The sequence below is a fragment of the Rhodovulum sp. ES.010 genome (assembly GCF_900142935.1).
Classification (GTDB): Bacteria; Pseudomonadota; Alphaproteobacteria; order Rhodobacterales; family Rhodobacteraceae; genus Rhodovulum.
Map to the genome: position 1 here is coordinate 342,063 of NZ_FSRS01000001.1, position 55,096 is coordinate 397,158.

Below are 55,096 nucleotides of genomic sequence, written 5' to 3' on the forward strand. Positions count from 1 at the left end.
CGACGCGGCCCGGCTGTCGCGGGTCCGGCTGGGCGGCTGGCTGGATGCGCAGGCGGTGCTGACCGGGCGCGGCGCGGGACGCCCGCCCGCGGTGGCGATCACCGGCGGCCGCGCCGATCTGCGGCAGGGGGCGTTCGCGCGATCGGGCGGGGGCGGCGGCGGGGCCGGGTTCGACCGGGTCGAGATCGCCCTCGACCGGTTGCAGGTCAGCGACGGGATCGCCCTGACCGGCCTGCGCGGGGCGCTGTCGGGGCGGGGCGGGCTCAGCGGGCGGCTGACCGGCACGCTGGAGGGCGGCGGACCGATCGTCGCGACGCTGGTCCCCGCCCGCACCGGCACCGCGATCCGGGTGCGCGCCGAGGATGCGGGCGCCGCCCTGCGGGGGGCGGGTCTCTACCGGCGCGCGCGCGGCGGGCGGCTCGACCTGGTGCTCCGCCCGCTGGGCGCGCCGGGCCGCTATGCCGGGGAGCTTCGGGTCGACGGGCTGCGCGTGCGCGGCACCCCGGTGCTGGCGGAGCTTCTGACCGCGATCTCGGTCGTCGGGATTCCCGAACTCCTGGATGGCGAGGGGCTCATGTTCAGCGAGGTTCAGGCGCGGTTTGAGCTGATGCCCGGCGGCGTCGAGGTGCGCCGCGCCAGCGCCGTCGGCCCGTCGCTTGGCATCTCCCTGTCGGGCGTGTACGGGACGCGCACGAACCGGATCGACATGCAGGGGGTGATCTCGCCGATCTACCTGGTGAACTCGATCGGGTCGGTGCTGACGCGCCAGGGCGAGGGGCTGTTCGGCTTCAACTACCGCCTTGTCGGGGACGCGCGCGACCCCGAGGTGCGGGTCAACCCGCTGTCGATCTTCACGCCCGGCATGTTCCGCGAGATCTTTCGCGGGCCGCCGCCGCGGGTGCAACGAAGGCCGCAAGCCGAGGGGGCCGAATGAAGCTGTCGGAGTTCGATTTCGACCTGCCCGACGACCTGATCGCAACCCGGCCCGCCCGGCCGCGCAGCGCCGCGCGGCTGCTGGCGGCCAAGGGCGCGGCGCTGTGCGATTGCCATGTGTTCGACCTGCCCGACCTGCTGCGCCCCGGCGACCGGCTGGTGCTGAACGACACCCGCGTCATCCCCGCGCGGCTGTCCGGCCTGCGCCGGCGCGGAACCGGCGCGGGCGCCATTGAGGCCGGTGTCGAGGTCACGCTGATGGAGCCGGCGGCCAGCAGCGGCTGGCGCGCCATGGCCCGGCCCCTGCGCAAGCTCAGGCCGGGCGACCGGGTGGACTTCGCCGCGGGGCTTTCCGCCGAGGTGACGGCCCGCGGTCCCGAGGACGCGACGCTGGCCTTCAACCTGGCCGGCGAGGAGTTCGACGCGGCGCTGGCCGAAGCCGGGGCGATGCCGCTGCCGCCCTACATCGCCGCCAGGCGCGCGGCGGACGCGCAGGACCGCGAGGATTACCAGACCGTCTGGGCCGCGCGCCCCGGCGCCGTCGCCGCCCCCACCGCGTCGCTCCATTTCGACGCGGCGCTGCTCGCCGCGCTCGCGGCGAAGGGCGTCGGCATCACGCATGTCACCCTGCATGTCGGCGCGGGCACCTTCCTGCCGGTGAAGACCGACGACGTCTCGCAGCACCGGATGCATGCCGAATGGGGCGAGGTGACCGCGGCCGCGGCGGCCGAGATCAACGCCGCGCGCGCCGCCGGCGGGCGCATCATCCCCGTGGGCACCACCGCGCTGCGGCTGATCGAGAGCGCCGCCGACGAGACGGGCCGCCTGCACCCCTGGCGGGGCGAGACCGACATCTTCATCCGCCCCGGCTACCGCTTTCGCATCACCGACGCGCTGATGACCAATTTCCACCTGCCGCGCTCGACGCTCTTGATGCTCGTCTCCGCGCTCATGGGCCGGGAGACGATACGAAAGATTTACGCCCATGCGGTTACGTCCCGCTATCGATTCTTCTCTTACGGCGACGCCTCGCTCTTGATCCCGGGGCCGGAAGGCGACAGGGAGGCGTCGCGGGCGGGCAACTGAGCCGGTCCCCAATCCCCTAGAAGAGCCCACGAGGCAAGAGAAGGACGCGCGACGTGTTTCAGGTTTTGGCCAGTTCCTGGGCGCTGCTGCTGGGCATGCTGCTGCTGATGGTGGGCAACGGCATCCAGGGCACGCTGCTCGGTATCCGCGGTGGCATCGAGGGGTTCTCGACCTTCGAGATGTCGATCGTGATGTCGGCCTATTTCGCGGGCTTCCTGGGCGGCTCGCGGCTGGCGCCGGAGCTGATCCGCCGGGTGGGCCATATCCGCGTGTTCGCCGCGCTCGCCTCGCTGATCTCGGCCGTGCTCATCCTCTATCCCACGCTGGCCGACCCCGTCGCCTGGACCGTGGGGCGGGTGCTCATGGGGTTCTGCTTCTCGGGCGTCTACGTCACCGCCGAAAGCTGGCTGAACAACGCCGCCACGAACGAGACCCGCGGCCAGGCGCTGTCGCTCTACATGATCGTGCAGATGGCGGGCATCGTCAGCGCGCAGGGGCTGTTGCTGACCGCCGACCCCGCGGGGTTCGTGCTGTTCATCATCCCCTCGGTGCTGGTCTCCATCGCCTTCGCGCCGATCCTGCTGTCGGTCAGCCCGACGCCCGCCTTCGAGACGACCAAGCCGATGTCGCTGCGGCACCTGATCCGCATTTCGCCCACCGGCGCGGTCGGCATCTTCCTGCTGGGCGGCGTCTACTCGGCGCTGTTCGGCATGGCCTCGGTCTACGGCACCACTGCCGATCTGTCGGTGGCCCAGATCTCGGGCTTCATCGCCACGATCTACCTGGGCGGGCTGCTGCTGCAGTTCCCGATCGGCTGGCTGTCGGACCGGATCGACCGGCGTACCCTGATCCTGGCCGCGGCGGCCACGGGCGGGGCGGCCGCGGGGGCGGCGATGGCCGTGAACGGGGGATTCGGCGCGCTGCTGGTGGCGGCGTTCCTGATCGGCGGGATGTCGAACCCGCTCTACGCGCTGCTCATCGCCTATACCAACGACTATCTGGAACCCGACGACATGGCCGCGGCCTCGGGCGGGTTGATGTTCATCAACGGGGTGGGCGCGATCCTCGGCCCGCTGGTGACCGCCTGGGTCATGGGGCTGATCGGGCCGGAGGGGTTCTTCCTCTTCATCGCGATCCTGATGCTTTCGCTCGCCGTGTTCACCGGCTACCGGATGACCCAGCGCGCCGCCGTGCCGGTGGACGAGACGGCCTCCTACGCGCCGGTCCTGCCGACCGCCTCGCCGGTCGCGGTCGAGGTCGCCCAGGAGGTCGCGATCGAGGCCGCGCACGAGGAGGAGGCTGCCGCGCCGTGACACCCGCGCGCCCCGAAACGCTTGCGCCCCATGACGGTATCTGAAACCATCCGGGCAAGAGCGACCGGGTCAGGAACCGGGGCCACGCGCCCGCGCAGGAGGAAAAGGATGTCGCGCCAAGAGGAGATCATCGATTACTGGCTGAACGAGGTCGGCCCCGCGGGCTGGTACAAGTCCGACCCGGAGGTCGACGCCGAGATCCTGGGCCGCTTCAAGACCGACTGGGAGGCCGCCCATGCCGGCGACCTGCACGACTGGTCGACCAATCCCCGGGGCGCGCTGGCCTTCCTGATCCTGACCGACCAGTTCCCGCGCAACATGTTCCGCGGCGACTGGCGCGCCTTCGCCACCGACGCGCTGGCGCGCGCCGCGGCCAAGCACGCGATCGAGATGACCTTCGACATGCGCCACCCCGAGCCCGAGCGGCAGTTCTTCTACCTGCCCCTGATGCACTCGGAATGCCTGATGGACCAGGACCGCTGCGTGCGCCTGATGCTGACGCGCATGCCCGAGACCGGCGCCGACAACCTGCTGCATGCCAAGGCCCATCGCGAGCTGATCCGCCGGTTCGGCCGCTTCCCGTTCCGCAACGCGGCGCTGCATCGCGGCTCCTCCCCCGAGGAGATCGCGTTCATGGAGCAGGGCGGCTACGGCGCCTGCGTCGAGGAACTGCGCGCCGCGTCCTGACGGCGACCGCGCCGGGGACGGGCCCGCGCGCGCGCCGCAGGTCGCTCCGCGGCCTCAGACCGGCAGCACGCGGCTGTCCTCCCGGCCGACCCCCTCGATCTCGATCCGGTCGTCATCGATGGCGACGACGGCATGGGCGGTTGTGTCGGCGGTCTCGACCATGCCCTTGAACGTGACGTAGTGGGTGCCGCCCGCGCGCCCGTAATTGCCCGCGTGGTTGTGCCCGTTCAGGTACATCACCACGTTCTCGTACCCCGAGAACAGGTCGACCAGGCGGGCGTCGTCCCAGCAATTGTGCGGGTCGGCCGGGTAGAGCGGGTAATGCCCCATGGCGACGACCCGCTGCCCCTTGGCCCGCGCATCCGCGATCACGTCTTCGGCCCAGGCGAGTTGCGCGTCCGAGAGGCCGCCGTTCCAGGGCTTGGCGTTGACCGCGCCGGCCGCTTCCATCGCCGCCAGGCGCCGGGCGGCCGCGTCGTGGCGCGCGCTGCCCCGGGGATGGGCGAAAAGGCTGATCTCGGTGCCGTCGAGCACGAGGAACCGCACGTCCCGGGCGGCGAAATCGTAATGCCGCCGTGCAAGCCCCAGGCGCCGGGGCACCGCGTGGACGTGCTCGGGCGCCACCTCGAAATCGTGGTTGCCCAGGACAACGGCGTGGGGCGCCTCCAGCCGGTCGTAAAGCGGCAGGATGCGATCGTAGCTGTCCCAGTGCCGGTCGATGATGTCGCCGAGCGTCACCGAGAACGCAAGGTCGCGCCGGTTGAACGCCTCGATGGCCTGGGCGAGTTTCCCCAGCGACTGCGCGTAGTGGCGCGTTCCCTGCGGCGGCACCGGGGCGTATTGCGGGTCGGCCACGACCCCGAACCGCAGGCCCGCCGCCGGCGCCCCGGCGCGGGCAGACCGCGCCCCGGCCATCGGCGCCAGCAGGCCGGCGGCGGCGCTGCGCAGCATCACGTTGCGGCGTGTCGGCACATGGTCCTCCCGTCCCGGCGTCTGCCTATCACGCTACGCCCCGACTGTAACGCCCGCCCGACACCCGCCGCCCGGCGCGTCTGCAACCGGCCGGCGGCGATTGCGGGTTCGCGGCGGATCGACTAGCTGTGAGGCAAAGCGCAGCGCGGAGGGAAGCATGGCCGCTCGGAACTTCGACATGATCGTGATCGGCGCGGGGCCCGGCGGCTATGTCGCCGCGATCCGGGGCGCGCAACTGGGGCTGAAGGTCGCCGTGGTCGAGCGCGAGCATCTGGGCGGCATCTGCCTCAACTGGGGCTGCATTCCCACCAAGGCGATGCTGCGCTCGGCCGAGGTCTTCCACCTGATGTCCCATGCCACGGAGTTCGGGCTCAAGGCCGACGGCATCGGCTACGATCTCGACGCGGTGGTCAAACGCTCGCGCGGGGTGGCCAGGCAACTGGCCTCGGGCGTGGGGCACCTGCTGAAGAAGAACAAGGTGACCGTGGTCATGGGCGCGGCGACGATCCCGGCCAGGGGGCGCGTCTCGGTCAAGACCGAGACCGGCACCGAGGAGCTGACCGCCGACTCCATCGTCCTGGCCACCGGCGCGCGGGCGCGCGAACTGCCGGGGCTGGAGCCCGACGGCAAGCGCGTGTGGAACTACAAGCACGCGCTGGTGCCGCCGCACGAGCCGAAGAAGCTGCTGGTCATCGGCTCGGGCGCCATCGGGATCGAGTTCGCCAGCTTCTTCAACACGCTCGGCGCCGAGACCACGGTGGTGGAGGTGATGGACCGCATCCTGCCGGTCGAGGATGCCGAGATCTCCGCCTTCGCGAAAAAGCAGTTCGCGAAACAGGGCATGACGATCCGCGAGCAGGCCACGGTCACGAGGCTCGACCGCGGCGCGGACACGGTGACCGCCCATGTCGAACAGGGCGGCAAGACCGACAAGATCGAGGTCGACACGGTGATCTCGGCGGTCGGCATCGTCGGCAATGTCGAGGGTCTGGGGCTGGAAGAGCTCGGGGTGAAACTCGACCGCAGCCATGTCGTGACCGACGAATACGGCCGCACCGGGGTCGCGGGGCTTTATGCCATCGGCGACGTGGCCGGCGCCCCCTGGCTCGCGCACAAGGCCAGCCACGAGGGCGTGATGGTGGCCGAGATGGTCGCGGGCGGCCACCCGCACCCGATCAAGCCCGGCGCGATTCCCGGCTGCACCTACAGCCACCCGCAGATCGCCAGCATCGGGATGACCGAGGCGCAGGCGAAGGACAAAGGGCACGAGGTCAAGGTCGGCCGCTTCCCCTTCATCGGCAACGGCAAGGCGATCGCGCTGGGCGAGCCCGAGGGGATGGTCAAGACGGTGTTCGACGGCAAGACCGGCGAGCTTCTGGGCGCGCACATGATCGGCGCCGAGGTGACGGAACTGATCCAGGGCTACGCGGTCGGCAAGACGCTGGAGACGACCGAGGCCGAGCTGATGGAAACGGTGTTCCCGCACCCGACGCTGAGCGAGATGATGCACGAATCCGTGCTGGATGCCTGGGGCCGGGCGATCCACTACTAGGCCCCGGCAGCGCCGTCCGTCCGATAAAAGTCCGACGAAAGTCCGATGGAAATCCGATGCAATTCCGATTGCCGGATCGGGCTATTTCTCGACCGGCAGCCTGGCGTTCAGCCACTCGCGGAACGACCCCATGTTGTAGACGTCCTCGTAGCCGAGTTTCATCATGATGCGCGCGGCCTGCAGGGCGTTGTCGCCGGTTTCGCAATAGACCGCGAAGGTCTTGGCCGGGTCCAGCGCGGGGTCGAAATGCGGGCCGGCGCGGTTGGCCTTGTGCCGGATCATGTAGAGCGGCACATGCACGGCCCCCTGGCACTTGCCGAAGCGCGCGATCTCGTGATCCTCGCGCACGTCGAGCAGCACGATCTCGCCCTTCTTGGCGAACTCCCAGGCCTCCTTGGCGCGGATTTCCTCGACATAGGGATAAATCTTGCCGAACAGTTCGACCCAGCTGGACATGGCGCGTTCTCCGGTTTTGGGTGCCTCGGGGCGACTATAGGGGTCTGTGCCCGGGTGTTAAGCGGCAAAGGCACGGCAGGCTGACGCAGCCGGGGACGTTCTCCGAACGTTCCTTCTTTGCGGTTGGGAATCGCGCGCCGCTCGACTATGTCTAAGGCTGGACTTCCGGGGGCAGCCATGGCCGAGTTGAAACGCATCGAAGTGCGCGGCGCGCGCGAGCACAATCTTCAGGATATCGACGTCGACATTCCCCGTGACACGCTGACGGTGATCACCGGGCTGTCGGGGTCGGGAAAGTCCTCGCTCGCCTTCGACACGATCTATGCCGAGGGCCAGCGCCGCTATGTCGAGTCGCTTTCGGCCTATGCGCGGCAGTTCCTGGACATGATGGAAAAGCCGGACGTGGATCACATTTCCGGCCTGTCGCCCGCGATTTCCATCGAACAGAAGACGACGTCCAAGAACCCGCGCTCGACCGTCGGCACCGTCACCGAGATTTATGACTACTTGCGGCTGTTGTTCGCCCGCGCCGGCACACCCTACAGCCCCGCCACCGGCCAGCCTATCGAGGCGCAGCAGGTGCAGGACATGGTGGACCGCGTGATCGCGATGGAGGAGGGGACCCGCGCCTATCTGCTGGCCCCCATCGTGCGCGACCGCAAGGGCGAATACCGAAAGGAATTCATCGAGTTGCGCAAGCAGGGCTTCCAGCGGGTCAAGGTGGACGGGCAGTTTCACGAGCTCGACGAGCCGCCCACGCTCGACAAGAAGTTCCGCCACGACATCGACGTGGTGGTCGACCGGATCGTGGTGAAGGAGGGGATCGAGACCCGGCTGGCGGATTCGTTCCGCACCGCGCTCGACCTCGCCGACGGCATCGCGGTGCTGGAGACCGCGCCGAAGGAGGGCGACCCCGAACGCCACGTGTTCAGCGAGAATTTCGCCTGTCCGGTCTCGGGCTTCACCATCCCCGAGATCGAGCCGCGGCTGTTTTCCTTCAACGCGCCCTTCGGCGCCTGCCCCGATTGCGACGGGCTGGGGGTAGAGCTTTTCTTCGACGAACGCCTCGTGGTGCCGGACGCGGCGCTGACCGTCTGGAACGGGGCCATCGCGCCCTGGCGCAAGGGCAAGTCGCCCTATTTCCGCCAGACCATCGAGGCCATCGCCCGGCATTACGAGTTCGACAAGGACACGCCGTGGAAGGACCTGCCCGCGCATGTGCAGCAGGTCTTCCTGTATGGCTCGGGGGACGAGGAAATCCCCTTCCGCTATGACGAGGGCGGCCGCGTCTACCAGGTGACGCGCGCCTTCGAGGGCGTGATCCCCAACATGGAGCGGCGCTATCGCGAGACCGACAGCGCCTGGATCCGCGAGGAGTTCGAACGCTACCAGAACAACCGTCCCTGCCAGACCTGCGGCGGTCACCGGCTGCGCGAGGAGGCGCTGGCGGTGAAGATCGGCGGCCTGCATGTCGGCGAGGTCGTGCAGATGTCGATCCGCGAGGCGCTGGCCTGGATCGAGGGCGCGCCCGGCAGCCTGTCGAAGCAGAAGAACGAGATCGCCCGCGCGATCCTCAAGGAAATCCGCGACCGGCTGGGGTTCCTGAACAATGTCGGGCTGGAATACCTGACGCTGAGCCGCAACGCCGGGACGTTGTCGGGCGGCGAGAGTCAGCGCATCCGGCTGGCCAGCCAGATCGGCAGCGGGTTGACCGGCGTGCTTTACGTGCTGGACGAACCCTCCATCGGGCTGCACCAGCGCGACAACGGGCGGCTTTTGCAGACGCTCAAGAACCTGCGCGACCAGGGCAATACCGTGATCGTGGTCGAGCATGACGAGGAGGCGATCCGCGAGGCCGATTACGTGCTCGACCTCGGACCCGGGGCGGGCGTGCATGGCGGGCAGGTGGTCAGCCGCGGCACCCCGGCCGAGATCATGGCCGACGCCGCCTCCGTCACCGGGCAATACCTCGCGGGCACGCGCGAAGTCGCGGTGCCGGCCGAGCGGCGGCCCGGCAACGGCAAGGCGGTGACCGTGGTCAAGGCGAACGGCAACAACCTGCAGGACGTGACGGCCGAGTTCCCGCTGGGCAAGTTCGTGTGCGTCACTGGCGTCTCGGGCGGGGGCAAGTCCACGCTGACCATCGAGACGCTGTTCAAGACGGCCAGCATGCGCCTGAACGGCGCACGGCAGACGCCCGCCCCCTGCGAGACGATCAAGGGGCTGGAGCATCTCGACAAGGTCATCGACATCGACCAGCGGCCCATCGGCCGCACGCCGCGGTCGAACCCCGCGACCTATACCGGCGCCTTCACCCCGATCCGCGACTGGTTCGCGGGGCTGCCCGAGGCCAAGGCGCGCGGCTACAAGCCGGGGCGGTTCTCCTTCAACGTCAAGGGCGGCCGCTGCGAGGCCTGCCAGGGCGATGGCGTCATCAAGATCGAGATGCACTTCCTGCCCGATGTCTACGTCACCTGCGAGACCTGCCACGGCGCGCGCTACAACCGCGAGACGCTGGAGATAAAGTTCAAGGGCAAGAGCATCGCCGACGTGCTCGACATGACGGTCGAGGACGCGCAGGAGTTCTTCAAGGCGGTGCCCTCGATCCGCGAGAAGATGGACGCGCTTGTCCGCGTGGGACTCGGCTACATCAAGGTGGGCCAGCAGGCGACGACGCTCTCGGGCGGCGAGGCGCAGCGGGTGAAGCTGTCGAAGGAATTGTCGAAACGGGCCACCGGGCGGACGCTCTACATCCTCGACGAGCCGACCACGGGGCTGCATTTCGAGGATGTGAAGAAGCTGCTCGAAGTGCTGCACGAGCTGGTGGAGCAGGGGAACACGGTCGTGGTGATCGAGCACAATCTGGATGTCATCAAGACCGCCGACTGGCTGATCGACATCGGGCCCGAAGGTGGCGACGGCGGCGGCCAGATCGTCGCCGAGGGCACGCCCGAGGAGGTCGCGGAGGTCGAGCGCAGCCATACCGGGCGCTACCTCAAGGAGATGCTGGGCGCCAAGCGGGTGGCGGCGGAGTGACAGGCCGGCGCGCCGGTGACGGCGCGGCCCCGGCGTTCCCCTGGGGCTCCCTGCGTCGGGCCGGGGGTGTCTATCGGCAGGGTGCAATCGCCTTTCTGGGGTGGCGCAGCGCGTGTCCCGCGTCCTGCCGGGGATTGGCAATGGCGGGGGCCGCGATACGCTCGCACCGTCCATCCTCGACCACGATCCAGGTGGGGTGAGTTGGCGCGCGCCGTGAGCGCGTGGGCGTCCCCGGGCGCCTTGCAAAAAGGGCGCCCGATGAGACAGGGCGCCGCTTCTCTTGTCCGTGTCCGTCGCCGCCGGCACGCCGCACGCTTGGCGGAGGATAATCGCATCGGGGCCCGGCGACCCCGCACCGGCGCGTCTGCGGCCTCAGGTCTTGGGCTTGCCGGTGTTGATGCCGAGCAGGCTGTAGGGCGGGCAGGTCCCCATTGCCGAGGTGGCAAGCAGAACGACGGCGACGATCCCGGCGATCCAGGCCCAGGCCCCGCCGAGCGACGTGAAGGCGAGGATGAGCAGCACGACCCCGATCGCGGCGCGGATCGCGCGGTCGGTATTTCCCATATTCTTTTCGAACATTGCCTTTCTCCCTTGCTGACGGGCCGCGCGTTCGTGGCAGGCCCGATACTCTGGAGGTGGGCGGCCGGCCAAGCGTTTCAAGGCCGGCCGGCCGCCGAGCCGCGTGGGGAGACGACCCGCCGCAGGCCGTTCAGCCCTCTTTCTCGGCGGTGTTCAGGCCGATGAGGTTGTAGAGCGGGCAGGACGACATCAGGCCGGTGGCCAGCGGAACGATGCCGAGCAGCCACCACGGGCTGGGATCGGACAGGAACGCCCAGATCAGCAGCATGAGGGCGCCAAGGCCGATACGGGCGATGCGGTCGGTGCCGCCGACGTTCTTCTTCAGCATGGTCTTCTCCGATGAATGTGTGTCACTCGCCCGACTCGCGCGGGCATTGCGACACGACCATGCACTTCGCCGGGGCGACCGTCTGTGACTGTGTCACCCAGCCCCGCCATCGACCGCGGCAAGCCCGGCAAGGGCGGCTTCGTCGATCAGGGTCACCACGCCCCGGTCAAGCCGCACGGCGCCGGCCTTCGCCAGGGCGTCCAGCCGGCGCGAGACGACCTCGCGCGCGGTGCCGATCCGGGTGGCGATCTCGTGGTGGGTGGCATGGACGGCACCGTTTTCGGCGCTGGCGAGCAGTTCGGCGGCCAGGCGGCTTTCGACCCGCTGGAACGCGACCCGTTCCAGCAGGGCCATGACCGACTGAAGCCGCTGCGCGAAGGCGCCGAACACGAAGCGGCGGAAGATCGGGCTCCGGTCCATCAGCGTCGTGAAGGTTTCGCGCGGAACCAGAACCGCCTCGCACTCGCTCACGGTGATCGCCTCGCCGGTATAATCCTCCCCGCCCAGCAGGCCGAGCGTGGACTGCACGCAGGACTGGCCAGGCTCGATCCCGTAGAGCAGGATTTCCCGACCCGTCGGGCCGATCAGGAACACCTCGACCCGGCCCGACAGAAGAATCGTGAAGCCGCGCGCCGCTTCGCCGGGGCAGAACAGCACCTTGCCCTTGGGCAGGCGCATCACCGGCAGACCCTCCAGCCGGGCGGCGATGCCGGGCTCGAGCCCTTGGAGCCCGGGGGCGCGCGCGACCCAGTTCATCCGCGCCCGCGTTTTTCGAAGCGCGGCAGCATGGCCGAGAAATCGCGGCCCTTGCCGTCCTCCCGCTCGACGAACTCGGCGTAGAGTTCGGCGGCGCGCTGGCCCATGGGCGTGTCCGCGTCGGCCGTTTCGGCCGCCTGCATCGCGAGACGCAGGTCCTTGAGCATGAGGTCCGCTGCGAATCCGGGCTTGTAGTCGTTGTCGGCGGGGCTTTGGGGGCCGATGCCGGGGGCCGGGCAATAGGTGTTCAACGACCAGCTCGACCCGGACGATGTCGAGACGACGTCGAACATCCGGTCCCGGTCAAGCCCCAGCTTGTCGGCCAGCGCGAACGCCTCGCAGGTCACGACCATCGTCGCGCCGAGGATCATGTTGTTGCAGATCTTGGCGGCCTGTCCGTTGCCCGAGTCCCCGCAATGCACTGCCTTCTGGCCCATCACGTCGAAAAGCGGTTTGACCTTGGCGAAGGCCTCTTCGGGGCCGCCGGCCATGAAGGTCAGGGTGCCGGCCGTCGCGCCGCCCACGCCGCCCGAGACGGGCGCGTCGACAGCCATGACGCCGGCCGCCTCGGCCTCGGCCGCGACCGCGCGGGCGCTGTCGACATCAACGGTCGAACAGTCGAGCAGCACCGCGCCCTTCTCCATCACGGGCAGAATCTCGGCGGCCACGGACCGCAATATGTCGCCGTTGGGCAACATGGTGATGACCACCTCCCGGTCCCGGGTCGCCTCGGCGACGTTCGCGGCGGTCGCGACGCCTTCGGGGCCGGGGGCGGCGAGATCGAACCCGATCACGTCATGGCCGGCCTTCGCGAGGTTCGCCGCCATTGGCGCCCCCATGTTTCCCAGTCCGATGAACCCCACCTTCATGTCAGCTCCTCCTCAAGGTTCAATTCGTCGGCGCCGAGCGGCGCCAGCATGGCCTCCACGTCCTCGCGCGACACGGCGTCCATATCGGCATGCCGCCAGCGCGGGCTCTTGTCCTTGTCGATGATCGCCGCGCGTATGCCTTCGAGGAAGTCCGATCGTTCCGGCGCGCGGTGGGTGAAACGGTATTCCAGCGCGAGGGCCGCGCGGATCGTCGGGGCCGGTCCCAGCCGGCGCTGCATCTCGATCGCGCAGGCCATCGCCAGGGGGCTGTTCCGCCGCATCCGTTTCAGTGCGTCCGTGGCGAGGTCCGACCCGTCGGCGTCCAGCGCTTCGGCAATCTCCGTCAGGGCGGCGCCGGCGAAGAGCGCGTCGATCCGGGCCTGCCGGGCGGCGAGGGGGCTGTCCGGCGTGGGGGCTGGGGCTGCCGCGCGCGCGATCGCCGCCGGGTCCCCGGTCGCGACGAGGTCCTCGGCAAGCGCCTGCCAGGTGTCTTCTGGCACGAAATGATCGGCGAACCCGGCGTGAAGCGCATCGCCCGGCCCCATGCGCGCGCCGGTGACGCCGAGATACGTGCCCAGCCGCCCGGACGCGCGAGCCAGAAGCGCCGAGCCGCCGACATCGGGCACCAGCCCGATGCCGCATTCCGGCATCGCCACCTGCGCGCTTTCGCCCACGATCCGGTACGCGGCGTGGCAGCCGACGCCAACGCCGCCGCCCATGGTGAAGCCGTGCATCAGGCTGACCACCGGCTTGGGGAATTCCGCGATCTTGGCGTTCATCCGGTATTCGTCGCGCCAGAACTTCTGGCCATAGGCGTAGTCGCCCTTGGTGCCGGTCTCGTACATCACGGCGATGTCGCCGCCCGCGCAGAACGCCTTGTCGCCGGCGGCGTCGATCAGCACCAGCGCCACGCTGTCCTCCGACCGCCACGCATCCAGCGCGTTCTCTATCTCAAGGCACATGTCGTAGGTCAGCGCGTTCAGCGCCTTCGGACGGTTCAGCGTGATACGGCCCGCACGGCCCTCGGTACGGATGTCGATGTCGCTCATCCGCGCGCCTCCAGCATCTGGCGGGCCACGATCAGCCGCATGATCTCGTTGGTGCCTTCGAGGATCTGGTGCACGCGCAGGTCGCGCACGATCTTCTCGATTCCGTAATCGGCCAGGTAGCCATAGCCGCCATGCAGCTGCAGGCACTGGTCGGCGACGCGGCTGCCGGCCTCGGTCACGAATTTCTTCGCCATCGCGCAGAACCTGGTGGCATCCGGCGCGCCCTGGTCCAGTTTCCACGCCGCCTGGCGCAGGAAGGTGCGCGCGGCCTGAAGCTCGATCTCCATCTCGGCCAGCCGGAACTGCAGCGCCTGGAACTGGTCGATGGGTTTTCCGAAGGCCTTGCGCTCACCCATGTAGGCGAGCGTCGCGTCGAGCGCCGCCTGCGCGGCGCCCAGGCTGCAGGCCGCGATGTTCAGTCGTCCACCATCGAGCCCCATCATCGCGTAACGGAAGCCCTTGCCTTCCTCGCCTAGCAGGTTCCCCGCGGGCACCGCGCAGCCGTCGAACTGTACCTGGCGGGTGGGCTGGGCGCGCCAGCCCATCTTGTCTTCGAGCCCGCCGAAGGACAGCCCCGTGGCGCCGTCCTCAACGACAATCGCCGAGATACCCCGGGGGCCGTCCTCGCCCGTGCGGGCCATCACGATATACGCGTCCGAATAGCCGCCGCCCGAGATGAACGCCTTGGTGCCGGTCAGGCTGTAGCCCTCGTTGGTGCGCTGGGCCTTCGTCTTCAGCGCCGCGGCGTCCGAGCCCGAGCCCGGTTCGGTCAGGCAGTAGGAGAACACCGTCTCCATCGTCAGCGCCGGGGCGAGGAAGCGCGCCTTGATGTCGTCGGTTCCGAACGCGTCCAGCATCTTGGCGCACATGTTGTGGATCGACAGGAAGGCGGCGACGGACGGGCAGGCCATCGACAGCGCCTCGAACACCAGCGTCGCGTCGAGGCGGCTAAGGCCCGCGCCCCCGGAATCCTCACTGACGTAGAGCCCCGCGAAGCCCAACTCGGCCAACCGGGGCCAGAGCGCCTTCGGGATCGTGCCGTCCTTTTCCCAGGCCAGCGCGTGCGGCGCGATATGCTCGGCCCCGAATGCCTGCGCCATGTCGAAGATCGCCACCTGCTCTTCGCTCAGTGCGAAATCCATCGCTGTCCCCCCGGCTTATTGAACGCGCGTTCATCTGGCAGAGAAGGCTTCCGGATTGCAAGGGCCGGCGGCGTCACAGATCGGCGTTGTATTCCTCGATCAGCGAACGGATCACCGCGCAGACCGCGCCTTCGGAATCCTTGCCCTCGGCGCGCGCGGCGGCATGGACGCGGCGCTGGCGGTCGGCCGAGGTGCCGTCGGCGATCACGTCGCGCGCGGCGTGCACCTCGTTCAGGCAGCCCAGCACCGCGGCGTCCGGTTCCACGAAGGCGATGAGTTCTTCCAGAAGGTCCGAGAACGGCACCAGTTTCTTGCGCCCGAAATCGATCAGCCCTTCGCTGACGCCGTAGCGCTGCGCGCGCCAGCGGTTTTCGCCCACGAGAAAGCGTTCGTAGACCCGCCAGCGCTGGTTGAGCCCGGCCAGCCGCCAGAGCATCCGGGTGATGCACTGCGTCAGCGCGGCAATCGACAGGGTGTGTTCGAGCCTGGGCGAGACATCGCAGATGCGGCTCTCCAGCGTCGGGAACCGGGCGGAGGGGCGCAGGTCCCACCAGATCTTGGTCGCGTCCTCGATCACGCCCAGATTGACCAGCGCGCCGACGGAGCGTTCGTAATCCGACCAACTCTCGAAGCGGGGCGGCAGGCCGGTGCGGGGGAGGTTGTCGAAGACCGTCAGCCGGTAGGAGGCCAGCTCCGTATCCAGCCCCTGCCAATAGGGCGAGGAGGTCGACATCGCCAGCAGGTGCGGCAGGAAATAGCTGAGCTGCGCCATCAGGTCGATGCGCTGGTCCTTGTCGGGGATGCCGACATGGACATGCATCCCGCAGATCAGCATCCGCCGCGCGACCGCGGCCAGCGCCCGGTCGAGGTCGTTGTAGCGATCCTTGTCGGTGTGGTGCTGTTGCTTCCAGTCGGCGACCGGATGGCAGGAGACGGCGATGGGGGCGAGCCCATGATCGGCCGCGTGCCGGGCGACCGTAGCGCGCAGCCGCCGCAGGTCGTCGCGGGCCTGGCCGATATTGCCGCAGACCCGCGTGCCGACCTCGATCTGGCATTGCAGGAATTCCGGGGTGACCTGATCGCCGAGATCGGCGGCGCAGGCTTCCATCAGCGCCTTGGGCGCCTCGACCAGGGCGCAGCTGTCCTTGTCGACGAGGAGGTATTCCTCCTCGATTCCGATCGTGAAGTCCGGCACCTGCGCCATCGCCGCTCCCCTGGCCGCAATGGTTCGACTTGAAACCGGGCGCGCCGTTTTGGCAAGCCCGGGCATCGCGCACGACGGCCACGCGTTCGGCGCGGGTGTGCGGAGACTCTCCGTGAGGACGGCGGCGGGATGCGGTCGAAGGCGCCGCGCCGGCGACGCCGATGATTCGATGCGGCGCGGTTGCACGCCGTGCCGCGCCTCCGCCGCAAGGAGGTGTTTTTCGCCTCTCGGGGAGGCCGGTCAACAGCTAAGGCAGCCTGACGTCGCGGTGCGAGGCGACCGCGGCCGTGCGTCAACGAAATTCCTTTGCGATGACATTGTGGAGCGATAACAATTCTATCGGGCTGGGGGCGCGATTTCACGCACCTGTGAGAATTTGGGAGAGAATGACTTGATGCTGAACCTTTTTAGGACCGCGGCGATCACGGCGGGGGGCGTGGTTGTGATGGCGGGGGGCGCTGTCGTTGTCGGCGCTTCGTCGGCGCACGCGGCAACGATCAAGACTGTCGACTACGGTCCGAGCACGCCGCCGGCGAACGACTGTGCCGGCGTGTTCGGGGAGTCGTTCGACGCATGCGTCGCCCCGGACGGATCGCCCGTCATCGCCAAGTGGGATGTCGACGAGGACAAGTGGGAAATCAACAGCGCGTTCGGCGACGTGACGTCGAGCATGTTCACGGTGAGCTATGACAGCGGGACCGACAGCAGCGGGACCTGATCCTACGTCCCTTGCTCCACTTGCTTGCGGGTGACGAGCTGGGTGGCAAAGGACGGCGATGGCTTCCGCTGGTTCTACTCGGATCCGAAGGAGGCGGTGTTCTCCGGCGAATGGAGTACCCTCAGCAAGGGCCCGTCGCATATCACCTTCTACGACTCGGCCCCGGCGCCGATTCCGCTGCCCGCCGCGGGCTGGATGCTGCTGGCGGGCGTGGGTGGCCTGGCGGCGGTCCGTCGGCGCAAGACGGCCTGAACGCGGGCCTCTCAAGGTCCGGCAAGGCTCGAGGGGCGGCCATGTCGGCCGCCCCTTCTCGTTTCAGTCCATCTGCTTGAAGTGGAACTCGCCGCCTTCCTTGAGGCCGGAGGGCCAACGCGAGGTGACGGTCTTGGTCCGGGTGTAGAAGCGGAAGGCATCGGGGCCGTGCTGGTTCAGGTCGCCGAACCCCGATTTCTTCCACCCGCCGAAGGTGTGATAGGCCAGCGGCACCGGGATCGGCACGTTGATCCCCACCATCCCGATATTGATCCGGTTCGCGAAGTCGCGCGCGGTGTCGCCGTCGCGGGTGAAGATCGCGGTGCCGTTGCCGTATTCGTGGTCCATCGCATAGCCCAGCGCCTCGTCGTAGCTTTTGGCGCGGACGGTGGACAGCACGGGGCCGAAGATCTCCTGTCGATAGATCTCCATCTCCGGCGTGACCTTGTCGAAGAGCGACGGGCCCACGAAATAGCCGTTCTCATAACCCTGCAGGCTGAAGTTGCGGCCATCCACCACCAGCTCTGCCCCCTGTTCGACGCCGGAGTCGATGAGGCCCAGCACGCGCTCCTTGGCGGCGGCGGTCACCAGCGGGCCGTAATCCACGTCGGCGCCGGACGTGTAGGGGCCGACCTTCAGCTTCTCGACGCGGGGCACCAGTTTCTCGATCAGCCGGTCGGCGGTTTCCTCACCCACGGGCACGGCCACGGAAATCGCCATGCAGCGTTCGCCCGCCGCGCCGTAGCCCGCACCCACCAGCGCGTCGGCAGCCTGGTCCATGTCGGCATCGGGCATGATGATCATGTGGTTCTTGGCGCCGCCGAAACACTGCACGCGCTTGCCGTTCGCGCAGCCCCGCGAATAGATGTATTCCGCGATGGGCGTGGAGCCGACGAAGCCGATCGCCTGGATGGTGGGGTTGTCCAGGATCGCGTCCACGGCGTCCTTGTCGCCGTTGACCACCTGCAACAGGCCGTCGGGCAGGCCGGCCTCCTTCAGCAACTCGGCCAGCATCAGCGGCACCGAGGGGTCGCGTTCCGACGGCTTCAGGATGAAGGCGTTGCCGCAGGCCAGCGCCGGGCCCATCTTCCACAGCGGGATCATGGCGGGGAAGTTGAACGGCGTGATGCCCGCGACCACGCCCAGCGGCTGGCGCATGGAATACATGTCGATGCCGGGGCCGGCGCTGTCGGTGAATTCGCCCTTCAGCAGATGCGGCGCCCCGATGCAGAACTCGATGACTTCGAGGCCGCGCTGCACGTCGCCCTTGGCATCGGGCAGCGTCTTGCCGTGTTCCGAGGACAGCGCCTCGGCCAGCTTGTCCATGTCGCGGTTGATGAGCCGGACGAATTCCATCATCACGCGGGCGCGCTTCTGGGGGTTCGTCGCGCCCCAGGCCGGCTGCGCCGCGGCCGCGGCGGCGACGGCGGCGTCGAGTTCGTCCTTGCTGGCCAGCGGCACGCGCGCCTGCACCTCGCCAAGCGCGGGGTTGTAGACATCGGCGAAGCGGCCCGAGCGCCCCTGCACCTGCTGGCCGTTCACGAAATGGGTCAGTTCTTTCATCGCATCCTCCCACGATCTGCTTCGCGTGAAGGTTAGTCTTGCAAGTTTCAACGGAACAGGGGCAGTTTTCCAAATGGGTTTTGCGAAAATGCAAGAGTAGAGGCGATGAACTGGGATGACATGCGGCTGTTCCTGGCGGTGGCGCGCGCCGAAAGCCTGACCGGGGCGGGCAAGACGCTGCGGCTGGACCCCGCGACGCTGGGCCGACGGATCGCGCGGCTTGAAGAGGCGCTGGGCACTGCGCTTTTCGCGCGGTCGCCGCGCGGCTATGGCCTGACCGAGGCTGGCGAGCGGCTGATGTCGCGCGCGGTCCAGGCCGAGCAGGCGCTGACCGAGGGCGCCGAGGAGATCCGCGGCCAGCCGGGGCAGTTGACCGGCTCGGTCCGGATCGGGGCGCCGGACGGGGTGGCGAATTTCCTGCTGCCGCAGGTCGCCGCTTCGATCTGCGACGCCAACCCGGGGCTCGAGGTGCAGATCGTCGCGCTGCCCCGGGTCTTCAACCTCAGCCGCCGCGAGGCCGACATGGCGATCGCGGTCAGCCCGCCCGAGACCGGGCGTCTCACGGTGCAGCGGATCACCGATTACCGGCTGCACCTTGTCGCCCATCGCGACTACCTGGCGCGCCATCCGCCGGTCCGCGGGTTCGACGACCTCAGGGGGCACCGGATCGTTGGCTACATCCCCGACATGATCTTCGACAGCGAACTCGACTACCTGTCCGAGATCGGGGTCGAGCGGGTGACGCTCGCCTCGAACTCGGTCTCGGTGCAGCTGAACTGGCTGCGGGCCGGGGCGGGGTTGGGGATCGTCCACGATTTCGCGATCCCCGCTGCGCCGGGGCTGGTCAAGGTGCTCTCCGAAACGGTCTCGTTGAAGCGCAGCTTCTACATGATACGCCACGGCGACGACCGGAAACTCGCGCGGCTCACACGCTTTGCGGGCCTCCTGTCCGAGGGGCTCCGGGCGGAGGTTGCTCGGCTGGAGCTACAGGCGGCTTGACATAATGCCGCACCGGAGGCGACGCTTGCCCACGGGGGATGCTCACGGGGGAGACACCACATGCAAGTCCACCAGATCCTGAAAGCCAAGCTCGTGCCCGGCGTGGCCACGGTGACGCCCGACACCACGATTTCGCAGGCCGCGGCCGAACTCGCCGCGCGGCGCATCGGCTCTCTGGTGGTCAGTCCCGACAATGCCGCGGTCGCCGGAATCCTGTCGGAACGCGATATCGTGCGCGAACTCGGCCGGCGCGGGGCCGGCATCCTGAGCGAACCCGTCTCCGCGATCATGACGCGCGAGATCAAGACCTGTTCGCTGGAGGACACGGCCGACGGGGTGCTGGCGATGATGACCGAGGGGCGCTTCCGCCACATGCCGGTGATGGACAATGGCAAGATGGTGGCGTTGATCTCGATCGGTGACGTGGTCAAGGCGCGCCTGTCCGAGCTGTCTATGGAGAAGGACGCGCTGCAGGGCATGATCATGGGGTTCTGAGCCCCGGGGGCACGCGCCGTCGCAGCCGGCCATGCTGCGCTTGCAAAACAGGTCGCGATATTGTTGCGTGCGCCGGGAAACTGGCAGAAAGGGGTCCCCATGCGCATCGGCCTTTATCCCGGCACCTTCGACCCGCTGACGCTCGGCCATATCGATATCATCACCCGGGCCTGCGCGCTGGTCGACCGCTTGGTGATCGGGGTCGCGATCAATCGTGACAAGGGGCCTCTGTTCTCGCTCGAAGAGCGCGTCGACATGATCGAGGCCGAATGCGGGCCGCTGGGGCAGCGCACCGGGACCGAGGTCGTCGCCCACCCGTTCGAGAACCTGCTGATCGACTGTGCCCGCGACGTGGGCGCCACGATGATCGTGCGCGGACTGAGGGCCGTTGCGGATTTCGAGTACGAGTTCCAGATGGTCGGCATGAACCGGGCGCTGGATTCCAGCATCGAAACGGTGTTCCTGATGGCCGATGCGCGCCGCCAGGCGATCGCCTCGAAGCTGGTCAAGGAGATTGCGCGGCTGGGCGGTGACGTCTCCAGCTTCGTCACGCCCGCGGTGCGCGAGCGGCTGGTCGCGAAGTTTGACTGACGGTCCAGTGCGGCCCGCGGCGCGCTGGCCCCGGACAGGCCTATCGCCAGACCGCGAGGGCGTTGGTCAGGTCCACGAACTTGCGGGCGAGGAAAAGGGTCGCGGAAAAGCCGTTCAGGGCATAGTCCGCGCACAGCGCGGTGACGATCAGCGCGAACAGGCCCAGTGCGGCACGATTGCTCATCCCCGGTCTCCGGGGCGGGGCGCGTGGGCGAGAAGACGGTCCATTCCAAGGCTCCGGCGAGCGGGGTTTCGCTTGGCTTAACAGCTGCGGACAGCGGATCAAGCGCAGGCGATAAGCCCTTGACCCGAAAGGGGGGCGCAATCCACGATTCCGTGGGCTAAAGTGGATCAACGAGGCGTCGGCCCGATTCGGTCGGGCGGGCGCGGGGGCTGTGGCGACAAGGCCGGGAACAGGCAGGCATGAGCGAAATCACCGAGTTTGAGCGCCGGATCACCGCGGCGTTGGAGCGGATCGGGCAGGGTCTGGAAGCGTTGGAGCGGATCGATCCCGACCGCCCGGACCCATCCGAGCTGGAGGGGCTGCGCGAAGCGCTGGAAACCGAGCGCAGTGCCAATGCCCAGCTCAACGAACGCGTCAAGGCAATCCGCGAGCGTCAGGAGACGCAGGTCGCCCGGCTCGATCAGCGGGCGCAGGATATGACGGCCCGGGCCGAGAAGCTGGAGGCCGAGGTCGACCGGCTGCGCGCGGTCAATGCCCGCCTGCGCGAGACGAGCGCCGCGTTGCGGGCCGCGAATGCCGACGGGCTTGGAGATGCGGGCGCGATCGACGCAGCCATGGCGGCCGAGATCGAGGCGCTGGCTGCCATGCGTGAGAGCGAGCGCTCGGAGCTCGAGGACATCATCGCCGAACTCAAGCCGCTGGCCGACGGGGGAGAGGCCCATGCCTAACGTGGATATCGTGATCGGCGGCCGCAGCTTCGAGGTGGCCTGCCAGACGGGCGAAGAGCCGTTCCTCGAGGCCGCGGCGCGCGCCCTGGATGCCGAGGCGTCGGCGCTGATGGGGCAGAACGGGCGGTTGCCCGAGGCCCGCATGCTGCTGATGGCTGGGCTCATGCTCGCCGACAAGACCGTCGGGATCGAGGAGCGGCTGAAGGGGCTGGAGGCCAAGCTCTCGGCGGCCGAGGCGAAGATCGCGGAGTTGGAAAACGCGGTCCCGCCAGAACCGGAGCGCGTAGAAGTCCCGGTCGTGCCGCCGGCGGTTACCGAGACCCTTGCCGAGCTTGCGGCGCGGGCAGAAGCGCTTGCGGACCGGGTGACGGAGAAGGTGATGGAAGACGGCGCGCGCTGAGCGCCGGGCCGGGCAGGGCGGGACGCTCCCCCCAGGGCCGCAGGGCCAGCAGGCCGAGCAGACGGTCAAGCCCGGAGACAAGCACGCCAAGCGCCGCCTGGGGCAACGGTCGGCGGCCCGGCTCGGGCAAGGCGAAGTACAACAGCCGCCCGCTGTCCACCTCTTCGACGATGCCGCCCATCGCGAAGGCCAGCGGAACAAGCACGCTGCGCGCGACCCGGTTTGCCGGGACCAACCGGCGTGCGCCGGGGCCGTCATGGATGTCGAGCCGCGCGGTGCATCGCGCAAGCCTTTCGTCGAGGCCCTCGGCCGCCCCGTACGGCAGACGCCTGATCAGGTCGCCAGCATCGGCCGAGACCTCGGGGCGGCGGTTCATCTCGATCACCGCGGAGACCGGCGTTCCGAGAACGATCTGTTCGAAGCTTTGACCGTGACGCTGCCGCATGCGCGTCGTGGTCTCGCAGGCAAGCGGCCCGGAAAGGTAGCGCGCCACGCGGTCGAGACCGACACCGTGGCCTTCCGGGCCGTACCAGAGCCGCGCCCTCAGCATCGCCCCCTCAGGCGTTGGCGGCGCGGATCTTGTCGGCGGCCTCCTTCGAGTAGTCCACCCCCTTGTCCTCGAGCAACTGATCGAGCTCGCCCGAAAGCGTCATCTCGGTGACGATGTCGCAGCCGCCCACGAACTCGCCCTTGACGTAGAGCTGCGGGATCGTCGGCCAGTCGGAAAAGTCCTTGATGCCTTGGCGGATGCCTTCGTCCTCGAGCACGTTGATATCGGCGAACTCGACCCCCATGAAGTTGAGCACGCCGGCCACGCGGCTGGAAAAGCCGCATTGCGGCATGTCCTTGGTGCCCTTCATGAACAGGACGACGTCGTTGCCTTCGATGGTCTGCTTGATCTGGTCCTGGGCGGTCATCTCTCAGCCTTTCCTGTCTTGTGCGGGGTCCGTCGCGTCGGGCGGCGTGTACCCCCTGTCAGTCTCTTCCTCGGCGCCGGCCTGTTCCTCTGGGTCTTCGTAGCCAGGCGCCTCCTCGTCGAACTCGAATTTCTCGCGCCAATCCTCGACCGGCCCCTCACGCCGGTGGCGCCTGTACTCGTGAAACGCGGCGTAGGCGAAAAATCCGGCGAAGGGCACGATCAGGCAAATGACAAGAGCCGTCGTCCACGTCAATCCGGCGCCTTCGTCGTCAGCGCCAGGGCGTGCAGGGCCCCCTGGCTGCCGGCCATCTTGTCCTTCAGGGCGGCATAGACCGCGCGTTGCTGCTGGACGCGGTTCATGCCGCGGAAGCTCGCGTCGATCACCTCGGCCGCATAGTGGTTCCCGTCGCCGGCGATGTCGGTGATGGTGATCCGCGCCTCGGGGAATTTCGCGCGGATCAGGGTTTCGATCTCTTCGGGCGAGATGGCCATGGGCGGGCGTCCTTTCTGCTCGTCCACCGAAGATGTAGATTGCGTGGCGCGTGCCTGCAAGCGGTCAGGACGGCCACTCTTCGCGCAGCAGGCCGAACAGCATCAGGTCGGCGATATCGCCCGCCGGGCGGCGCCAATGGCGCCGCAAGGTACCCTCGCAGGTGAATCCGGCGCGCCGGTAGAGCGTCTGGGCGCGAACATTGTCGCCGGCCACGTCGAGCCAGATTCGCCTCACGCCGAGGGCGTCGAAGGCATAGCCGATCAGCGCGTCGAGAAAGGGCCGCCCGCGCCCCCGGTCGGTCTGTGCGAGGGCAAGCCGGCGCAGCTCGGTGCGGCCGGCCGGGTTGTCGAGTTCGCAGAACAGCGCGAAGCCCTCGGGCGTGCCGTCCGGTTGCCAGACGACGAGCGTGCGGTCCGGGCTGGCCAGATGCGCCGCGAGGGCATCGTCGTCTTCGTCTACCACGAAACGTGCGTAGTCCGGGCGACCGGCGACCGCGTGGATGAAGGAAAAGTCGGCAGCGGTCGCGATGCGGATACTCTGCGTCATCGGGCTCACCCCACCGCGTCGGCGAAGGCGCCACGGTAGAGCGACGACAGTTCCGCCAGGGACGCGGCCGCGCCGTCGAAATCGACCATGTCGCCGCCGAACCGCCCGACGCAGAGCAGCGGGACGCCCGCCTTTCCGGCCTCGACCATCAGCGCCTCGGCCGAATCGAAGCTCGCGGCGATGAGGTAGCGCGCCTGGTCCTCACCGAAGAGAAGGGGCGTGTCGGCGAAATCGAGGGTCACGCCGATGCCCGCGGCCTCGGCCATCTCGAAGGCGGCCAGCGCGAGACCGCCGTCGGACAGGTCGGTCGCCGCCGCGATCAGCGCGCGGTTCGCGCGGAGAAACGCCCCATGGGCGCGTTCGGCGTCGAGGTCGACATGGGGCGCGTCGCCGTCCTCGCGGTTGAACACCTTGCGCAGCAGGGCCGATTGGCCGAGATGTCCGTCCGTTTCGCCCAGAACCATCGCGATATGACCGGCCTCCGGCTGGCCGCCGATCAGGTCGTCGAGATGGTCGAGCAGGCCGACCGCCCCGATGGTCGGCGTGGGCAGGATCGGCTGGCCGTCGGTTTCGTTGTAGAGCGAGACGTTGCCCGACACGATGGGCATGTCGAGCGCCCGGCACGCCGCGCCGATGCCTTCGATCGCCCCGACGAGCTGGCCCATGATCTCGGGCTTTTCGGGGTTCCCGAAATTTAGGTTGTCGGTGGCGGCGAGCGGGCGCGCGCCCACCGCGCTGAGGTTGCGGTAGGCCTCGGCCACCGCCTGCTTGCCACCTTCGACGGGGTTGGCCCGGACGTAGCAGGGATTCACGTCGGCGGTGAAGGCCAGCGCCTTGTCGGTGCCGTGCACGCGGATCACGCCCGCGCCTAGGCCGGGTCTGCGGACGGTGTCGGCCATGACCTGGGTATCGTATTGCTCGTAGACCCAGTGTTTAGACCCGTGATCGGGGTGGCCGATCAGCGCCTTGAGCCCATCGATGGGGTCGATGCCGGGCACGTCCTCGATCGGTGCGGCTGCGGGCGTCGCGACCCAGGGGCGGTCGTATGCCGGCGCGTTGCCCGAGAGCGCCTTGAGCGGCAGGTCGGCCCAGGTGCGCCCCTTGTGCTCTATGACGAAGCGGTCCTCGTCGATGGTCTCGCCCACGATGGCGAAGTCGAGATCCCACTTGTCGAAGATCGCCTTGGCTTCGTCCTCCTTCTCGGGCCGCAACACCATCAGCATGCGTTCCTGCGATTCCGAGAGCATCATCTCGTAGGCGGTCATGTTTGCCTCGCGGCAGGGCACGCGGTCGAGGTCGAGCCGGATGCCCAGCCCCCCCTTGTCGCCCATCTCGACCGCCGAGCAGGTCAGCCCCGCGGCCCCCATGTCCTGGATCGAAATCACCGCACCCGAGGCCATGAGTTCCAGGCAGGCCTCCATCAGGCGCTTCTCGGTGAAGGGGTCGCCGACCTGCACCGTGGGGCGTTTCTCCTCGATGCCCTCGTCGAATTCGGCCGAGGCCATCGTGGCGCCGCCCACGCCGTCGCGGCCGGTCTTGGCGCCGAGATAGACGACCGGCATGCCGACGCCGGAGGCCGCCGAGTAGAAAATGCTGTCCGCATCGGCCAGACCGGCGGCGAAGGCGTTGACCAGGCAGTTGCCGTTACAGGCGGGGTGGAAACGGACCTCGCCGCCCACGGTCGGCACGCCGAAGCAGTTGCCGTACCCGCCGATCCCCTCGACCACGCCATGCACCAGTTGCCGCGTCTTGGGATGGCTCACCTCGCCGAAACTCAGCGCGTTCATCGCCGCGACGGGCCGCGCCCCCATCGTGAAGACGTCGCGCAGGATACCGCCCACGCCCGTCGCCGCGCCCTGGTAGGGCTCGATGTAACTTGGGTGGTTGTGGCTCTCCATCTTGAACACCACGGCCTGCCCGTCGCCGATATCGACGACGCCCGCGTTCTCTCCGGGGCCGCAGATGACCTGGGGCCCTTCGGTCGGCAGGGTGCGCAGCCATCTCTTGGACGACTTGTAGGAACAATGCTCGTTCCACATTGCCGAAAAGATGCCGAGTTCGGTGAAGGTCGGACCGCGGTTCAACAGCCTCAGGATCTCGGCATATTCCTCCGGTTTCAGCCCGTGTGCCTCGATCAGCTCGTCGGTGATCGCCGGTTCCTGCATCGATCTTCCCCATTCCGCCAGATGCGCGCTGTTTAGGCCATGGCGCCGGGCAGGGGAAGGGGCGCTCAGCCGTCGATGCGCGCGCCCATCTCGGCCAGGGCGCGCTGATAGACGCTGGCCGCGTTCCACTCGCCAAGCACCTCGTAGTTTCGGGTGCCGGGCTGGTAGGGCTGTCCGGGCCGCCAGCCCTTCTGGCGCAGGTAGTTCGCCGTCGAGGCCAGCGCGTCCACCACGTTGCCCAGGTCGACCCGCCCGTCGCCGTTGCCGTCACGGCCATATTTCAGGGCGTTGCCCGGCAGGAACTGGGTATGGCCAAGCTCGCCATGCATCGCGCCGATGCTGCCCGGCGACATCATGCCCCGGTCGATCATCTTCAGCGCCCCGATCAGGTGCGGGGTGAAGAAATCCGGCCGCCGGCAGTCATAGGCAAGCGTGGCCGTGGCGTTCAGGACGTTGGCGTCGCCCATGAAGCCGCCGAAGCCGGTTTCCATGCCGTGAATCGCGATCAGGACGCCTGCGGGCACGCCATAGGCCCGTTCGAGCGCGGCGTAGAAGGCGGGGTTCTGCGCCTTGCGCTGGCGTCCCTGCTGCACGATCACGTCGCAGCCGCGCTTCTGGCAAAACTGGGCGTAACTCAGCTTGAAGCTGCGCTGGTTGCGGTCGGCATTGATGGTGCGCTGCGCGTATTGTGTGGCGGCCAGCGCCGCGAGGCCGCGCTGGCCCACGCCGGCGCGGCGGGCTTCGTCCGCGAAGGTCTGCTTCCAGGCCGCAAATCCGGCGGAAGAGGTCCCGCAGGGCGCGGCGAGAGCCGCCGGCGGGAGGCAGGCCGCGGCGAGAAACGCGAGAAACGGAAGAAAAAACGCACGCGAACGCATCGGCTCCCCCAACGAATGCGCCTGAATCATAGCGCGCGCGGCGCCGTAGCCCAATGGCGCGCTAGGCATTTCCGTGGACCGACGGCGCGGAGGCCACAGGGTCGCCGGGGCCAGGGGCTATTCCGCCGCCGCCCGAAGGCCCGCGCCGCCCGAGCGGATTGTCGCCAGCAGTTCTGCGCGCCGGGCTTCGGCCTCGTCCTCCGCGGTCCGCTTCACCGGGCCGAAGCCCCGGACCTTCAGCGGCAGCTCGGCCAAGGCCACGGCAGCGTCGCGCGTTTCGGGGCGCACCGTGTCCAGCACCTCGCGCGTGTCCGCCTCATACCGTCGGATCGCCGCGCGCTCGCGCCGCCGCTCGGCCTGCCAGCCGAACGGGTCGACCGGCGTGCCCCGCAGGCGCCGCATCGCCGCGAGCGCCTTGAATGCATGGCCCATCCACGGCCCGAAGCGGCGCTTTCTGGGCCGCCCGTCCGGACCCTTGCCGCCAAGGAAGGGCGGCGCCAGCAGGTAGGTGACCTCGAAATCCCCCGAGAACTCGGCCCGCGCCTTTTCGGCGGTTGCCAGGTGAAGCCTTGCGACTTCGTATTCGTCCTTATAGGCCAGCAGCTTGTGGTAACCTTTCGCGATGGCTTCGCGAAGCCGCGGGTCCTCGGCACGGTCCACCAGCTTGCGGTAGCGGCGGGCCAGCCGGGCAGACTGGTAATCGCGCAGCTGCGCCTCGCGGAAGGCGATCTTCTCGGCCAGCGTCTTCGGCTTCTCCACGGTTTCGCAAGCGATGACCCGTGCCGCGGCCTCGGGGCTCTCGGCCGCCCAGCGCCCGATCTCGAAGGCGCGTTTGTTGCCCGCGACCGCCGCGCCGTTCAACTCTATCGCGCGGGTGATCGCATCGAGCGACAGCGGCAGGAGCCCGCGCTGCCAGGCCGCGCCGGCGACGATCATGTTGGCGAAGATCGTGTCGCCCATGAGACGGCGCGACAGTTCCGTCGTATCGAGGAACTGAACGCGGTCCTTCAGACGGCGTTCGAGGCTCAACCTCAGCCGGTCCGACGGCACCCGGAACTCCGGGTCGCGGGTGAAGGCGCCGGTGACGATGTCGTGGGAATTGACCACGGCCCCCGTGCGCCCGCTGGTCATCAGCCCGATGGTATTGGCCCCGGCCGTGACCACGAGATCGCCGCCGATCACCGCGTCGGCCTCGCCGGTGGCCACCCGAATCGCGCCGATATCCGCCGGTGTCCCGGCGATCCGGCAATGGATGTGCACTGCGCCGCCCTTCTGGGCAAGGCCGGCCATCTCCATCATCCCCGCCCCCTTGCCGTCGACATGGGCGGCCATCGCGAGGACTGCGCCGATGGTCACCGCCCCGGTGCCGCCGACACCGGTGATGACCACGTTGAACGTGCCGTCGATGGGCGGCAATTCCGGCACGGGCAGATCGCCGATCTCGATCTCCACCGACGCTTCCTTGCGCACCGCCGCGCCCTTCAGCGTGACGAAGGACGGGCAGAACCCCTTGAGGCAGGAGAAATCCTTGTTGCAGGCGGACTGGTCGATGGCCCGCTTGCGGTCAAGCTCCGTTTCCACCGGCACGATGGCCACGCAGTTCGACTGCACCCCGCAATCGCCGCAGCCCTCGCAGACATCGGTATTGATGAAGACGCGCGTGTCGGGGTCGGGGAAGGCGCCCTTTTTGCGGCGGCGGCGTTTCTCGGCGGCGCAGGTCTGGACGTAGACGATGGCGGTCACGCCCTCCAGTTTCTGCAACTCGTCCTGCACCTGCATCAGCTCCGCGCGCGGGCGGCAGGCGACGCCTTTCGGGAAACTGCGCGGGTCGAGATCTTCCTTCTCGTCATAGACCACGTCCACGCGCCGGACCCCGGCGGCCAGCAGTTCGGCGACGATTTGCTCGGGGCCGAGCCCGCCATCGTTGCCCTGGCCGCCGGTCATCGCCACGGCGTCATTGTAGAGGATCTTGTAGGTGATGTTGGTGCCGGCCGCGATGGCAGCATGGATCGCGAGCCGGCCCGAATGGTTGTAGGTGCCGTCGCCGAGGTTCTGGAAAACGTGCGGCCGGGTCGAGAACGGCGCTTCGCCGATCCAGTTCGCGCCCTCGGCCCCCATATGGGTGTAGCCGCTGGTTTCGCGGTCCATCCACAGCGCCATGATGTGGCAGCCGATCCCTGCATAGGCGCGGCTGCCTTCGGGCAACTTGGTTGAGGTGTTATGCGGGCAGCCTGCGCAGAAATAGGGCAGGCGCGCGGCCAGGTCCTCGGCATTGTCGGCCCGGCGCGCCTCGCGGATGCGCGATAGCGCGGCCTCCAGCGCCTCCGAGCCGCGCTCCTCTTCGATGAGGATCTCGCCCAGCCTCTCGGCGATCATGATGGGGTCGAGCGCGTAGCGAGTGGGGAAGAGTTCCTCATCCCGGTCGTTCTTCCAGCCGTAAATGCGACGGCCGCGCCGGTCGTGGAAGATCGCCTCCTTGGCCTGCACCTCGATCAGCTTGCGCTTCTCCTCCACGCAGACGATCAGGTCGAGACCCTCCGCGAAGTCCGCGAATCCCTTCATGTCGAGCGGGAAGGTCTGGCCCACCTTGTAGCAGGTGAGGCCCAGGCGCTCGGCCTCGGCCGCGTCGATGCCGAGCAGCCCCAGCGCGCTGACGAGGTCGAGCCAGTTCTTGCCGGCCGCCACCAGCCCGATCTTGGCGCCGGGTTTCCCCCAGAGCCGCTTGTCGATCCTGTTCGCGTGGGCAAAGGCTTCGGCGGCGAACCTCTTGTAATCGATCATGCGCGCCTCCTGCGGCACCCAGTGATCGTTCAGCCGGATGTTCAGCCCACCCTCGGGCATCTGGAACTCGGGTGTGACGAAGGACATGCGGTCGGGCCGGCCATCGACCACGGAGGTGACCTCGACGGTGTCCTTCATCAGCTTGAGCCCGGCCCAGACGCCCGCATAACGCGAGAGTTGATAGCCGTAGAGCCCGTAATCGAGAATTTCCTGTACGCCCGCGGGCGATAGCACCGGCATGTAGGCATCGACCATCGCCCAGTCCGACTGGTGGCAGGTGGTGGAAGATTCGCCGGTATGGTCGTCGCCCATTGCCATCAGCACGCCGCCGTTGGGCGAGGTGCCCGCCATGTTGGCGTGGCGCATCACGTCGCCCGAGCGATCGACCCCCGGCCCCTTGCCGTACCAGAGGCCGAACACGCCGTCATACTTGCCTTCGCCGCGTAGTTCGGCCTGTTGGGTGCCCCAGAGCGCCGTCGCCGCGAGGTCCTCATTGAGCCCCGGCTGGAAGACGACGTTCGCGGCCTCGAGATCGGCCTTCGCGCGGGCCAGCTGCATGTCGACCGCGCCGAGCGGCGAGCCGCGATAGCCGGTGACGTAGCCGGCGGTGTTCAGCCCCGCGGAACGGTCGCGCGCCTTTTGCATCAGCATCAGGCGCACCAGCGCCTGGGTGCCATTGAGCAGCACCGGAGATTTGGAAAGATCGTAGCGATCGTGCAGGCTTATGTCCTGTCGGGTCATGGTCGCCCCTCCCGTGGCGTGGCGTTACTGCTATGTTAGGTCAAAAGTCATGACCTACAAAATCAATTCCTTGCCACATCTCCATTTGCAATCGGAGAAATGAGACCTGTAGGAAACTTGCGCGTAGGTGATAGCAGCTTTGCAGGACTTGCAGGATGGATTGGGACAAGCTCAGGATCTTTCATGCCGTGGCGGATGCCGGGAGCCTGACCCATGCCGGCGAAACCTTGCACCTGTCGCAATCCGCCGTTTCGCGCCAGATTCGCGCCCTTGAAGAGGCGTTGGGCTCGACGCTTTTCCACCGCCACGCGCGCGGGCTGATTCTCACCGAGCAGGGCGAACTTCTGTTCGATGCCTCCAGCGCCATGAGCAAGCGGCTGGAGGCGGCGGTGGCGCGCATCCGCGACAGCGTGGAAGAGGTCTTCGGCGAGTTGCGGGTGACCACGACCACCGGCTTCGGCTCGCTATGGCTGGCCAAGCGCCTGCCCATGCTCTACGAGCGCTACCCCGAGCTCAAGATCGACCTGATGCTCGAGGAGAACGTGCTCGACCTGCCGATGCGCGAGGCCGATGTCGCGATCCGCATGAAGGAACCCAGCCAAGCGGATCTGATCCGGCTGCGCCTGATGAGCGTCAGGATGCGGCTTTACGCAACGCAGCCCTACCTGGACGCGCATGGCACGCCCGCCACGATGGACGATCTCGGCACGCATCGCCTGATCTGCCAGAACACAAGTTCGACCCAGGTCAGCGCAGGCGCGCGCCTAGTCCGCGAACTGATGACCCACGATATCCGGTCGACGCTGACCGTGAACAACTATTTCGGCGTGCTGCAGGCGGTGCTGAACGGGCTGGGGATCGGGGTGCTGCCGGACTACGTGACCGAGGATCATCCCCAGCTTGTGCGCGTCCTCGACACCGTCGAGTCGAATGAGGTGCCTGTCTTCCTAGCCTACCCGGAAGAACTGCGTGCCTCGCGCCGGATCGCGGCGTTCCGTGAGTTCATCACAGAGCAGATCACGCAGAAGCGGCAGCGCGAGAAGGACACGTCAAGATTGTGAGATATCTGTCACACGCATGACGGACATGCCGATTCGCTACTATTTTTGTGTTGAACCTGAGGCTGAGCGTCCATAATTGCTTGGGCGAAGGCGGAACTAGCTTTCGTCTTTACCTCCCTGTTGGACTTGGGCCGAGCTTTTGCTCGGCCTTTTTTTTCAGCACGCCGGTTGCTGGCATTTTGGGCGCTTTGGTGGGGCGGTTGCCCGGGTTCTATGCGGCGCGCGGGCGCTTGCTGCGGTCTTGGCCACGGATTAGCGAGCGCGAATTGCTTCCGTGGCGCCGTGGTGCTGCGTGCGCAACCCTCTTTGACGGCGCGGCGTTTTGGTGTACGCCCGCCGGATACCGGGGGAACGGGCGAGACGACGGACGGGAACGGGCATGCGGGGCCATGTCGCGCGTGACATCAGCTACGCGAGTTCCGCGCAGACGCGGGGCGGACGCGCATTCATCCGGATGCTCGAGAACGCCACGGGGCGGATCGGGCTGATCCGCCGGGCCAGGGGCTACGAGCTGGAGGTCGAACGGGGGCGCGACTTCTGGGAGGTGATGGTCGACCGCTATGGTCTCAGCCTCGACATCGTGGCGGGCAGCATAGGCAACATCCCCGCCAGTGGTCCGCTGATCCTGATCGCGAACCACCCCTACGGCATCCTCGACGGGCTTGTGATGGGGCATATCCTCAGCCGCGTTCGGGGCGATTTCCGCATCCTCGCGAATTCCGTCTTCCGCAAGGCCGAGGCGTTGAACCGGATCATCCTGCCGATCGACTTCGGCGAGTCGCGGGGTGCCATCCAAGAGAACATCCGCACTCGCAAGGCGGCACTCACCTACCTTGCCGAGGGCGGTGCCATCGGCGTGTTTCCGGGGGGCACGGTCTCGACTTCGGCGCGTCCGTTTTCCTGCCCGATGGACCCGGGGTGGCGCAGCTTCACCGCGCGAATGGTGGCAAAGTCGGGCGCAACCGTCGTGCCGATCTTCTTCGACGGGCACAATTCGCGGCTGTTCCAGCTTGCCAGCCACCTGCATGAGACATTGCGCCTTGCGCTTCTGATCAAGGAATTCCGCACGCGTGTCGACGAGCCGGTCCGCGTGGTGATCGGCGAGCCAATCGACAGGGCGCGGCTGAATGCCCTTGGGGGGGATACCAAGGCGATGATGGATTTCCTGCGCAACTCCACATATGAATTATCGCCGAGTCCTCTCAAGTCGTTGGATTACGGCTACGAGTTCGACCAGAAGCGCAGGGCGTGAGGGAATGGCGGTTGGAATTTTCGACTCGGGGCTGGGCGGGCTGACCGTGCTGGAGGCCGTCACCCGACGGCTGCCGCAGGTGCCTTTCGTCTATTTCGGCGACAATGCCCACGCGCCCTACGGCGTGCGCGATGCCGAGAACGTGTACGGCCTGACAACGGCGGGTGTGAGCCGGCTGTTCGGTGCCGGGTGCGATCTGGTCATCCTGGCCTGCAATACCGCGTCGGCGGCGGCGCTGCGGCGCATGCAGGAGAACTGGGTTCCCTCGGACAAGCGGGTGCTGGGCGTCTTCGTGCCGCTGATCGAGGCGCTGACCGAGCGGCAGTGGGGCGACAACAGCCCCCCGCGCGAGGTCGCGGTGAAGCATGTCGCGTTGTTCGCCACGCCGGCAACCGTGGCGAGTCGCGCGTTTCAGCGCGAACTGGCGTTCCGGGCCATCGGGGTGGATGTCGAGGCCCAACCCTGTGGCGGCCTCGTCGATGCCATTGAGGAGGGCGACGAGATCCTGGCCGAAGCGCTGGTGCGCAGCCATGTCGAGGCGCTGAAGCGGCGGATGCCCCACCCGGAAGCCGCGATCCTCGGCTGCACGCACTACCCGCTGATGGAAGCCGCCTTCCAGGAGGCGCTGGGGCCGGATGTGGCCGTCTACTCCCAGGCCAACCTCGTCGCCGAGAGCCTTGCCGATTACCTCGGCCGCCACCCCGACATGCTGGGGCCCGGCGATGAGGGGATGTTCCTGACCACCGGCAACCCGGCTGCGGTGTCGAACAAGGCGACGCAGTTCCTGCGTCGACGCATCAAGTTCCGCGCTGCCTGAGCCATGCGCATGCCGGGATGCGGACCTGATCCCGGTGCGGGTTTATAAGAGTTCCAAGAATGTCTACACGCAAGGCAAGCTTACGCTTGTAGACAAGCTTACGCTTGTAGACAAGCTTACGCATGTAGAACTGGTCTTGTGTGAGGACATGACATGAATTCTTTGGTGTCTCTGGTATCGGTGGCGCTTCTTTCGTTCGGCTCCGCCGCAGCAGCTGCGACCTTGCACGAGACGAGCGAGTATTCGTCGGTGGCGACCGATCCGACCTTGGTCGATAGCGGCTTCGATGCGGTTTCGGGTACGTTGACCGGCCGGGACTGGGACTACCTCGCCCTCGGATTGCCGGGTACGGAATCGTCGATCGCCCTGAGCTTTGCTCTTGCGGATACCAGCATTCGTAACGGGGCGGGTTTCCAACTCTATTACAGCTACGCGCCGTTCATCCGTGGCAACAACAGCTTCAGCCCGCCCTATAACCGGTGGGCGACACGAACGGTGACGCCGTCGAGCGTCAGTCTCGAAAACTGGGTCGAGGGCGGGAACACCTCGGCCGATTTCATCATAGATACCGACCCGGCGCTTGGGTCCACGCTCTTTCTGGCGATCAAAGGCACCTACAGCACGGCACCCAGCGGCATTGGCTACACGGTCGACTTGCCGCAATCCTCGTTGCCCTCCGTGCCGCTGCCCGCCGGCGGACTGCTGCTGGCTTCGGCGCTGGCCGCGGTTACATTTCTGCGCCGTCGCGGGGACGAATAGCTGCGGCAACGCAGCGGGCCCTTGCGTCCGGCGCGCCGAGGCCCGAAAAGGTGCCTTGGACCCGCGGGTCCGCATTTTTCGTTGCAGCGGGGGCTGCCATGCCGCACAGCGTCGCCATCCTCGGCGCCTCGGGCTATACCGGGGCCGAACTTGTCAGGCTGATCTCGACCCATCCTAGCCTGCGCATCGCCGCCCTGTCGGGCGAGCGCAAGGCCGGGCTGCCCATGGCCGCCGTCTTTCCGCATTTGCGCCACCTTGACCTTCCCGACCTCGTGAAGATCGAGGAGCTCGACTTCTCGGGCGTCGATCTGGCGTTCTGCGCACTGCCCCATGCCACCAGCCAGGCGGTCATCCGCGAGTTGCCGCGCGATTTGAAGATCGTGGACCTGTCCGCCGATTTTCGCCTGCGTAACCCGGCGGAGTACGAGAAATGGTATGGCAAGGCCCATGCCGCGCCGGAGGTGCAGGCGGAGGCCGTCTATGGTCTGACCGAGTTCTACCGCGACGAAATTCGGGGCGCGCGGCTCGTGGCCGGCACGGGGTGCAACGCCGCGACGGGGCAATACGCGATCCGGCCTCTGATCGAGGCCGGCGTGATCGACCTCGACGACATCGTCATCGACCTCAAGGCGGGGGTTTCCGGCGCGGGCAGGGCGCTCAGGGAAAACCTGCTCCATGCGGAGTTGTCCGAGGGCTTCCATGCCTATGCCGCGGGCAGCATCCACCGGCACCTGGGCGAGTTCGACCAGGAATTCTCGAAGGTCGCGGGCCGCCGCGTCGAGGTACAGTTCACGCCCCACCTGATTCCGGCCAATCGCGGCATCCTGGCGACCTGCTGGCTGAAAGGTGATCCGCAGGCCATTCATTCCGCCTTGGCAAACGCGTATGAAGATGAGACCTTCATTCAGGTTTTGCCTTTGGGCGAGCATCCCTCCACGCGGCATGTGCGCGGCTCGAACTTCGTGCATATCGGGGTGGTGGGGGACAGGCGGCCGGGCCGGGCGATGGTGATCGCCGCGCTCGACAACCTGACCAAGGGTTCGTCGGGGCAGGCGATGCAGAACGCCAACCTGATGCTGGGGATCGCGGAGGAGACGGGGCTGATGCTGGCGCCGTGCTTCCCCTGACGGAGTGAGACGATGCGCGGACTTAAGAAGAAACGGCGGATACAGGTGATCCTGGTGGCCTTCGTGGCGCTGGTGCTGTCTACCGGGTTGATCGGCTATGCCATGCGGGACGGGATCAACTTCTTCCGCTCGCCCAGCCAGATCGCCGAGACCCCGCCCGAATCGACCGAGGTGTTCCGGATCGGTGGTCTGGTGGAGGAAGGCAGCCTGAAACGCGGGCAGGGGGAGACCATCCGGTTCAATGTCACCGATGGCGGCCATACCGTGCCCGTGACCTACAGGGGCGTGCTGCCGGATTTGTTCTCGGAGAACCAGGGGATGATCGGCACCGGGCGTCTTGTGAACGGCGTGTTCGAGGCGACCGAGATTCTCGCCAAGCACGACGAGAGCTACATGCCCAAGGAGGTCGTCGACGCGCTGAAGGACCAGGGCGTCTACCGTCACGGTGAGGATATTCCCGCAAGCGGCAGCTGACCCGCGACGCCCCGCTAGTTCCCCGACAGGCCCCGGACCCCGATCCGGGGCCTTTTTGCATTTGGGCCGCCACGCTTCGCGGGGTCATCGCGCGACGGGGGTGCAACGCCGCGATCGTGTCGGCCGGCCTGCCGTTTGCCGGGGTTAGGCTTGCGGCACCGTGCGCTGCCCAAGCGCGCCGTTAACCAAGCCGGAACCAGAATGCGCGCCGTGGCCCAAGGGAACAGAGGACACCCATGCGCACGGTCAAGGAACTTGCCGAAGAGATCGTCGCCCGCGAGGGCGGCTATGTGAACGACCCCGACGATCCCGGCGGGCCGACGAAATACGGGGTTACGCTGGCGACGCTGCGGCGCCTGCAGCTGGACGTGACCCAGGATGGCGACGTGAATGTGGCCGATGTCAAGGCGCTGACCCGCGCCGACGCCCTCGAGGTCTTTGTTCTGCACTACTTCCACAAGCCGCATATCGACCTGCTGCCCGAGCAACTGCAGCCCTCGGTCTTCGACATGTATGTCAACGCCGGCAGCAATGCGGTGCGCATCCTGCAGAAGCTCTTCAACGACATGGGCCAGCGGGTTGGCGTCGACGGGACCATCGGCCCCAAGACCGCGCTTGCGGCCGAAATCGCCTCCGCCTGGGCGCCCGACCATATCGCCGACGCCTACGGCATCGCGCGGCGGAACTATTACTATGCGCTCGCCGACCGGCGCCCGGCCAGCCGCAAATACGCCCGCCGCCGCGATGGTGGCAAAGGCGGCTGGATACGCCGCGCCGAGGAATTCATCGCGCCCCGCTACCACCTGAGCGAGGCCGAGCACCGCGCGAGGACCGCGAAATGGCACTGATTCCCCAACTCTTCGCCATGCTCTTCGGAAGCGGGCGCAACGTGGTCACCGAGGCGGCCGAGGTGTTTCGCGTCAACGCCGAAGCCTCCGATCGGCGTGCGGCCGAACTGCAGCAGGCCGCGCTCCAGCAGTTCGCCCAGGAATTCTCCCACCCTCAGCGCAGCGCCTTCGACCGATTCGTGGACGGCATGAACCGGTTGCCGCGCCCGCTCCTGGCACTGGGCACGGTCAGCTTGATGATTGCGGCCATGATCGATCCGGTCTGGTTCTCCGCGCGAATGCAGGGCGTCGCGCTCGTTCCAGAGCCGCTCTGGTGGCTGCTTGGCGCGATCATCAGTTTCTATTTCGGGGCACGCTACCAGGTGAAAGGGCAGGAGTTCCGGCGCTCGATCGCCGAGACGATGGCGCGGACGCCGGCCGTGATGGGCAACCTGCGTGCGCTGAACGAGCTGGATGAGGGGCCCGAGGCCCCTGCGCCGGCGCGCCCTCCGGCGTCGGCCGCCGCTGCGTCGACATCCCGAACCACGTCGGCACTGTTGGCCACCACGCCCGATGGGGCAGGGCAGGCGCAGCCTGCGCGGCCTACCGCGGACGCGGGTCCGACGCCCGCGCCGCCCGAGCCCGGGGCCGCGCCGCGCAATCCCGGCACGGGGCCCAATGCCGCGCTGGATGCCTGGAGGGCCGGACGATGATTTCCGCTCTGGTTGCAGACCTGGCGGCGCTGACGGCGCTCGCCTCTGTCGCGGCTCTCTGGCACCGCGACCGCGAAGAGGGCTTTCCCGCGGAGCCGGTCTGGGCGCTGTTTGCCGTGGCGGCGGTGCTGGCCATCTTCTGAACCGCCGACCGTCCTCACGATAACGTCAGCGCTGCGATCGGGGACGACAAAACCCATTGGCGGAGCGGCGGGAGAAGTCTAATACTTCGTGCATGTTCATCGAGCTTGGCCACTTCGCCCTGACCCTCGCCTTCGCGATCTCGCTCGTGCAGGCGGTCGTTCCCCTGATTGGCGCCCACAAGGGCTGGAGCGGGTGGATGGCGATGGCCGAACCCGCCTCGATCGCGCAGTTCCTGCTGACCGCGTTCAGCTTCGCCGCACTGACCTACGCCTTCGTGACGTCGGATTTCTCGGTCAGCCTCGTGGTCAACAACTCCCACACTCTGAAGCCGATGCTTTACAAGATCTCGGGCGTGTGGGGGAACCACGAGGGCTCCATGCTCTTGTGGGTGCTGATCCTGACGCTGTTCGGGGCGATGGCCGCGTGGTTCGGGGGGGGGCTGCCGCCGTCTTTGCGCGCGCGTGTTCTGGCGGTGCAATCCTCGATCTCGGCGGCGTTCTTTGCCTTCATCCTGTTCACCTCGAATCCGTTCACCCGGATGGCCGAGGCGCCGTTCGACGGGCGCGACCTGAACCCGCTGCTGCAGGACCCAGGCCTCGCCTTTCATCCGCCGTTTCTCTATCTCGGCTATGTTGGGCTCTCGATCTGCTTCTCCTTCGCGGTGGCCGCGCTGATCGAGGGCCGCGTTGATGCCGCCTGGGGCCGCTGGGTGCGGCCGTGGACGCTGGCTGCCTGGGTGTTTCTGACCATCGGCATCGGGCTCGGGTCCTGGTGGGCCTATTACGAGCTTGGATGGGGCGGCTTCTGGTTCTGGGACCCGGTCGAGAACGCGTCCTTCATGCCCTGGCTGATCGCCGCGGCGCTGCTGCATTCGGCGATCGTCGTGGAAAAGCGCGAGGCGCTTAAGAGCTGGACGGTGCTGCTGGCCATCGTCGCTTTCGGCTTCTCGCTGGTGGGCGCGTTCATCACCCGGTCGGGCATCATCACCAGTGTCCACGCCTTCGCCAACGACCCCGAGCGCGGCATGTTCCTCTTGCTGATCCTCGCCGTCTTCATGGGCGCAGCGTTGACGCTGTTCGCGGCGCGGGCGAGCGTGATGGAGGCCAAGGGCGTCTTCGGCCTCGTCAGCCGCGAATCCGCGCTGGTGTTCAACAACGTTCTGCTTGCGGTGTCGGCCTTCGTGGTGTTCATCGGCACGATCTGGCCGCTGGTGGCCGAGATGGCCTTCGACCGCAAGCTGTCGGTGGGCGCGCCGTTCTTCAACATGGCCTTCACGCCCTTCATGGTGGCTCTTGGCGCGCTGCTACCCATCGGGTCGATGCTCCCCTGGAAACGCGCCCGCGTCGGCCGGGTGTTGGTCCGTCTGCTGCCGGCGCTCGCGCTGGCGCTTGCCCTGGGTATCCTCGCCTGGGCGATGCAGACCGGACAAAGCGCTCTCGGCCCGGTCGGCGTGGCGTTGGGCACATGGTTGATCGCGGGCGCCGCCATCGACCTGTGGACCCGCGCGGGCCGCGGGGTCCCAGGCGAGAAGTTCGGCCGCCTGGCACGTCTGCCTCGGGCCGATTGGGGCAAGTCGGTGGCCCATTCCGGCCTTGGCATCACCATGATCGGCGTGGCCGGCGTGATGGCGTGGCAACTGGAGGATATCCGCGTCGCCCAGGTGGGCGAGCGGTTCGAGGTGGGCGGATACGGCATCTCGCTCGACAAAGTCGAGCGGGTGGAAGGCCCCAATTACATGTCGACAATGGCGACGATGGGAGTATGGCGCGGCGAGGATCGTATCGGTACGCTCACGCCCGAGAAACGGATCTATCCGGTGGCAGGCATGCCGACGACCGAGGCGGCGCTCGACAACGGGGTTTTCCGCGACATCTACCTGGTCATCGGCGATCCGCAGGAAACCGGCGGTTGGGCGGTGCGAAGCTATGTCAAGCCCTTCGCGAACTGGATCTGGTCCGGCGCGATCATAATGGGGCTGGGCGGCCTGCTGAGCCTCAGCGATCGGCGGGTGCGCGTTGCCGCGGGCGCCCGCAAGGAGCGCGCGGCGCGGCCCGTGCCCGCGGAGTGACTGCCATGATGAAACGCCTGACCTTGGCCCTCTTTCTGGCCCTGCCCGCGCCAGCCGTTGCGCTGGAGCCGTCCGAGCTGCTGGACGACCCGGAACTGGAGGCCCGGGCGCGGGTCATTTCGGCCGAGGTTCGTTGCCTCGTCTGCCGGAATGAGAGCATCGACGATTCCAACGCCTCGCTCGCCAAGGACCTGCGGCGGGTGGTGCGCGAACGGGTGGTCGCAGGCGACACGAATGACGAGGTGAAAGCCTATCTCGTCGACCGTTACGGCGAGTACGTGTTGCTCAAGCCGATGATGACGGGCACCAACGTCGTTCTCTACGCGGCCGGGCCGGCGATGCTGCTTCTCGGTTTGGGCGTGGGGCTGGTCTACATCCGCAGCCGGCGCGGCCGCGATGCGGCATCGTCCGCCGCGCTCAGCGCCGAGGAAGAGACCCGGCTCAAGGAGATCATGGGCGACTGACGCGCGCCGCGGCGCCGAACCTCGCGTTCCCCTTTCGCCTGCCAGCCCTGCCTGTAATGTGGGGCCGCAGGCGGAACGGGAGGCCCCCATGGTCTACAAGGCAATCGACTATCGGGTTGAGGCGGACGTGGCTGTCGTCACGCTGAATCGCCCGGACGTTATGAACGCGCTCGATACCCAGATGCGCGCGGAAGTTCTCGACGCGGTGCGCCACGCGCCAGACGAGGCCCGTGCGCTGGTGCTGACCGGCGCGGGGCGGGCGTTCTGCTCGGGCCAGGACCTCGGCGACCGGGCCGATGTCGCGAATATCGATATCGAGCGGACGCTGCGCGACGAGTATGAGCCGATGCTGATGGCGATCTTCGAGTGCCCGATCCCCACCGTTGCGGCGGTGAACGGGCCGGCGGCCGGGGCGGGGGCGAACCTTGCGCTTGCGGCCGACGTGGTCATTGCCTCGGAAGCCGCGATGTTCCTTCAGGCTTTCACGCGGATCGGGCTGATCCCCGATGCCGGCGGCACCTACTGGCTGCCGCGCCAGGTGGGATTCGCCCGTGCGATGGGCGCCGCGCTTTTCGCTGAGCCGGTGCCCGCGCGGCAGGCGGCAGAGTGGGGCATGATCTGGGAGGCGGTGCCCGAGGACGGGTTCGAGGCGCATTGGCGCGCGCGGGCGGCGCAACTCGCAAAGGGGCCGACCATAGCCTATGCCCGGCTCAAGCAAGCGATCCGGCACTCCTATGCCAACGATCTGGAGGCGCAGCTTTCGCTCGAGGCGTCCTTGCAGGGCGATTGCGGCGCGACGCGGGATTTCCGGGAAGGCGTCGTCGCTTTCCTCGAGAAGCGCTCGCCCCGGTTCGAGGGGCGATGAAGGCGGCCCGCATCGGAAAGGAAGATTGACAGCCTGTCGTGCGTGCCGAACTATTCGGTGTGCGACAGGGCAATGGCGCGTAACGCCGTTGGGTGACAATCACAGGAGGGGATCACTGATGAGTATCAACAGAATTTCGGTCGCAATGCTGTTGGGGGCGACGCTTCTTGCTGGGTGTGGTGACACCTATGGCGAACGCGCGCTGAGCGGCGCTGCGATCGGCGCGGGCGCGGCTGCCGCGACCGACAATGACATCGCGACGGGCGCGGCGATCGGCGCTGGCGCTGGCGTTCTGACCAGATAAGGTCGACGCAGGCCGCGAACGGCGAAAAGCCGCCCCCTGAAGCGGCTCTCGCGTCGATCAGCGGTCCTCGACGTCGACGTAATCCCGCCGCGTCGGGCCGGCATAAAGCTGGCGCGGGCGTCCGATCTTCATGCCCGGATCGGCGATCATTTCCTTCCACTGGGAAATCCAGCCCACGGTGCGGCTGAGCGCGAAGATCGGGGTGAACATTGCGGTGGGGAAGCCCATCGCGTCGAGGATGATGCCAGAGTAGAAATCGACGTTGGGATAGAGTTTCTTGTCGACGAAATACTCGTCCTCCAGCGCGATCTTCTCCAGTTCCATCGCGACTTTGAGCGTCTCGTTGTTCTCGACGCCGAGCAGGTCCAGCACCTCGTGCGCGGACTGCTTCATCACCTTCGCCCGCGGGTCGAAATTCTTGTAGACCCGGTGGCCGAAGCCCATTAGTCGGAACGGATCGTCCTTGTCCTTGGCGCGCTTGATGTAGTCCGGGATGCGGTCGACCGTGCCGATCTGCTGCAGCATCTCCAGGCAGGCCTGGTTCGCGCCGCCATGGGCCGGCCCCCAGAGGCAGGCGATGCCGGCCGCGATGCAGGCAAACGGGTTCGCGCCCGAGGACGAGGCCAGACGCACCGTCGAGGTGGAGGCGTTTTGTTCGTGGTCCGCATGCAGCGTCAGGATCCGGTCCATCGCACGGGTCAGGATCGGGTCGACCTCATACTCTTCGGCCGGAACCGCGAAACACATGCGCAGGAAGTTCGACGCGTAGTCGAGGTCGTTGCGCGGATACACGAAGGGCTGGCCGATCGTGTACTTGTAGGCCATGGCCGCGATCGTCGGCATCTTCGCGATCAGCCGGATAGAGGCGACCTCGCGCTGCCAGGGATCGTTGATATCGGTCGAGTCGTGGTAGAAGGCCGACATCGCGCCCACCACGCCCACCATGACCGCCATCGGGTGGGCGTCGCGGCGGAACCCGGTGAAGAAACGGTGCATCTGCTCGTGCACCATGGTGTGGCGCGTCACCCGGTTCTCGAAATCCTCCAGCTGCGCGGCGGTCGGCAACTCGCCATAGAGCAGGAGATAGCAGACCTCGAGGAAATGCGATTTCTCGGCGAGTTGGTCGATCGGGTAGCCCCGATGCAGAAGCTCGCCCTTGTCGCCATCGATGAAGGTGATCGAGCTTTCGCAGGAGGAGGTCGAGGTGAAGCCCGGATCGTGGGTGAACACGCCCATCTGGGCGTATAGCTTGCGGATATCGACCACGTCCGGCCCCGCAGTGGGGCTGAGGACCGGCAATTCCACCGATGCGTCGCCCAGCTTCAGCGTTGCGGTTTTCGTGCTGTCAGGCATGGATGTCCCTCTTCGTGCGAGAGACCGGGCCGCGTTCCCCTGCGGCACGGTCGTTGGCGTGCGGGGGCGTGCGGCGGTTCCGTGCCTCAGCCCTGGGCGTCAGCGATCCGAGCGAGCGTTTCGTCCCGGCCGATGACAAGCATCATGTCAAATACGCTGGGCGAGACGGAGCGCCCGGCGAGTGCGGCGCGGAGAGGGCCGGCGAGCTTGCCGAGCTTGAGCCCATGGGCCTCTGCCACCCGGCCAACCGCCGCCTCCAGCGCGTCGCGTTCCCAGCTAGCACTTTGCAGATGCGGCGTCAATTCAGCCAGTATACCACGGGATACATCATCGAGTGATTTCGCCGCCTTCTCGTCTGGCACTATGGGGCGATCCGCGAGGACGAAATTCGCTTTTTCAATGATTTGCGGAAATGTCTTTATGCTTGACTTGATCAGCGGCAAGGCGTCGGCAAGGCCTGCTTCCTGACGCTCGGTCAAGGGCGGCCGGCCGGTTGCAGCCAGATAATCCCGAAGCTCTTGCAGCAGCGCAGCATCCTCCATCGCCGCCATGTGCTGGCCGCAGAGGTTTTCCAGCTTCTTGAAGTCGAAGCGGGCCGGGGACTTGCCGATTCCCGCCAGGCCGAACCACGCCTTCGCCTGGTCGTCGGTGAAGAACTCGTCGTCGCCATGGCTCCAGCCGAGCCGAGCGAGGTAGTTGCGCATGCCCGCCGCAGGATACCCCATGTCGCGGTATTCCTCGACGCCGAGCGCGCCGTGGCGCTTGGACAGTTTCTTGCCGTCCGGGCCGTGAATCAGCGGGATATGCGCCCAGACCGGGACGTCCCAGCCCATCGCGCGGTAGATCTGCATCTGCCGCGCGGCGTTGTTGAGATGGTCGTCGCCGCGGATCACGTGGGTCACGCCCATGTCGTGATCGTCCACCACGACGGCCAGCATGTAGGTGGGCGTGCCGTCCGAGCGCAGCAGCACCATGTCGTCGAGCTGGTCGTTCTGGACGGTCACCTCGCCCTGCACCTCGTCAGCGATTACCGTGGCACCATCGCGCGGCGCCTTGAGCCGCAGGACATGGGGCGCGTCCGGATGGGTCGCTGGGTCGGCGTCCCGCCACGGGCTTTGGTAGAGCGTTGACCGGCCCTCGGCCCTCGCCTGTTCGCGAAAGGCGGCAATCTCGTCCTGGGTGGCGAAGCACTTGTAGGCATGGCCCGCCTCCAGCATCCGGTGCGCGACTTCGGCATGCCGGTCGGCGCGCGCGGCCTGGCTGACCGGTTCGCCGTCCCAGTCGAGCCCGAGCCAGGCCAGACCGTCGAGGATGGCCTGCGTCGCTTCCGGCGTGGATCGTGCCCGGTCGGTATCCTCGATCCGCAGCAGGAACCGGCCCCCGCGACCGCGCGCGAACAGCCAGTTGAACAGCGCCGTGCGCGCGCCGCCGATATGCAGGAATCCCGTGGGCGAGGGGGCGAAACGGGTCACGACAGGGGCTTCGGACACGGGCGTTAACCTTTTCTTCACCATGGTGGAGATAGCGTTCCCGCCTGTCTAGGAGATCGCTCAGGAGAGGACAAGCGGTGGGGGTGCTCCGCGCGCTCGAGGCCCGGCGGGGGCATCTTTTCCCGTGGACGCCGGTGCTTCTGGGCCTGGGGATCGGGGCGTATTTCGCCCTCCCGGCAGAGCCTCCTGCCATCGCCTTCGGTGCGATCGCCGCGATCGCGGTGCTGTCTGTCGTAGGGGCCTGGCGGCTGCCCGAACTTTGGGGCCCGGTGTTCACCGCGCTCGCCCTCGTCTCCCTTGGCGTGCTGCTTGGCGGCGCCCGAAGTCACATGGTCGCCGCGCCCAAGCTTGATTTCCGCTACTACGGCGTGGTGGAGGGGAGGGTGCTGATCCTGGATCGCTCCCTCTCCGACGCGCCCCGGATCACGCTCGACCAGGTGTGGCTGGAACGCGTCTCCCAGGGGAAGACGCCAGAGCGCATCCGGGTTTCGCTGCACGGGCAGGGTGGCGTAGTCGATCCGATGCCTGGCACCCGGATCGCGATGATGGCGCATCTTTCGCCGCCCTCTGCCCCGGCCGAGCCCGGTGGCTTCGACTTCCGACGGCATGCCTGGTTTGACCGCCTGGGCGCAGTGGGCTACGCCCGCACGCCGGCCGTCGCAGTCAGCCCGCCCGAAGGCCGGTACACGCTGGTCGTGCATCGCGCTCGTATGCACCTGTCAGAGGCGCTTCGCGCCCGCATTCCCGGCGACCAGGGCGCCTTCGCCGCCGCGATCCTGACCGGCGATCGCTCGGCGATTTCGCGCGAGACCGTGCAGGAACTGCGCGATGCGAACCTTGCGCACCTGCTGGCGATCTCGGGCTTGCACATGGGCCTGCTCACCGGCGTGGTCTTCGCCGCCTTGCGCTTTGGGCTGGCGCTGATCCCGCCCGTTGCCCTGCGCTGGCCTATCAAGAAAGCTGCCGCGGTGGGGGCGCTTCTGGCGGGGGCGGTATACCTTGCGCTGTCAGGGGGCAACGTTGCGACCGAACGGGCCTATATCATGGTCGCGGTGGTCCTGGGGGCGGTGCTCGCCGACCGTCGCGCGCTGACACTGCGCGCCGTCGCGACCGCGGCGCTGATCATCCTCGTCATCAGTCCCGAGAGCCTTATGCAGGCCGGCTTCCAGATGTCGTTTGCCGCCACCACCGCGCTCATCGCGGTCTTCTCGGCGCTGCGCGACCTGCCCGACGGGACGTGGCGCCCGCCGCGCTGGGCCACGGGTGCGCTGGCGGTCGTGCTGTCCTCGGCTGTTGCCGGCCTCGCGACGGCGCCATTCGGCGCGGCCCATTTCAACCAGACGGCGCAGTTCGGCCTGCTAGCCAACATCCTCAGCGTGCCCCTCATGGGGCTTCTGGTGATTCCGGCCGCGGTGGCCGCAGCCTTCCTCGCGCCCATTGGTCTCTCGGTGCTGGGACTCGAGCCGATGCGGCTGGGCATCGCCTGGATTCTCAGGGTGGCCGACTGGGTCGCCGGGCTCGACGGCGCGGTCTGGCCCGTGGTGGCGCCGGGGCCGTGGGTGCTGCCGTTGATTTCGCTCGGGGCGCTGTGGGTGATACTCTGGAGCGGCCGCGCGCGCCTTGGCGGCCTTGCGCCCATGCTCGCGGCCCTTGTCCTTTGGTCCCAGGCCGAGCGGCCCGCTCTTCTGATCGCCGAGAGCGGCGGGTTGATCGGGGCGATGGGCCCAGAGGGGCGGGCGATTTCCAAGCCCGGCGGCGAGGGTTTCGTCGCCCGCTCCTGGCTGGAAAACGACGGCGACAGGGGCACGCAGGAGGCAGCCTTCGCCCGGCCGGGGCTGGCCGGCGAGCGCGGGTTGCAGGTCGCAGACGTCGGGGAAACGTCCTTCACCCTCGTCACGGGCCGCGGCTGGGCCGACCGGCTGGCCCCGGCTTGCGCCCATGGCTGGGTGATCGTGCCGCAACAGCTCGACGATCCTCCGCCGGGTTGCCAATTGCTTGACCGAACGCGGCTCGCGGTGACGGGCGCGCTGGCAGTCTATCCCGGGGACGCCGCCCCGCGCTTCGTTGCGGCACGGGCCTTGGCCGGCGACCGGCCCTGGACTCAGTAGCTCCGGATAAGACCCACCAGACGGCCCTGAACCTTCACCTGGTCCGAGCGCAGGATACGGGTTTCATAGGCCGGGTTGGCAGCCTCGAGCGCGATCATGTCGCCCTTGCGGCGGAACCGCTTGAGCGTCGCCTCGTGGTCGTCGACCAACGCCACGACGATCTCGCCGTTCTCTGCGGTGGTTTGCTCGCGGATCACTACGACGTCGCCGTCGTTGATCCCGGCCTCGATCATCGAGTCGCCCTTGACCTCGAGTGCGTAATGCTTTCCACGCCCCGAGACCATGCCGCCGGGCACGGCGACGTGGTGCGAGACATGGGAAATCGCCTCGATCGGGGTGCCCGCGGCGATCCGGCCCATCACCGGCAGTTCCAGCGCGCCAGCGGTCTCGACCTGCATTGCGCCCCGGGGCGGCGGTGCCGGCGGGCCGTCGCCCTCGATCACCATGGGCGTGAAGCCGCGGGCCTCCAGCGCCTCGGGCAGCTTGACGATCTCGATTGCGCGGGCGCGATGGGCCAGCCGGCGGATGAAGCCCCGTTCCTCCAGCGCCGTGATCAGGCGGTGAATGCCGGATTTCGAGCGCAGGTCCAGCGCCTCTTTCATCTCGTCGAAGGACGGCGGAACCCCGTCTTTCTGCATCCTCTTGTGAATGAATTCCAAAAGATCGAGTTGTTTCCGCGTGAGCATTCGACGCCCCCCAAGCGAACCGCGTTCGCCCGTGTTCTAGTCCTGTTCACGTTTTGTGTCAACCGCTTGCTAGCCAAGCGGCAAATAGTCGACGGATTCGCCTGCCCGGCGCGGCCCGTCGCCCACGGGCCGCACGATCAGCGCGTCGGCCTCAGAGAGGATCGTCAGCAGCGCGCTGTCCTGCTTGTCGAAGGGGGTCAGGCCCGCGGGGGTCGTGCGCGCGCGCATGTAGTGTTCGCGCGGGCCGTTGGCGTCGACGCCACGCGCCAGCACGCCGGTCAGGCGCGGCGCGGGGGCCGGGGGCAGCCCCAGCATCACGCGCAGGGCCGGCAGGACGAAAAGCCTGGCGCAGACCAGCGCCGAGACCGGGTTGCCGGGCAGCCCGATCATCGCCGCCCCGCCCATGCGGCCGGCCATCAGCGGTTTGCCGGGCCGCATTGCGACCTTGTAGAAGGCTTGCTCCATGCCGAGATCGCCGGCCACGCGACCGACCAGGTCGTGATCGCCCACCGAGGCGCCGCCAATGGTCAGCACGAGGTCTGCGCCTTCGGCCAGCCCGAACACCTTCTTCAGCGAGGCTTCGGTATCGCGGGCGATGGGCAAGAGCCGCCCGATGCCGCCCTCGGCCTCGATCATCGCCTTCAGGCCGAACGCGTTGGAGGCGATGATCTGGTCGGGCCCCGGCGCCTCGCCCGGCATCACCAACTCGTCGCCGGTGGCGATGATCGCGACCTCGGGGCGGCGGTGGACGGGCAGCGCGGGCAGGTTCATCGCCGCCGCAAGCGCGAGATCGGCCGGCCGCAGTCGGCGCGGCGCGGTGATGCTGTCGCCTTCCGCGAAATCGGCGCCGGCGGGGCGGATATGCATGCCCGCGTCCAGCGCGGCCCCGAGCGTGATGCGCGCGCCCTCGCGTGTTACATCCTCCTGGATCACCACGCGCGCCGCGCCTTTGGGCACGGGGGCGCCGGTGAAGATGCGCACGGCCTCGCCCGGTGCCAGCGCGCCGCCGAAGGCTTCCCCCGCGCGCGACGTGCCGATCACGGTGAGAACCGTGCCCGGATGGGCATCCGACGCGGCAATGGCGTAGCCGTCCATCGCCGAGGCCGGGAAGGGCGGCTGGGTCAGGCGCGCGGCAACGGAGCGGGCCAGCACGCGGCCTGCGGCCTCGGCCAATGGCACCTCCTCGACCTCGGTGGGCGCGACGAGGGCAAAGACCTTGTCCAGCGCCTCTTCGACGGAGATCATTGCCCGGCCTCGTAACGGCCCGACTTGCCGCCCTCCTTGAGAGTCAGGCGGATACCGCCGATCTCCATGCCCTTCTCGGCGGCCTTGAGCATGTCGTAGACCGTGAGGGCCGCGGTCGAGACCGCGGTCAGCGCTTCCATCTCGACGCCGGTCTGGCCGGTGGTCTTTACCGTCGCGGTGATATGGATGCCGGGCAGGGCCGGATCGGGCGCAAGCTCCAACGCAACCTTGGTCACGGGAAGCGGGTGGCAGAGCGGGATCAGCACGGACGTCTGCTTGGCACCCATGATCCCGGCAAGCCGTGCCACGCCGAGGACATCGCCCTTCTCGGCGCGGCCTTCACGCGCCAGATCAAGGGTTTCCGGGGCCATCTTCACCCATCCTTCGGCCACTGCCAGCCGCGCGGTCGACGGCTTTTCGGAGACGTCGACCATGTGAACCCGGCCCTCGGCGTCGAAATGGGTCAGCCGCGCCATCAGTGGAAACCCGTCGACGGGTTCGCAAGAAGCGCGCGGGTCGCGGTGGCGACGTCCGGCTGGCGCATCAGGCTTTCGCCAATCAGGAAGCTGCGCACGCCGTAACGCGCCATTTCCGCGAGGTCGGCCGGGTCGGAGAAGCCGGATTCGCTGACGATCTGACGCTCTTCGGGGACGCGGCGGGCAAGGTCCTTCGATGTATCAAGCGATGTCTCGAACGTCTTGAGGTTGCGATTGTTTATGCCGATGAGCGGTGACTTGAGATTGACCGCGCGGGCCAGTTCGTCGGCGTCGTGCACCTCGATCAGCACGTCCATGCCCCAGGCCATGGCCGCCGTTTCCAGTTCGGCGGCCTGCGCGTCGGAGACGCTGGCCATGATGATCAGGATGCAATCGGCCCCGAGGGCCCTGGCCTCGGCCACCTGGTAGGGATCGTACATGAAATCCTTGCGCAGGCAGGGCAGTTTAACGGCCGCGCGGGCCTCGGTCAGGTCGTCCTTCGCCCCCCGGAAGGACGGCGTGTCGGTCAGCACCGACAGACAGGCGGCCCCACCCTCGGCATAGGCGGCGGCAAGGGTGGCGGGGTCGAAATCCTCGCGGATGAGGCCTTTGGAGGGACTGGCCTTCTTGACCTCGGCGATCAGTCCGTAACCCTTCTGAGTTGCCCGGTACAGCGCTTCGGCGAAGGGGCGCACCGGCGACGCCGCGCGGGCGGCGGCCTCGACGTCTGAAAGAGGGCGCGCGGCCTTGTCGGCGGCGATTTCTTCGAGTTTGTAGGCCTTGATGCGGTCGAGAATTGTGTCGGTCATGCCGCCTCCGAAGTGATCTGGGCCAGTCCTTCGACCTTTACTCGCGCGCGGCCGGAATCGATGCTTTCCGATGCCATTTCAACACCTTCACGCAGGGTCTTCGCCCTGTTCGCCACGACCAGCGCGGCGGCGGCGTTGTAGAGCACCGCATCGCGGTAGGCCGAGGACTCGCCGTCGAGCAGCGCGCCGAAGGCGCGGGCGTTGTGTTCGGGCGTGCCGCCGAGGATCGCCTCGAACGGGTGCTCGGGGAGCCCGGCCTCCTCGGGGTGCAACTCGCGCTCGGTCACCGTACCGCCGTCCAGAGCGGCCACGTCCGAAATCCCCGCGATCGACAATTCGTCGGTGCCGTCGCGGCCATGGACGAGCCAGGCGGTTTCGGAGCCCAGCTGGCCGAGCGTTTCGGCCATCGGGCGGATGAGTGTGCGCGAGAACGCCCCGGTCAGCTGCCGCTTGACGCCCGCGGGGTTGGTCAGCGGCCCGAGGATGTTGAAGATCGTCCGCGTGCCCAGTTCCGCTCGCGTCGGGCCGACATGGGCCATCGCCGGGTGGTGCATCGGCGCCATCATGAAGCCGATGCCCACCTCTTTCAGTGCCTTCTCGACCATCTCGGGGCCGACCATAACGTTGATACCCATCTGCGTCAGTGCGTCCGCCGCGCCGGATTTCGAGGACAGGTTGCGGTTGCCGTGCTTGGCGACCGGCACACCCGCACCCGATACAACAAACGCTGCTGCGGTCGAGATGTTCAGCGTGCCCTTGCCGTCGCCCCCCGTTCCGACGATGTCCATCGCGCCCTGGGGGGCGGCGACCTTGCGGCATTTCGCGCGCATCACGGCAGCGGCGGCGGCGAACTCGTCGACCGTTTCGCCGCGTGTGCGCAGCGCCATCAGCAACCCGCCGATCTGGCTGGGCGTCGCCTCGCCCTCGAACAGCGCCTCGAAGGCGGTTTCCGCTTCGGCGCGGGTCAGCGGGCGGTCGGCGGCGAGGCCAATCAGCGGTTTCAGCGCGTCGCTCATGCGGGCTCCGTCACGGTGTCGAGGAAGGTCTTGAGCAGCCGGTGGCCGTGCTGGGAGGCGATGCTCTCGGGGTGAAACTGCACGCCATGGATCGGGCGGTCGCGATGGCGAAGACCCATGATCGTGCCATCCACGAGCCACCCATTCACGACGAGGCATTCCGGCAGGCTCTCCCGCTCCACGACAAGCGAATGATAACGGGTAGCGTCGAACGGCGACGGAAGGCCGGAAAAGACGCCGGTTGCGTCGTGTTCGATGCGGCCCATCTTGCCGTGCACGATCTCGTTGGCGCGCACCACGCGGCCGCCGAACGCTTCGCCGATGGTCTGGTGGCCGAGGCAGACGCCCAGAAGCGGCGTTCCGGTCTCGGCGGCGGCCTTTGTAAGCGCCAGGCAGATGCCTGCTCGGGCCGGGTCGCAGGGGCCGGGCGAGAGCAGGATCGCGCTGGGGTTGAGGGCCATCGCCTGCTGCACGTCGACCGCGTCATTGCGCACCACCTGTGTCTCGGCGCCGAGCTCGCCGAGGTAATGCACAAGATTATAAGTGAAACTGTCGTAGTTATCGATCAGGAGCAGCATCGGCAGGCCCGTGCGAAAGGGGGTGAACCGCGGGTCAGGTCGGGCTATACATGTTCAGAGCAGTGCGCCCCGGTCAAGGGGCGGCCGCGCGGCCGAGGTCGCGCGAGAGTCAGCAAGGCAAGCGGCGGCAGGCCGACGACCGAAGGAGCGAGGCATGGGCAGGGGGCTGTTCAGCGGGATCGTTTGGGGCATCGCGGTGACCGGGCTGGTCCTGGTTCTGCTGGCGCTGGTGGCCCCGGCACCCAGCCGACCGGACGATCAGGCCGCGCCCGCCCCTGCAGGGCGGCCCGCGCCGCCCGCGCCCGACGCGCCGCCGGCAGAGGTGCCGGCCGAACCGGCGGATGCCGACGGGCCGGGCGCGGTCGCCGCGACCGATATCGAGCTGCCTCCCGGTTCGGAATTCAACAGGGTTCCCCCCGAGCGCACAGTCACCCTTCCCGATGCCGAGGTCGAGGCGTATGGCGCCCCGCAGGTTCGCGCGCCCGATGTAGGGGCCGAGATCGCCGAGGCCCCCTTGCCCTATACCGCCCCGGCCCCCGCGCCCGAGCCGGTGACCACGGGGCCGAACGGACTTGCGCCTCCGCTCTCTGCCGAGGCGCCGCCCGACGCAACGGCAGAAGAGCCTGCCCCCAAAGCCGCGGGCGAGTCCGCGCCAGCGGCGTTGCGCGGCGAGACAGTAGAGCGCACGGAGGCCCCCGAAGGCGGTGCGCAAGCGGTGCGTGAGATGCGTTCCAGGCCGGAGGATGCGGTGCAGCCTGAACCCGGTTCGAAGAGTGCCGCACGGCCGTCCGAGCCGACCGACAATGAAGATGCGGACGCGTCCGGTGGCGCGGAGACGCTGCAGGACGGTTTGCCGCGCGTCCGCCCGCTGCCGGGGGCCGAGGACGCGACGGCCGCGGATGCGCCAGACTCGGCCGGGGAGGCTGCAATGCCGTCCGGCCCGAGTGCCTGGGAAGATCCCGCTGCTGTGCGCGTCGGGCGCCTGCCCGCGGTCGGAGACCCCGCCTCCGATGCGGAAGGCCCGGATGCCGGTTCCGTGCCGACGGAGGGCGTGGAGACCTCCGAGGCGACCGACCGCGCCGTCGAGGCTCCGGCGCCCGAACTCGGGGCGCTGGCCCGCAATGCGATGGTGTTTTCCCCTGACTCTGTCCGGCCGCTCTTTTCGGTGATCCTGATCGATGCCGGGTCCGACGGGCTCGCCCGCGAGGCGCTGATGACCTTCTCGTTCCCGGTGACCTTCGCCATTGATCCGACCCGCCCCGATGCCGCCCTGGCGATGGAGGCGTACCGGGCGGCCGGATACGAGGTGGTGCTGCTGTCCACGGGCCTGCCCGAGGGCGCTCAACCGGGCGATCTCGAGGTGACGCTTGCGGCGCGTGATGCGCTGCTCGACGAGGCCGTGGCGGTGATGGCGCCGGAAGAGGGCGGGTTTCAGGACGACCGTGACCTGACCGCGCAAATCGTCGAGTTCGCCGCCGAGAGCGGCCATGGGATCATCACCCATGACCGCGGGCTCAACACTGCTGCGCGGCTTGCCGCGCAGGCGGGCGTGCCCGAGGCGACCGTGTTCCGCGTGCTCGACGACTCGCGGCCGAACGTGCCAACGCTGGGGCGGATGTTCGACCGCGCGGTGTTCAAGGCGCGCCAAGACGGGCATGTCGTGCTGGTGGCCCACACCTATCCCGAGACGGTGACGGCGTTTTATGCATGGGCGCTGGAGGCCGAGGTCGAGGAGATCACCCTGTCGCCGGTCTCAGCGGTGCTGCGGCGCCCCTGAGCGGGCGGCCGCATCCGGGCGGCGCGAGTATCCCGCCGAGGGTGCTTGGCGCGCCCCGGAACGCCCGCTAAGAAGGCGTCCTGCCCAAGCCGAGGAGTGCCCCTTGTCCACCGCCGAGACCCGTATCCATCGCACCATCGCCACCGATATCGGAGCCAGCGCCGGGCAGGTTGCCGCCGCTGCCGGGCTGCTCGACGGGGGGGCGACGGTTCCCTTCGTGGCGCGCTACCGAAAGGAGGCGACTGGCGGGCTTGACGATACGCAGTTGCGGCTGCTGGCCGACCGGCTGGCCTATCTGCGCGAACTGGAGGCGCGACGCGCCACGATCCTCGAGTCGATCCGTGAGCAGGGCAAGCTGACCGATGCTCTGGCGCGTGCCATCGGTGCGGCCGAGACAAAGGCGGCGCTGGAAGATATCTACCTTCCGTTTAAGCCCAAACGCCGCACCAAGGCGATGATCGCCCGCGAGAACGGTCTGGAGCCCTTGTTGCGCGCGATCATGGACGACCGGCACGTCGAGCCGGAGGGATTGGCCGAAGGATATCTGTCGGAAGCGGTGCCGACCACGAAAGACGCCCTGGCCGGCGCGCGCGACATCCTTGTAGAGGAACTGGCCGAGAACGCCGGCCTGTTGGGGCGGTTGCGCGAGTTCATGCGGGCCGACGCCTTCATTTCCGCACGCGTGGTGCCCGGAAAGGAGGAGGTTGGCGCCAAGTTCTCGGATTATTTCGACCACCGCGAGAAATGGGCCGACATCCCCGCCCACCGGGCGCTCGCGATCCTGCGCGCCTCGAAGGAGGAGGTGGTGACCATCGAGATCGCCCCTGATCCCGAGACCAGCATTCCGAAGGCGATCGACATGATCGCGGGCGAGATCGGCACGTCGGGGGAGGGCGCGGGCGACGAATGGCTGCGCGCGGCGGCGGGATGGACGTGGCGGGTGAAGCTGAGCCTGACGATGTATATGGATCTCTTGGGGGAGATGCGGCAGCGCGCCCATGAAGAGGCGATCAAGGTCTTCGCGCGCAACCTGCGCGATCTGCTGCTGGCCGCCCCCGCCGGGCCGCGGCCGACGCTGGGGCTCGATCCCGGCATCCGGACGGGTGTAAAGGCCGCGGTGGTGGATGGCACCGGCAAGCTGGTCGAAACGGCAACGCTTTATCCGTTCCAGCCCAAGAACGACCTGAGGGGCGCCCAGGCGAAAGTGATCGAGATGATCCGCCGCCACGGCTTGGACCTCGTGGCCATTGGCAACGGCACCGCAAGCCGCGAGACCGAGCGTTTCGTGGGCGATACGCTGCGTTTGTTGCCCGATGGCGTGGCCCCGCCCACCAAGGTGGTGGTCTCCGAGGCCGGCGCCTCGGTATATTCCGCCTCGGAGCTGGCGGCGCGGGAGTTTCCCGATCTCGACGTGTCCTTGCGCGGTGCGGCCTCCATCGCGCGGCGGCTGCAGGACCCGCTGGCCGAACTCGTCAAGATCGAGCCGAAATCCATCGGCGTCGGCCAGTACCAGCACGACGTGGACCAGCGCCGGCTGGTTCAGGCGCTCGCGGCGGTGGTCGAGGACGCGGTGAACGCTGTTGGCGTGGATCTCAACACCGCGTCTGCGCCGCTCTTGTCGCATGTTGCGGGGCTTGGGCCGCGGCTGGCCGAGGCGATCGTGGCGCATCGCGACGCGAAGGGCGCCTTCGCCTCGCGCAAGGCGCTGCTCGATGTCTCGGGCCTTGGTCCAAAGGCGTTCGAGCAGGCCGCGGGTTTCCTGCGCATTCGTGGCGGCGCGGAACCGCTCGACGCCTCGGCGGTGCACCCCGAGGCCTACGGCGTCGCGCGCCGGATCGTTGCGGCCTGCGGGCGGGATCTGCGCGAGATCATGGGAAACGACGCGGCGCTGAAGGGCCTCCGGGGAGAGGATTTCGTGGATGACCGCTTCGGCCTGCCTACTGTGCGCGACATTCTGGCAGAACTTGAGAAACCCGGCCGCGACCCGCGTCCGAGCTTCAAGACCGCGACCTTCACCGACGGCGTGGAGGATATCAAGGATCTGAAGCCGGGCATGCGGCTGGAAGGCACGGTCACCAATGTCGCGGCCTTCGGCGCCTTTGTCGATATCGGCGTCCATCAGGACGGTCTGGTACATGTCAGCCAGCTTGCCGACCGCTTCGTGAAGGACCCCCACGAGGTGGTCAAGGCGGGCGATGTGGTGCAGGTGCGTGTGGTCGAGGTCGATATCGGGCGTAAGCGTATCGGGTTGTCCATGCGCAAGAAAACCGG

General features: G+C 67.9%; 56 protein-coding genes (2 of these 56 only partly in view). 29 read left to right on the forward strand and 27 right to left on the reverse strand.

Annotation, left to right across the window (positions count from 1 at the left end; genetic code table 11):
* The 4 genes from BUR28_RS01720 to BUR28_RS01735 all read left to right on the forward strand — a co-directional run.
* Positions 1 to 934 carry the end of a hypothetical protein gene (locus BUR28_RS01720; protein WP_074218543.1) on the forward strand. It extends 2,366 nt beyond the left edge of the window, so 934 of the gene's 3,300 nt are visible here — the last part of the coding sequence; its start codon lies off the left edge, out of view; its stop codon occupies positions 932 to 934.
* On the forward strand, positions 931 to 2,019 hold the full coding sequence (gene queA / locus BUR28_RS01725) for a tRNA preQ1(34) S-adenosylmethionine ribosyltransferase-isomerase QueA (RefSeq protein ID WP_074218544.1): 1,089 nt from the start codon (positions 931 to 933) through the stop codon (positions 2,017 to 2,019). Before BUR28_RS01720 ends, queA begins: the two co-directional genes overlap by 4 nt.
* Positions 2,020 to 2,072: 53 nt before the next feature.
* Positions 2,073 to 3,332 carry an MFS transporter gene (locus BUR28_RS01730; RefSeq protein ID WP_074218545.1) on the forward strand — a complete coding sequence of 420 codons (1,260 nt, stop codon included), beginning with the start codon at positions 2,073 to 2,075 and terminating at the stop codon, positions 3,330 to 3,332.
* A 108-nt stretch (positions 3,333 to 3,440) separates the two neighbouring features.
* Positions 3,441 to 4,019, forward strand: coding sequence for a DUF924 family protein (locus tag BUR28_RS01735; protein WP_074218546.1), 579 nt, complete (start codon positions 3,441 to 3,443; stop codon positions 4,017 to 4,019).
* 54 nt (positions 4,020 to 4,073) lie between these two features.
* On the opposite strand, the gene BUR28_RS01740 is transcribed toward BUR28_RS01735, so the two are convergent.
* Complete coding sequence (locus BUR28_RS01740; protein ID WP_074218547.1) at positions 4,074 to 4,991, reverse strand: metallophosphoesterase; 918 nt, start codon at positions 4,989 to 4,991, stop codon at positions 4,074 to 4,076.
* Between the two features lie 157 nt (positions 4,992 to 5,148).
* On the opposite strand from BUR28_RS01740, the gene lpdA reads away from it, so the two are divergent.
* Positions 5,149 to 6,543, forward strand: a complete 1,395-nt coding sequence (gene lpdA / locus BUR28_RS01745; protein WP_074218548.1) for a dihydrolipoyl dehydrogenase — start codon at positions 5,149 to 5,151, stop codon at positions 6,541 to 6,543.
* Between the two features lie 81 nt (positions 6,544 to 6,624).
* Here lpdA and BUR28_RS01750 read toward each other — a convergent pair whose 3' ends face one another.
* Positions 6,625 to 6,999: a rhodanese-like domain-containing protein gene (locus BUR28_RS01750; RefSeq protein WP_074218549.1), complete on the reverse strand. Its 375-nt coding sequence runs from the start codon at positions 6,997 to 6,999 to the stop codon at positions 6,625 to 6,627.
* A gap of 177 nt (positions 7,000 to 7,176) precedes the next feature.
* Between BUR28_RS01750 and uvrA the strand changes: the two genes are divergently transcribed.
* Complete coding sequence (uvrA, locus tag BUR28_RS01755; RefSeq protein ID WP_074218550.1) at positions 7,177 to 10,035, forward strand: excinuclease ABC subunit UvrA; 2,859 nt, start codon at positions 7,177 to 7,179, stop codon at positions 10,033 to 10,035.
* A 372-nt stretch (positions 10,036 to 10,407) separates the two neighbouring features.
* Here uvrA and BUR28_RS01760 read toward each other — a convergent pair whose 3' ends face one another.
* The 7 genes from BUR28_RS01760 to BUR28_RS01790 form a co-directional block, all read right to left on the reverse strand.
* Positions 10,408 to 10,614: a YgaP family membrane protein gene (locus BUR28_RS01760; RefSeq protein WP_074218551.1), complete on the reverse strand. Its 207-nt coding sequence runs from the start codon at positions 10,612 to 10,614 to the stop codon at positions 10,408 to 10,410.
* 130 nt (positions 10,615 to 10,744) lie between these two features.
* On the reverse strand, positions 10,745 to 10,942 hold the full coding sequence (locus BUR28_RS01765) for a YgaP family membrane protein (RefSeq protein WP_074218552.1): 198 nt from the start codon (positions 10,940 to 10,942) through the stop codon (positions 10,745 to 10,747).
* Positions 10,943 to 11,035: 93 nt separating this feature from the next.
* The gene (locus tag BUR28_RS01770) at positions 11,036 to 11,698 is read right to left on the reverse strand and encodes a Crp/Fnr family transcriptional regulator (protein WP_074218553.1); all 663 of its coding nucleotides are present in this window, start codon (positions 11,696 to 11,698) and stop codon (positions 11,036 to 11,038) included.
* Positions 11,695 to 12,567 (reverse strand): 3-hydroxyisobutyrate dehydrogenase, encoded by an 873-nt coding sequence (mmsB, locus tag BUR28_RS01775; protein WP_074218554.1) that lies wholly within the window; start codon positions 12,565 to 12,567, stop codon positions 11,695 to 11,697. The genes BUR28_RS01770 and mmsB overlap by 4 nt, the downstream gene beginning before the upstream one ends.
* Complete coding sequence (locus tag BUR28_RS01780) at positions 12,564 to 13,616, reverse strand: enoyl-CoA hydratase/isomerase family protein (RefSeq protein WP_074218555.1); 1,053 nt, start codon at positions 13,614 to 13,616, stop codon at positions 12,564 to 12,566. The genes mmsB and BUR28_RS01780 overlap by 4 nt, the downstream gene beginning before the upstream one ends.
* Entirely contained in the window at positions 13,613 to 14,758 is a 1,146-nt protein-coding gene (locus tag BUR28_RS01785) for an acyl-CoA dehydrogenase family protein (protein WP_074218556.1), read from the reverse strand. Before BUR28_RS01785 ends, BUR28_RS01780 begins: the two co-directional genes overlap by 4 nt.
* A gap of 73 nt (positions 14,759 to 14,831) precedes the next feature.
* Positions 14,832 to 15,962 (reverse strand): carboxylate-amine ligase, encoded by a 1,131-nt coding sequence (locus BUR28_RS01790; RefSeq protein WP_074218557.1) that lies wholly within the window; start codon positions 15,960 to 15,962, stop codon positions 14,832 to 14,834.
* Positions 15,963 to 16,353: 391 nt separating this feature from the next.
* Between BUR28_RS01790 and BUR28_RS01795 the strand changes: the two genes are divergently transcribed.
* Both BUR28_RS01795 and BUR28_RS19175 read left to right on the forward strand, forming a co-directional pair.
* Entirely contained in the window at positions 16,354 to 16,680 is a 327-nt protein-coding gene (locus BUR28_RS01795; protein WP_175566871.1) for a hypothetical protein, read from the forward strand.
* Between the two features lie 30 nt (positions 16,681 to 16,710).
* A complete protein-coding gene (locus tag BUR28_RS19175) occupies positions 16,711 to 16,932 on the forward strand; it encodes a VPLPA-CTERM sorting domain-containing protein (RefSeq protein WP_254813781.1) in 222 nt (73 codons plus the stop codon).
* 63 nt (positions 16,933 to 16,995) lie between these two features.
* Here the strand turns inward: BUR28_RS19175 and BUR28_RS01805 are convergent, their stop codons facing one another.
* Complete coding sequence (locus tag BUR28_RS01805; RefSeq protein WP_074218559.1) at positions 16,996 to 18,495, reverse strand: CoA-acylating methylmalonate-semialdehyde dehydrogenase; 1,500 nt, start codon at positions 18,493 to 18,495, stop codon at positions 16,996 to 16,998.
* A 105-nt stretch (positions 18,496 to 18,600) separates the two neighbouring features.
* Here BUR28_RS01805 and BUR28_RS01810 point away from each other — a divergent pair, with 105 nt between their 5' ends.
* The 3 genes from BUR28_RS01810 (at position 18,601) to coaD (ending at position 20,580) form a co-directional block, all read left to right on the forward strand.
* Complete coding sequence (locus BUR28_RS01810) at positions 18,601 to 19,494, forward strand: LysR family transcriptional regulator (RefSeq protein WP_074218560.1); 894 nt, start codon at positions 18,601 to 18,603, stop codon at positions 19,492 to 19,494.
* A 60-nt stretch (positions 19,495 to 19,554) separates the two neighbouring features.
* Positions 19,555 to 19,989: a CBS domain-containing protein gene (locus BUR28_RS01815; RefSeq protein ID WP_074218561.1), complete on the forward strand. Its 435-nt coding sequence runs from the start codon at positions 19,555 to 19,557 to the stop codon at positions 19,987 to 19,989.
* Between the two features lie 99 nt (positions 19,990 to 20,088).
* Positions 20,089 to 20,580 (forward strand): pantetheine-phosphate adenylyltransferase, encoded by a 492-nt coding sequence (gene coaD / locus BUR28_RS01820; RefSeq protein ID WP_074218562.1) that lies wholly within the window; start codon positions 20,089 to 20,091, stop codon positions 20,578 to 20,580.
* Between the two features lie 40 nt (positions 20,581 to 20,620).
* On the opposite strand, the gene BUR28_RS19790 is transcribed toward coaD, so the two are convergent.
* Positions 20,621 to 20,764, reverse strand: coding sequence for a hypothetical protein (locus tag BUR28_RS19790; protein ID WP_175566872.1), 144 nt, complete (start codon positions 20,762 to 20,764; stop codon positions 20,621 to 20,623).
* Positions 20,765 to 21,003: 239 nt separating this feature from the next.
* On the opposite strand from BUR28_RS19790, the gene BUR28_RS01825 reads away from it, so the two are divergent.
* Together BUR28_RS01825 and BUR28_RS01830 are read left to right on the forward strand one after the other, a co-directional pair.
* Entirely contained in the window at positions 21,004 to 21,492 is a 489-nt protein-coding gene (locus tag BUR28_RS01825; protein ID WP_074218563.1) for a hypothetical protein, read from the forward strand.
* Positions 21,485 to 21,892 carry a cell division protein ZapA gene (locus BUR28_RS01830; RefSeq protein WP_074218564.1) on the forward strand — a complete coding sequence of 136 codons (408 nt, stop codon included), beginning with the start codon at positions 21,485 to 21,487 and terminating at the stop codon, positions 21,890 to 21,892. Before BUR28_RS01825 ends, BUR28_RS01830 begins: the two co-directional genes overlap by 8 nt.
* On the opposite strand, the gene BUR28_RS19180 is transcribed toward BUR28_RS01830, so the two are convergent.
* From BUR28_RS19180 to BUR28_RS01865, 8 genes are all read right to left on the reverse strand, one after another.
* Positions 21,804 to 22,385, reverse strand: coding sequence for a hypothetical protein (locus BUR28_RS19180; protein ID WP_139307464.1), 582 nt, complete (start codon positions 22,383 to 22,385; stop codon positions 21,804 to 21,806). The genes BUR28_RS01830 and BUR28_RS19180 overlap by 89 nt on opposite strands.
* Positions 22,386 to 22,449: 64 nt before the next feature.
* On the reverse strand, positions 22,450 to 22,809 hold the full coding sequence (grxD, locus tag BUR28_RS01835; RefSeq protein WP_074218565.1) for a Grx4 family monothiol glutaredoxin: 360 nt from the start codon (positions 22,807 to 22,809) through the stop codon (positions 22,450 to 22,452).
* Positions 22,810 to 22,812: 3 nt separating this feature from the next.
* Positions 22,813 to 23,064 (reverse strand): hypothetical protein, encoded by a 252-nt coding sequence (locus BUR28_RS01840; protein ID WP_074218566.1) that lies wholly within the window; start codon positions 23,062 to 23,064, stop codon positions 22,813 to 22,815.
* Positions 23,061 to 23,303, reverse strand: a complete 243-nt coding sequence (locus tag BUR28_RS01845; protein ID WP_074218567.1) for a BolA/IbaG family iron-sulfur metabolism protein — start codon at positions 23,301 to 23,303, stop codon at positions 23,061 to 23,063. The genes BUR28_RS01840 and BUR28_RS01845 overlap by 4 nt, the downstream gene beginning before the upstream one ends.
* A 64-nt stretch (positions 23,304 to 23,367) precedes the next feature.
* Complete coding sequence (locus BUR28_RS01850) at positions 23,368 to 23,850, reverse strand: GNAT family N-acetyltransferase (protein ID WP_074218568.1); 483 nt, start codon at positions 23,848 to 23,850, stop codon at positions 23,368 to 23,370.
* Positions 23,851 to 23,855: 5 nt separating this feature from the next.
* Positions 23,856 to 26,015, reverse strand: a complete 2,160-nt coding sequence (purL, locus tag BUR28_RS01855) for a phosphoribosylformylglycinamidine synthase subunit PurL (protein WP_074218569.1) — start codon at positions 26,013 to 26,015, stop codon at positions 23,856 to 23,858.
* Between the two features lie 65 nt (positions 26,016 to 26,080).
* Positions 26,081 to 26,890, reverse strand: a complete 810-nt coding sequence (locus BUR28_RS01860; RefSeq protein ID WP_074221473.1) for a lytic murein transglycosylase — start codon at positions 26,888 to 26,890, stop codon at positions 26,081 to 26,083.
* Between the two features lie 117 nt (positions 26,891 to 27,007).
* Positions 27,008 to 30,412: an indolepyruvate ferredoxin oxidoreductase family protein gene (locus BUR28_RS01865; RefSeq protein WP_074218570.1), complete on the reverse strand. Its 3,405-nt coding sequence runs from the start codon at positions 30,410 to 30,412 to the stop codon at positions 27,008 to 27,010.
* A gap of 155 nt (positions 30,413 to 30,567) precedes the next feature.
* Here BUR28_RS01865 and BUR28_RS01870 point away from each other — a divergent pair, with 155 nt between their 5' ends.
* The 13 genes from BUR28_RS01870 (at position 30,568) to BUR28_RS01925 (ending at position 41,287) form a co-directional block, all read left to right on the forward strand.
* A complete protein-coding gene (locus BUR28_RS01870) occupies positions 30,568 to 31,473 on the forward strand; it encodes a LysR family transcriptional regulator (RefSeq protein ID WP_074218571.1) in 906 nt (301 codons plus the stop codon).
* A 379-nt stretch (positions 31,474 to 31,852) separates the two neighbouring features.
* Entirely contained in the window at positions 31,853 to 32,725 is an 873-nt protein-coding gene (locus BUR28_RS01875; RefSeq protein ID WP_074218572.1) for a lysophospholipid acyltransferase family protein, read from the forward strand.
* 4 nt (positions 32,726 to 32,729) lie between these two features.
* Entirely contained in the window at positions 32,730 to 33,542 is an 813-nt protein-coding gene (locus tag BUR28_RS01880) for a glutamate racemase (RefSeq protein WP_074218573.1), read from the forward strand.
* A gap of 153 nt (positions 33,543 to 33,695) precedes the next feature.
* The gene (locus BUR28_RS01885; protein ID WP_074218574.1) at positions 33,696 to 34,301 is read left to right on the forward strand and encodes a hypothetical protein; all 606 of its coding nucleotides are present in this window, start codon (positions 33,696 to 33,698) and stop codon (positions 34,299 to 34,301) included.
* Between the two features lie 98 nt (positions 34,302 to 34,399).
* Positions 34,400 to 35,428 (forward strand): N-acetyl-gamma-glutamyl-phosphate reductase, encoded by a 1,029-nt coding sequence (gene argC / locus BUR28_RS01890; RefSeq protein ID WP_074218575.1) that lies wholly within the window; start codon positions 34,400 to 34,402, stop codon positions 35,426 to 35,428.
* 12 nt (positions 35,429 to 35,440) lie between these two features.
* Positions 35,441 to 35,902, forward strand: coding sequence for a cytochrome c maturation protein CcmE (gene ccmE / locus BUR28_RS01895; RefSeq protein WP_074218576.1), 462 nt, complete (start codon positions 35,441 to 35,443; stop codon positions 35,900 to 35,902).
* 236 nt (positions 35,903 to 36,138) lie between these two features.
* Positions 36,139 to 36,750: a holin-associated N-acetylmuramidase gene (locus BUR28_RS01900; RefSeq protein WP_074218577.1), complete on the forward strand. Its 612-nt coding sequence runs from the start codon at positions 36,139 to 36,141 to the stop codon at positions 36,748 to 36,750.
* Entirely contained in the window at positions 36,741 to 37,442 is a 702-nt protein-coding gene (locus BUR28_RS20765) for a holin family protein (protein ID WP_074218578.1), read from the forward strand. The genes BUR28_RS01900 and BUR28_RS20765 overlap by 10 nt, the downstream gene beginning before the upstream one ends.
* Positions 37,439 to 37,585 (forward strand): hypothetical protein, encoded by a 147-nt coding sequence (locus BUR28_RS19795; protein ID WP_175566873.1) that lies wholly within the window; start codon positions 37,439 to 37,441, stop codon positions 37,583 to 37,585. The genes BUR28_RS20765 and BUR28_RS19795 overlap by 4 nt, the downstream gene beginning before the upstream one ends.
* 92 nt (positions 37,586 to 37,677) lie before the next feature.
* Entirely contained in the window at positions 37,678 to 39,654 is a 1,977-nt protein-coding gene (locus tag BUR28_RS01910) for a heme lyase CcmF/NrfE family subunit (RefSeq protein WP_074218579.1), read from the forward strand.
* A gap of 5 nt (positions 39,655 to 39,659) precedes the next feature.
* Positions 39,660 to 40,118 carry a cytochrome c-type biogenesis protein gene (locus tag BUR28_RS01915; RefSeq protein ID WP_371441580.1) on the forward strand — a complete coding sequence of 153 codons (459 nt, stop codon included), beginning with the start codon at positions 39,660 to 39,662 and terminating at the stop codon, positions 40,116 to 40,118.
* An 88-nt stretch (positions 40,119 to 40,206) separates the two neighbouring features.
* Positions 40,207 to 40,983, forward strand: a complete 777-nt coding sequence (locus tag BUR28_RS01920; protein ID WP_074218580.1) for an enoyl-CoA hydratase-related protein — start codon at positions 40,207 to 40,209, stop codon at positions 40,981 to 40,983.
* Positions 40,984 to 41,101: 118 nt separating this feature from the next.
* Positions 41,102 to 41,287, forward strand: coding sequence for a hypothetical protein (locus BUR28_RS01925; protein WP_074218581.1), 186 nt, complete (start codon positions 41,102 to 41,104; stop codon positions 41,285 to 41,287).
* Positions 41,288 to 41,344: 57 nt separating this feature from the next.
* Here BUR28_RS01925 and gltA read toward each other — a convergent pair whose 3' ends face one another.
* Both gltA and gltX read right to left on the reverse strand, forming a co-directional pair.
* Positions 41,345 to 42,640 carry a citrate synthase gene (gene gltA / locus BUR28_RS01930; protein ID WP_074218582.1) on the reverse strand — a complete coding sequence of 432 codons (1,296 nt, stop codon included), beginning with the start codon at positions 42,638 to 42,640 and terminating at the stop codon, positions 41,345 to 41,347.
* Between the two features lie 86 nt (positions 42,641 to 42,726).
* Positions 42,727 to 44,130: a glutamate--tRNA ligase gene (gltX, locus tag BUR28_RS01935; protein ID WP_371441581.1), complete on the reverse strand. Its 1,404-nt coding sequence runs from the start codon at positions 44,128 to 44,130 to the stop codon at positions 42,727 to 42,729.
* 77 nt (positions 44,131 to 44,207) lie between these two features.
* Here gltX and BUR28_RS01940 point away from each other — a divergent pair, with 77 nt between their 5' ends.
* Positions 44,208 to 46,238, forward strand: coding sequence for a ComEC/Rec2 family competence protein (locus BUR28_RS01940; RefSeq protein ID WP_074218584.1), 2,031 nt, complete (start codon positions 44,208 to 44,210; stop codon positions 46,236 to 46,238).
* Here the strand turns inward: BUR28_RS01940 and lexA are convergent.
* The 6 genes from lexA to BUR28_RS01970 form a co-directional block, all read right to left on the reverse strand.
* Positions 46,232 to 46,924, reverse strand: a complete 693-nt coding sequence (gene lexA, locus BUR28_RS01945) for a transcriptional repressor LexA (RefSeq protein ID WP_074218585.1) — start codon at positions 46,922 to 46,924, stop codon at positions 46,232 to 46,234. The genes BUR28_RS01940 and lexA overlap by 7 nt on opposite strands.
* A 69-nt stretch (positions 46,925 to 46,993) precedes the next feature.
* Positions 46,994 to 48,169 carry a molybdopterin molybdotransferase MoeA gene (glp, locus tag BUR28_RS01950; protein WP_074218586.1) on the reverse strand — a complete coding sequence of 392 codons (1,176 nt, stop codon included), beginning with the start codon at positions 48,167 to 48,169 and terminating at the stop codon, positions 46,994 to 46,996.
* A complete protein-coding gene (gene moaC, locus BUR28_RS01955; protein WP_074218587.1) occupies positions 48,166 to 48,645 on the reverse strand; it encodes a cyclic pyranopterin monophosphate synthase MoaC in 480 nt (159 codons plus the stop codon). Before moaC ends, glp begins: the two co-directional genes overlap by 4 nt.
* A complete protein-coding gene (trpC, locus tag BUR28_RS01960; RefSeq protein WP_074218588.1) occupies positions 48,645 to 49,454 on the reverse strand; it encodes an indole-3-glycerol phosphate synthase TrpC in 810 nt (269 codons plus the stop codon). The genes moaC and trpC overlap by 1 nt, the downstream gene beginning before the upstream one ends.
* Positions 49,451 to 50,470 carry an anthranilate phosphoribosyltransferase gene (trpD, locus tag BUR28_RS01965; protein WP_074218589.1) on the reverse strand — a complete coding sequence of 340 codons (1,020 nt, stop codon included), beginning with the start codon at positions 50,468 to 50,470 and terminating at the stop codon, positions 49,451 to 49,453. The genes trpC and trpD overlap by 4 nt, the downstream gene beginning before the upstream one ends.
* Entirely contained in the window at positions 50,467 to 51,048 is a 582-nt protein-coding gene (locus BUR28_RS01970; protein ID WP_074218590.1) for an anthranilate synthase component II, read from the reverse strand. The genes trpD and BUR28_RS01970 overlap by 4 nt, the downstream gene beginning before the upstream one ends.
* 154 nt (positions 51,049 to 51,202) lie before the next feature.
* On the opposite strand from BUR28_RS01970, the gene BUR28_RS19185 reads away from it, so the two are divergent.
* On the forward strand, positions 51,203 to 52,825 hold the full coding sequence (locus tag BUR28_RS19185; protein WP_074218591.1) for a polysaccharide deacteylase family 2 protein: 1,623 nt from the start codon (positions 51,203 to 51,205) through the stop codon (positions 52,823 to 52,825).
* A gap of 103 nt (positions 52,826 to 52,928) precedes the next feature.
* Positions 52,929 to 55,096, forward strand: the 5' portion of a protein-coding gene (locus BUR28_RS01980) for a Tex family protein (RefSeq protein ID WP_074218592.1). It continues 139 nt past the right edge of the window; only the first 2,168 of its 2,307 coding nucleotides appear in the window; the start codon lies at positions 52,929 to 52,931; the stop codon falls past the right edge of the window.

What these genes read in the sequence shown, in the direction of transcription:
- BUR28_RS01915 (WP_371441580.1), top strand. Translation starts at nt 39,660, where the DNA reads ATGATGAAACGCCTGACCTTGGCCCTCTTTCTGGCCCTGCCCGCGCCA.
- BUR28_RS01970 (WP_074218590.1), bottom strand. Translation starts at nt 51,048, where the DNA reads ATGCTGCTCCTGATCGATAACTACGACAGTTTCACTTATAATCTTGTG.
- BUR28_RS01910 (WP_074218579.1), top strand. Translation starts at nt 37,678, where the DNA reads ATGTTCATCGAGCTTGGCCACTTCGCCCTGACCCTCGCCTTCGCGATC.
- BUR28_RS01815 (WP_074218561.1), top strand. Translation starts at nt 19,555, where the DNA reads ATGCAAGTCCACCAGATCCTGAAAGCCAAGCTCGTGCCCGGCGTGGCC.
- trpD (WP_074218589.1), bottom strand. Translation starts at nt 50,470, where the DNA reads ATGAGCGACGCGCTGAAACCGCTGATTGGCCTCGCCGCCGACCGCCCG.
- BUR28_RS01765 (WP_074218552.1), bottom strand. Translation starts at nt 10,942, where the DNA reads ATGCTGAAGAAGAACGTCGGCGGCACCGACCGCATCGCCCGTATCGGC.
- BUR28_RS01880 (WP_074218573.1), top strand. Translation starts at nt 32,730, where the DNA reads ATGGCGGTTGGAATTTTCGACTCGGGGCTGGGCGGGCTGACCGTGCTG.
- BUR28_RS01830 (WP_074218564.1), top strand. Translation starts at nt 21,485, where the DNA reads ATGCCTAACGTGGATATCGTGATCGGCGGCCGCAGCTTCGAGGTGGCC.
- moaC (WP_074218587.1), bottom strand. Translation starts at nt 48,645, where the DNA reads ATGGCGCGGCTGACCCATTTCGACGCCGAGGGCCGGGTTCACATGGTC.
- BUR28_RS01875 (WP_074218572.1), top strand. Translation starts at nt 31,853, where the DNA reads ATGCGGGGCCATGTCGCGCGTGACATCAGCTACGCGAGTTCCGCGCAG.
- gltA (WP_074218582.1), bottom strand. Translation starts at nt 42,640, where the DNA reads ATGCCTGACAGCACGAAAACCGCAACGCTGAAGCTGGGCGACGCATCG.
- BUR28_RS20765 (WP_074218578.1), top strand. Translation starts at nt 36,741, where the DNA reads ATGGCACTGATTCCCCAACTCTTCGCCATGCTCTTCGGAAGCGGGCGC.
- BUR28_RS01850 (WP_074218568.1), bottom strand. Translation starts at nt 23,850, where the DNA reads ATGACGCAGAGTATCCGCATCGCGACCGCTGCCGACTTTTCCTTCATC.
- BUR28_RS01865 (WP_074218570.1), bottom strand. Translation starts at nt 30,412, where the DNA reads ATGACCCGACAGGACATAAGCCTGCACGATCGCTACGATCTTTCCAAA.
- coaD (WP_074218562.1), top strand. Translation starts at nt 20,089, where the DNA reads ATGCGCATCGGCCTTTATCCCGGCACCTTCGACCCGCTGACGCTCGGC.
- grxD (WP_074218565.1), bottom strand. Translation starts at nt 22,809, where the DNA reads ATGACCGCCCAGGACCAGATCAAGCAGACCATCGAAGGCAACGACGTC.
- BUR28_RS01825 (WP_074218563.1), top strand. Translation starts at nt 21,004, where the DNA reads ATGAGCGAAATCACCGAGTTTGAGCGCCGGATCACCGCGGCGTTGGAG.
- BUR28_RS01860 (WP_074221473.1), bottom strand. Translation starts at nt 26,890, where the DNA reads ATGCGTTCGCGTGCGTTTTTTCTTCCGTTTCTCGCGTTTCTCGCCGCG.
- lpdA (WP_074218548.1), top strand. Translation starts at nt 5,149, where the DNA reads ATGGCCGCTCGGAACTTCGACATGATCGTGATCGGCGCGGGGCCCGGC.
- BUR28_RS19790 (WP_175566872.1), bottom strand. Translation starts at nt 20,764, where the DNA reads ATGAGCAATCGTGCCGCACTGGGCCTGTTCGCGCTGATCGTCACCGCG.
- BUR28_RS01900 (WP_074218577.1), top strand. Translation starts at nt 36,139, where the DNA reads ATGCGCACGGTCAAGGAACTTGCCGAAGAGATCGTCGCCCGCGAGGGC.
- BUR28_RS01785 (WP_074218556.1), bottom strand. Translation starts at nt 14,758, where the DNA reads ATGGATTTCGCACTGAGCGAAGAGCAGGTGGCGATCTTCGACATGGCG.
- uvrA (WP_074218550.1), top strand. Translation starts at nt 7,177, where the DNA reads ATGGCCGAGTTGAAACGCATCGAAGTGCGCGGCGCGCGCGAGCACAAT.
- queA (WP_074218544.1), top strand. Translation starts at nt 931, where the DNA reads ATGAAGCTGTCGGAGTTCGATTTCGACCTGCCCGACGACCTGATCGCA.
- BUR28_RS01735 (WP_074218546.1), top strand. Translation starts at nt 3,441, where the DNA reads ATGTCGCGCCAAGAGGAGATCATCGATTACTGGCTGAACGAGGTCGGC.
- BUR28_RS19185 (WP_074218591.1), top strand. Translation starts at nt 51,203, where the DNA reads ATGGGCAGGGGGCTGTTCAGCGGGATCGTTTGGGGCATCGCGGTGACC.
- BUR28_RS01925 (WP_074218581.1), top strand. Translation starts at nt 41,102, where the DNA reads ATGAGTATCAACAGAATTTCGGTCGCAATGCTGTTGGGGGCGACGCTT.
- BUR28_RS01885 (WP_074218574.1), top strand. Translation starts at nt 33,696, where the DNA reads ATGAATTCTTTGGTGTCTCTGGTATCGGTGGCGCTTCTTTCGTTCGGC.
- BUR28_RS01805 (WP_074218559.1), bottom strand. Translation starts at nt 18,495, where the DNA reads ATGAAAGAACTGACCCATTTCGTGAACGGCCAGCAGGTGCAGGGGCGC.
- mmsB (WP_074218554.1), bottom strand. Translation starts at nt 12,567, where the DNA reads ATGAAGGTGGGGTTCATCGGACTGGGAAACATGGGGGCGCCAATGGCG.
- trpC (WP_074218588.1), bottom strand. Translation starts at nt 49,454, where the DNA reads ATGACCGACACAATTCTCGACCGCATCAAGGCCTACAAACTCGAAGAA.
- BUR28_RS19795 (WP_175566873.1), top strand. Translation starts at nt 37,439, where the DNA reads ATGATTTCCGCTCTGGTTGCAGACCTGGCGGCGCTGACGGCGCTCGCC.
- BUR28_RS01770 (WP_074218553.1), bottom strand. Translation starts at nt 11,698, where the DNA reads ATGAACTGGGTCGCGCGCGCCCCCGGGCTCCAAGGGCTCGAGCCCGGC.
- purL (WP_074218569.1), bottom strand. Translation starts at nt 26,015, where the DNA reads ATGCAGGAACCGGCGATCACCGACGAGCTGATCGAGGCACACGGGCTG.
- BUR28_RS01810 (WP_074218560.1), top strand. Translation starts at nt 18,601, where the DNA reads ATGAACTGGGATGACATGCGGCTGTTCCTGGCGGTGGCGCGCGCCGAA.
- BUR28_RS01760 (WP_074218551.1), bottom strand. Translation starts at nt 10,614, where the DNA reads ATGTTCGAAAAGAATATGGGAAATACCGACCGCGCGATCCGCGCCGCG.
- BUR28_RS01845 (WP_074218567.1), bottom strand. Translation starts at nt 23,303, where the DNA reads ATGGCCATCTCGCCCGAAGAGATCGAAACCCTGATCCGCGCGAAATTC.
- ccmE (WP_074218576.1), top strand. Translation starts at nt 35,441, where the DNA reads ATGCGCGGACTTAAGAAGAAACGGCGGATACAGGTGATCCTGGTGGCC.
- argC (WP_074218575.1), top strand. Translation starts at nt 34,400, where the DNA reads ATGCCGCACAGCGTCGCCATCCTCGGCGCCTCGGGCTATACCGGGGCC.
- BUR28_RS01920 (WP_074218580.1), top strand. Translation starts at nt 40,207, where the DNA reads ATGGTCTACAAGGCAATCGACTATCGGGTTGAGGCGGACGTGGCTGTC.
- BUR28_RS01790 (WP_074218557.1), bottom strand. Translation starts at nt 15,962, where the DNA reads ATGGCGCAGGTGCCGGACTTCACGATCGGAATCGAGGAGGAATACCTC.
- BUR28_RS01750 (WP_074218549.1), bottom strand. Translation starts at nt 6,999, where the DNA reads ATGTCCAGCTGGGTCGAACTGTTCGGCAAGATTTATCCCTATGTCGAG.
- BUR28_RS01870 (WP_074218571.1), top strand. Translation starts at nt 30,568, where the DNA reads ATGGATTGGGACAAGCTCAGGATCTTTCATGCCGTGGCGGATGCCGGG.
- lexA (WP_074218585.1), bottom strand. Translation starts at nt 46,924, where the DNA reads ATGCTCACGCGGAAACAACTCGATCTTTTGGAATTCATTCACAAGAGG.
- BUR28_RS01780 (WP_074218555.1), bottom strand. Translation starts at nt 13,616, where the DNA reads ATGAGCGACATCGACATCCGTACCGAGGGCCGTGCGGGCCGTATCACG.
- glp (WP_074218586.1), bottom strand. Translation starts at nt 48,169, where the DNA reads ATGATCTCCGTCGAAGAGGCGCTGGACAAGGTCTTTGCCCTCGTCGCG.